Source organism: Wolbachia endosymbiont of Nasonia giraulti (assembly GCF_048054155.1).
Taxonomy (GTDB): Bacteria; Pseudomonadota; Alphaproteobacteria; order Rickettsiales; family Anaplasmataceae; genus Wolbachia; species Wolbachia pipientis_C.
Genome location: NZ_JAFEVH010000006.1, coordinates 1 through 46,874, shown reverse-complemented (window position 1 = coordinate 46,874; position 46,874 = coordinate 1). Strand labels below are relative to the sequence as shown.

43 protein-coding genes, 1 tRNA gene and 1 rRNA gene are annotated in these 46,874 nt (G+C 34.6%); 38 read left to right on the top strand and 7 right to left on the bottom strand.

The features are described 5' to 3' along the window. Positions 1–689: 689 nt before the first annotated feature. Genes JR312_RS01745 through JR312_RS01735 form a run of 3 tightly spaced genes read left to right on the top strand, consistent with a single transcriptional unit; the run spans position 690 to position 1,170 of the window. Positions 690–836, top strand: coding sequence for a GDSL family lipase (locus JR312_RS01745; protein ID WP_236607939.1), 147 nt, complete (start codon positions 690–692; stop codon positions 834–836). 13 nt (positions 837–849) lie between these two features. After that, entirely contained in the window at positions 850–993 is a 144-nt protein-coding gene (locus tag JR312_RS01740; protein WP_029237693.1) for a hypothetical protein, read from the top strand. Positions 994–1,005: 12 nt separating this feature from the next. Then, entirely contained in the window at positions 1,006–1,170 is a 165-nt protein-coding gene (locus JR312_RS01735) for a GDSL family lipase (RefSeq protein WP_341813194.1), read from the top strand. Positions 1,171–1,704: 534 nt separating this feature from the next. Here JR312_RS01735 and JR312_RS01730 read toward each other — a convergent pair. After that, on the bottom strand, positions 1,705–2,322 hold the full coding sequence (locus JR312_RS01730) for a hypothetical protein (protein ID WP_416647557.1): 618 nt from the start codon (positions 2,320–2,322) through the stop codon (positions 1,705–1,707). 153 nt (positions 2,323–2,475) lie between these two features. Here JR312_RS01730 and JR312_RS01725 point away from each other — a divergent pair. From JR312_RS01725 to rnc, 19 genes are all read left to right on the top strand, one after another. Beyond that, positions 2,476–3,979: ribosomal RNA gene (locus JR312_RS01725) — 16S ribosomal RNA — on the top strand. Between the two features lie 102 nt (positions 3,980–4,081). After that, on the top strand, positions 4,082–4,459 hold the full coding sequence (gene sdhC / locus JR312_RS01720) for a succinate dehydrogenase, cytochrome b556 subunit (protein ID WP_264330787.1): 378 nt from the start codon (positions 4,082–4,084) through the stop codon (positions 4,457–4,459). Then, positions 4,456–4,821 carry a succinate dehydrogenase, hydrophobic membrane anchor protein gene (sdhD, locus tag JR312_RS01715; protein ID WP_416647556.1) on the top strand — a complete coding sequence of 122 codons (366 nt, stop codon included), beginning with the start codon at positions 4,456–4,458 and terminating at the stop codon, positions 4,819–4,821. Before sdhC ends, sdhD begins: the two co-directional genes overlap by 4 nt. 76 nt (positions 4,822–4,897) lie before the next feature. Further along, positions 4,898–6,136, top strand: coding sequence for a hypothetical protein (locus JR312_RS01710; RefSeq protein ID WP_416647555.1), 1,239 nt, complete (start codon positions 4,898–4,900; stop codon positions 6,134–6,136). A gap of 118 nt (positions 6,137–6,254) precedes the next feature. Then, the gene (locus JR312_RS01705; RefSeq protein ID WP_416647554.1) at positions 6,255–7,556 is read left to right on the top strand and encodes a sugar phosphate nucleotidyltransferase; all 1,302 of its coding nucleotides are present in this window, start codon (positions 6,255–6,257) and stop codon (positions 7,554–7,556) included. Positions 7,557–7,672: 116 nt separating this feature from the next. Continuing rightward, a complete protein-coding gene (locus JR312_RS01700; protein ID WP_006015719.1) occupies positions 7,673–8,902 on the top strand; it encodes a lipoprotein-releasing ABC transporter permease subunit in 1,230 nt (409 codons plus the stop codon). Further along, positions 8,895–9,638 carry a hypothetical protein gene (locus tag JR312_RS01695; protein WP_416647553.1) on the top strand — a complete coding sequence of 248 codons (744 nt, stop codon included), beginning with the start codon at positions 8,895–8,897 and terminating at the stop codon, positions 9,636–9,638. Before JR312_RS01700 ends, JR312_RS01695 begins: the two co-directional genes overlap by 8 nt. Continuing rightward, the gene (locus tag JR312_RS01690; protein WP_416647552.1) at positions 9,623–10,843 is read left to right on the top strand and encodes a tetratricopeptide repeat protein; all 1,221 of its coding nucleotides are present in this window, start codon (positions 9,623–9,625) and stop codon (positions 10,841–10,843) included. The genes JR312_RS01695 and JR312_RS01690 overlap by 16 nt, the downstream gene beginning before the upstream one ends. A gap of 166 nt (positions 10,844–11,009) precedes the next feature. Then, a complete protein-coding gene (atpG, locus tag JR312_RS01685) occupies positions 11,010–11,882 on the top strand; it encodes an ATP synthase F1 subunit gamma (protein ID WP_416647551.1) in 873 nt (290 codons plus the stop codon). 18 nt (positions 11,883–11,900) lie between these two features. Beyond that, positions 11,901–13,235, top strand: coding sequence for a TldD/PmbA family protein (locus JR312_RS01680; protein WP_264330781.1), 1,335 nt, complete (start codon positions 11,901–11,903; stop codon positions 13,233–13,235). Between the two features lie 174 nt (positions 13,236–13,409). Then, on the top strand, positions 13,410–13,661 hold the full coding sequence (locus JR312_RS01675; RefSeq protein WP_006015726.1) for a cold-shock protein: 252 nt from the start codon (positions 13,410–13,412) through the stop codon (positions 13,659–13,661). 34 nt (positions 13,662–13,695) lie between these two features. Next, positions 13,696–14,922, top strand: a complete 1,227-nt coding sequence (locus JR312_RS01670; protein ID WP_416647550.1) for a DEAD/DEAH box helicase — start codon at positions 13,696–13,698, stop codon at positions 14,920–14,922. Between the two features lie 297 nt (positions 14,923–15,219). Next, positions 15,220–17,499 (top strand): AAA family ATPase, encoded by a 2,280-nt coding sequence (locus JR312_RS01665; protein WP_416647549.1) that lies wholly within the window; start codon positions 15,220–15,222, stop codon positions 17,497–17,499. Between the two features lie 56 nt (positions 17,500–17,555). Beyond that, positions 17,556–18,554 carry a molecular chaperone DnaJ gene (locus tag JR312_RS01660; RefSeq protein WP_264330778.1) on the top strand — a complete coding sequence of 333 codons (999 nt, stop codon included), beginning with the start codon at positions 17,556–17,558 and terminating at the stop codon, positions 18,552–18,554. 58 nt (positions 18,555–18,612) lie between these two features. Continuing rightward, positions 18,613–19,503, top strand: a complete 891-nt coding sequence (locus tag JR312_RS01655; RefSeq protein ID WP_006015733.1) for a class I fructose-bisphosphate aldolase — start codon at positions 18,613–18,615, stop codon at positions 19,501–19,503. Positions 19,504–19,509: 6 nt separating this feature from the next. Next, positions 19,510–19,581: transfer RNA gene (locus tag JR312_RS01650), tRNA-Cys, on the top strand. Between the two features lie 106 nt (positions 19,582–19,687). Continuing rightward, on the top strand, positions 19,688–20,485 hold the full coding sequence (locus JR312_RS01645) for a hypothetical protein (protein ID WP_416647548.1): 798 nt from the start codon (positions 19,688–19,690) through the stop codon (positions 20,483–20,485). Positions 20,486–20,556: 71 nt separating this feature from the next. Next, positions 20,557–21,624, top strand: a complete 1,068-nt coding sequence (locus tag JR312_RS01640; RefSeq protein ID WP_010404352.1) for a quinone-dependent dihydroorotate dehydrogenase — start codon at positions 20,557–20,559, stop codon at positions 21,622–21,624. A gap of 92 nt (positions 21,625–21,716) precedes the next feature. Further along, positions 21,717–22,409, top strand: a complete 693-nt coding sequence (rnc, locus tag JR312_RS01635) for a ribonuclease III (RefSeq protein ID WP_039950902.1) — start codon at positions 21,717–21,719, stop codon at positions 22,407–22,409. 52 nt (positions 22,410–22,461) lie between these two features. On the opposite strand, the gene JR312_RS01630 is transcribed toward rnc, so the two are convergent. The 3 genes from JR312_RS01630 to JR312_RS01620 are packed head-to-tail and all read right to left on the bottom strand — an operon-like array spanning position 22,462 to position 24,475. After that, complete coding sequence (locus tag JR312_RS01630) at positions 22,462–23,061, bottom strand: SCO family protein (RefSeq protein ID WP_264330776.1); 600 nt, start codon at positions 23,059–23,061, stop codon at positions 22,462–22,464. A 35-nt stretch (positions 23,062–23,096) separates the two neighbouring features. Continuing rightward, positions 23,097–23,801 carry a DNA polymerase III subunit epsilon gene (gene dnaQ, locus JR312_RS01625; protein ID WP_416647547.1) on the bottom strand — a complete coding sequence of 235 codons (705 nt, stop codon included), beginning with the start codon at positions 23,799–23,801 and terminating at the stop codon, positions 23,097–23,099. A 14-nt stretch (positions 23,802–23,815) separates the two neighbouring features. After that, complete coding sequence (locus tag JR312_RS01620) at positions 23,816–24,475, bottom strand: Tim44/TimA family putative adaptor protein (protein ID WP_416647546.1); 660 nt, start codon at positions 24,473–24,475, stop codon at positions 23,816–23,818. Positions 24,476–24,638: 163 nt separating this feature from the next. On the opposite strand from JR312_RS01620, the gene secB reads away from it, so the two are divergent. From secB to hemB, 11 genes are all read left to right on the top strand, one after another. Then, positions 24,639–25,142, top strand: a complete 504-nt coding sequence (gene secB / locus JR312_RS01615; protein ID WP_416647545.1) for a protein-export chaperone SecB — start codon at positions 24,639–24,641, stop codon at positions 25,140–25,142. A 6-nt stretch (positions 25,143–25,148) separates the two neighbouring features. Next, positions 25,149–27,752: an aconitate hydratase AcnA gene (gene acnA / locus JR312_RS01610; protein WP_416647544.1), complete on the top strand. Its 2,604-nt coding sequence runs from the start codon at positions 25,149–25,151 to the stop codon at positions 27,750–27,752. Positions 27,753–27,879: 127 nt separating this feature from the next. Beyond that, positions 27,880–31,020 carry a bifunctional proline dehydrogenase/L-glutamate gamma-semialdehyde dehydrogenase PutA gene (gene putA / locus JR312_RS01605; RefSeq protein ID WP_416647543.1) on the top strand — a complete coding sequence of 1,047 codons (3,141 nt, stop codon included), beginning with the start codon at positions 27,880–27,882 and terminating at the stop codon, positions 31,018–31,020. Between the two features lie 166 nt (positions 31,021–31,186). Further along, positions 31,187–31,828, top strand: coding sequence for a protocatechuate 3,4-dioxygenase (locus JR312_RS01600; RefSeq protein WP_064085711.1), 642 nt, complete (start codon positions 31,187–31,189; stop codon positions 31,826–31,828). Between the two features lie 96 nt (positions 31,829–31,924). Then, positions 31,925–33,421: a leucyl aminopeptidase gene (locus JR312_RS01595; protein ID WP_416647542.1), complete on the top strand. Its 1,497-nt coding sequence runs from the start codon at positions 31,925–31,927 to the stop codon at positions 33,419–33,421. Positions 33,422–33,472: 51 nt separating this feature from the next. After that, complete coding sequence (locus JR312_RS01590) at positions 33,473–33,622, top strand: hypothetical protein (RefSeq protein ID WP_264330769.1); 150 nt, start codon at positions 33,473–33,475, stop codon at positions 33,620–33,622. A 19-nt stretch (positions 33,623–33,641) separates the two neighbouring features. Beyond that, positions 33,642–33,854: a hypothetical protein gene (locus tag JR312_RS01585; protein WP_416647541.1), complete on the top strand. Its 213-nt coding sequence runs from the start codon at positions 33,642–33,644 to the stop codon at positions 33,852–33,854. A 5-nt stretch (positions 33,855–33,859) separates the two neighbouring features. Further along, positions 33,860–35,908 carry an NADH-quinone oxidoreductase subunit NuoG gene (gene nuoG, locus JR312_RS01580; protein ID WP_416647559.1) on the top strand — a complete coding sequence of 683 codons (2,049 nt, stop codon included), beginning with the start codon at positions 33,860–33,862 and terminating at the stop codon, positions 35,906–35,908. Further along, positions 35,892–36,341 (top strand): hypothetical protein, encoded by a 450-nt coding sequence (locus tag JR312_RS01575; protein WP_416647540.1) that lies wholly within the window; start codon positions 35,892–35,894, stop codon positions 36,339–36,341. Before nuoG ends, JR312_RS01575 begins: the two co-directional genes overlap by 17 nt. Then, the gene (gene nuoH / locus JR312_RS01570) at positions 36,325–37,350 is read left to right on the top strand and encodes an NADH-quinone oxidoreductase subunit NuoH (protein WP_264330765.1); all 1,026 of its coding nucleotides are present in this window, start codon (positions 36,325–36,327) and stop codon (positions 37,348–37,350) included. Before JR312_RS01575 ends, nuoH begins: the two co-directional genes overlap by 17 nt. Beyond that, positions 37,343–38,341: a porphobilinogen synthase gene (gene hemB, locus JR312_RS01565; protein WP_416647539.1), complete on the top strand. Its 999-nt coding sequence runs from the start codon at positions 37,343–37,345 to the stop codon at positions 38,339–38,341. Before nuoH ends, hemB begins: the two co-directional genes overlap by 8 nt. A gap of 526 nt (positions 38,342–38,867) precedes the next feature. Here hemB and JR312_RS01560 read toward each other — a convergent pair. Next, on the bottom strand, positions 38,868–39,350 hold the full coding sequence (locus JR312_RS01560) for an IS630 family transposase (RefSeq protein ID WP_264330460.1): 483 nt from the start codon (positions 39,348–39,350) through the stop codon (positions 38,868–38,870). Positions 39,351–39,378: 28 nt separating this feature from the next. Continuing rightward, the gene (locus JR312_RS01555; protein WP_213864026.1) at positions 39,379–39,726 is read right to left on the bottom strand and encodes an IS630 transposase-related protein; all 348 of its coding nucleotides are present in this window, start codon (positions 39,724–39,726) and stop codon (positions 39,379–39,381) included. A gap of 176 nt (positions 39,727–39,902) precedes the next feature. On the opposite strand from JR312_RS01555, the gene JR312_RS01550 reads away from it, so the two are divergent. Genes JR312_RS01550 through uvrC form a run of 4 tightly spaced genes read left to right on the top strand, consistent with a single transcriptional unit; the run spans position 39,903 to position 45,458 of the window. Then, positions 39,903–40,661, top strand: coding sequence for a phosphatidylglycerophosphatase (locus tag JR312_RS01550; protein ID WP_264330763.1), 759 nt, complete (start codon positions 39,903–39,905; stop codon positions 40,659–40,661). Between the two features lie 44 nt (positions 40,662–40,705). Beyond that, positions 40,706–41,545, top strand: a complete 840-nt coding sequence (locus JR312_RS01545; protein ID WP_341813171.1) for a glycine--tRNA ligase subunit alpha — start codon at positions 40,706–40,708, stop codon at positions 41,543–41,545. 3 nt (positions 41,546–41,548) lie between these two features. After that, positions 41,549–43,657: a glycine--tRNA ligase subunit beta gene (glyS, locus tag JR312_RS01540; protein ID WP_416647538.1), complete on the top strand. Its 2,109-nt coding sequence runs from the start codon at positions 41,549–41,551 to the stop codon at positions 43,655–43,657. Continuing rightward, complete coding sequence (uvrC, locus tag JR312_RS01535; RefSeq protein WP_264330760.1) at positions 43,641–45,458, top strand: excinuclease ABC subunit UvrC; 1,818 nt, start codon at positions 43,641–43,643, stop codon at positions 45,456–45,458. The genes glyS and uvrC overlap by 17 nt, the downstream gene beginning before the upstream one ends. Positions 45,459–45,469: 11 nt before the next feature. On the opposite strand, the gene JR312_RS01530 is transcribed toward uvrC, so the two are convergent. Beyond that, positions 45,470–45,961: a Smr/MutS family protein gene (locus JR312_RS01530; protein ID WP_416647558.1), complete on the bottom strand. Its 492-nt coding sequence runs from the start codon at positions 45,959–45,961 to the stop codon at positions 45,470–45,472. Between the two features lie 91 nt (positions 45,962–46,052). On the opposite strand from JR312_RS01530, the gene rlmB reads away from it, so the two are divergent. Continuing rightward, on the top strand, positions 46,053–46,820 hold the full coding sequence (gene rlmB / locus JR312_RS01525) for a 23S rRNA (guanosine(2251)-2'-O)-methyltransferase RlmB (protein WP_416647537.1): 768 nt from the start codon (positions 46,053–46,055) through the stop codon (positions 46,818–46,820). The last annotated feature ends 54 nt before the right edge of the window (positions 46,821–46,874 follow it).

The window sequence follows — 46,874 nt, the reverse complement described above, 5'->3', positions numbered from 1 at the left end:
TAGAGCAAAAGTGGATTACTGCTTTGCCTAATTGGGCTTTAACTATGTCTCAACTTGATATCTTTTTTCCTGGTAGGTTAAAAATTGAGTTGAATTGAAAATGCGGTTTGACACACTTTTTTGAACGTTCCCTATTTTTCTTTTTTTATAGGCTTTATAGAGCAGTATGATTAGATGTTGAATGTTATGGCAAATAAAAATAATAACTCTAATTCAAAGTGTAAAAATTTTTGTGTTCTGGGTGATAGTTTATCTGATAATGGTGTAATTATTGAAATTTTAATAACTTATCCTTTGTAAGAAATGTGAAACTTAATGCCCCTTTTTATTAAGGAGGATTTTTAGCAATGGCCTTACTGTTGTTGAATATGTAGCAAAGTATTTAGGTTTAGAAGAATTTAAGTCATCATGGAGATGCTCATTTTTTGATCGATACTATGAACAGCAAGATCATAACTATGCGATTTTATATGCAACAGCATCTGAAATTCTTAACCCTATTTTTTCTTATTTCCTCAATAAATTTCGTTTAGTTAATCAGCTAAACGCAGTAATTAAACATCATCCAGACGTAGGTAAAGGAGATTTTATTTTTCATTATAATCGAGGAAATAATATTATGGGTGCCACTGCTTATAACAATGTTAAAGCAGAAAAAGTATTGAAATAAAGCGGTTAGTGAAATATGTATGCATTTGGTTCTAAATGAATATGGTGTAAAGCATGTGATTGTTGCAAATGTGACTGAGGTTGGTTTGATACTAGCTTTAATAAAGACGAAAAGCAAGAGAGCTGGCTGCAAAGCTTACACAGAGTTTCAATACAAAATTAGCTAATGATTTAGATTATATGAAGAAAGGTGCAGATCTTGAAATAAAAGCATTCGATCTTAACTCTAAAATGAAAAGTATGCTTGGTAAATATAAGAGCAAAGGGTTAAATGATCGAGATGCATACCTATCAAACATCGTAGACCAGTTTGGGGGAGGGTGATTTGGAAAAAGTATGAAGATACTCTTGTTGATATTTAAAGGAAGGCTTGATACTTACTATAATTCTGGATGCAGCACAGAAATACTAAAGGATTATTTCTTCTTTGATTATTTTTATACAACTGCAGAACCTTATTGTGAAGTTGGTAATGAAATGTATGAGTTGATAAAAAATTAGATTTCTTTTAAACATCTTTACGGTTTGTAGTAACTATCTGCGTATCTGAATGGTAAAGGTAGGGGGGTAAACAAAGTAATCTAAAATATAGAGAAAATACACAACGGTGCTTGATACATAGCTATTACGATTTTATTCTCTTTTTGTCATTTTAGTGCTAGAATGACATTCTGCTAGTGAAGTTTATTCTTTGATATATTAACTATAAATATAGAGAAGTCTTACTAAATAAAAAGGTAAAAGGAACCTCTGAGTAGTGAAATTTTGACTCTATATTACTGTAAGTGGTGCTGTAATAATGTTCTAACAAGCGCGACTTGGCTGAGTATAGAAAAAATTTAAAAAACCGCTATAATTTTACGTAATCTACCAATAAACACCTAAGTTTTTACTGGATTTTGTGATTGATCCTACAGTCAAAAACGAATTTTGAGTCATAAATACTTTTAGTGCCATAATAAAATAGGGAGGTTTGTCAAGTAAAGTTCTTTATTTCATCAGATGCGCTGCCAAATTGTTATGCAAGCAAGTTTTTTAGTTTTCGTATATCCGAAGTAATTCTTGTGCATTGGCCTTGATTAGAGTCGGACATTCTCTATCATTTAATAATGAATGCAATATTTCAATTGCACCTTTAATGTCGTTACTGTGTATCTTTACTATAGCGATAGCTTCTTGGCTTGAATAAGGGTACACTGCATTTGATTCTAAATTACTAATTTTATCTTTATTTGTTTTTTCAACGCTGGAGTGAAGTAAGCTCATTACTTCTAAGTATTGTGCTAACTCACGCAAAACATCAGGAGCATCTTTATCGTCTGCCAAATCATTATAAATAATAGATGCTGTGTCTGTTGGCATTGAATCTGAGATATGATTGAATGCGCGTTCAAAATTTGCTAAATACTCCCAATTTGAATCTATTTCTTCTAGCAGCGACTTATTATCTTTTTTTAAGAATAATACTTCGTAAAACTTGTCACCTGCAGTTATAGATTGTTTTGTGTTACCAATGTTGCGCAATAAGTATAATGTGATGCCAACTAACATTGGCGCGAGAGCAAGCAGAAAGATGTATTTTTTCATGGTAATATTCCAAATAGTTATATATTTATACATTAATGCTTTTGATTTGCAAAAACATATTGACATAGTGATTATATCACATAATAATATTCTTAAGGTTGTTTGAATAGTTGGAGATTAAAATATTTCTAAAGTAGAAATAAAGACAGCAGTATTAAGCTAAATTATTTTTTGTCGGATTTATCCGACGTACCCTCAACCTTTCATAGGTTGAAGTCTAAATTTGAGAGTTTGATCCTGGCTCAGAATGAACGCTGGCGGCAGGCCTAACACATGCAAGTCGAACGGAGTTGTACTGTAGCTTGCTATGGTATAACTTGGTGGCAGACGGGTGAGTAATGTATAGGAATCTACCTAGTAGTACGGAATAATTGTTGGAAACGGCAACTAATACCGTATACGCCCTACGGGGGAAAAATTTATTGCTATTAGATGAGCCTATATTAGATTAGCTAGTTGGTGGAGTAATAGCCTACCAAGGCAATGATCTATAGCTGATCTGAGAGGATGATCAGCCACACTGGAACTGAGATACGGTCCAGACTCCTACGGGAGGCAGCAGTGGGGAATATTGGACAATGGGCGAAAGCCTGATCCAGCCATGCCGCATGAGTGAAGAAGGCCTTTGGGTTGTAAAGCTCTTTTAGTGAGGAAGATAGTGACGGTACTCACAGAAGAAGTCCTGGCTAACTCCGTGCCAGCAGCCGCGGTAATACGGAGAGGGCTAGCGTTATTCGGAATTATTGGGCGTAAAGGGCGCGTAGGCTGGTTAATAAGTTAAAAGTGAAATCCCGAGGCTTAACCTTGGAATTGCTTTTAAAACTATTAGTCTAGAGATTGAAAGAGGATAGAGGAATTCCTGATGTAGAGGTAAAATTCGTAAATATTAGGAGGAACACCAGTGGCGAAGGCGTCTATCTGGTTCAAATCTGACGCTGAAGCGCGAAGGCGTGGGGAGCAAACAGGATTAGATACCCTGGTAGTCCACGCTGTAAACGATGAATGTTAAATATGGGAAGTTTACTTTCTGTATTACAGCTAACGCGTTAAACATTCCGCCTGGGGACTACGGTCGCAAGATTAAAACTCAAAGGAATTGACGGGGACCCGCACAAGCGGTGGAGCATGTGGTTTAATTCGATGCAACGCGAAAAACCTTACCACTTCTTGACATGGAAATCATACCTATTCGAAGGGATAGGGTCGGTTCGGCCGGATTTCACACAAGTGTTGCATGGCTGTCGTCAGCTCGTGTCGTGAGATGTTGGGTTAAGTCCCGCAACGAGCGCAACCCTCATCCTTAGTTGCTATCAGGTAATGCTGAGTACTTTAAGGAAACTGCCAGTGATAAGCTGGAGGAAGGTGGGGATGATGTCAAGTCATCATGGCCTTTATGGAGTGGGCTACACACGTGCTACAATGGTGTCTACAATGGGTTGCAAGGTGCGCAAGCCTAAGCCAATCCCTAAAAGACATCTCAGTTCGGATTGTACTCTGCAACTCTAGTACATGAAGTTGGAATCGCTAGTAATCGTGGATCAGCATGCCACGGTGAATACGTTCTCGGGTCTTGTACACACTGCCCGTCACGCCATGGGAATTGGTTTCACTCGAAGCTAATGGCCTAACCGCAAGGAAGGAGTTATTTAAAGTGGGATCAGTGACTGGGGTGAAGTCGTAACAAGGTAGCAGTAGGGGAATCTGCAGCTGGATTACCTCCTTAGGCTTTGTACGTAATTCACCATTTCAAATAATAGTGTCATTATGTACTATACTGCTGTCTTTACTTCTACTTTATTTTTTAATTTCTCGATAACGAAATTTTATGAGTAATAGGCCTCTTTCCCCATATTTACAAATATATAAAGTACAAGTTACTAGTTTTTTTTCTATTATGCATAGATTGACTGGTATCTTGCTATTTCTTTTATTAATCATACTTTCTTGGTATTTTATATTATATGTTTACTCCCCTAAGTTAATTATAGTAAGGTGCTTAAATGCATTATTGTTCACTCCTGTTGCTAAATTAGCTTATATCTTATGCTTTGTAAGCTTTGTGTATCATTTTCTTAATGGTATTCGTCATTTATTGTGGGATGCTGGGCTTAATTTAGAAATTGCTAGTGTTTTAAAAAGTGCTATGTTACTAACAATAATGCTATTTCTTTCTACTATGGCTTTTTTATTTATATTTATATGAGTCAATCTGTAAATTCAGTACATCATTGGTGGATCCAGCGTGTTTCTGCGGTGATTTTGTTATTTTTATTTCCTTGGTTTATTTACTCATTTTCTTGCACATTTTATGTTGATGGCCCTTTATCTTTTAATGAAAGATTATTTCAGGCTATTAATCATCCACTAGAGCTTTTGTTTTTTGTTATACTGGTGTTTTGCATTTTTTGGCATGCAGTTCTTGGAATGCAAGTAGTGTGCGAAGATTACATACACAGTGTACCTCTAAGAGTTTTTACGATTACTTGTATAAAGTACTTGTCGAGCATTACTTATATAATCCTCGCTTTTACAATCTTTGTCTTCTACAGGCATATTTTCTTGTAAAATTGCCAATTCTGTGTTAATATATTATTAGTGTACTAGTTTTATCATTGAACTATAGTGATTTTGGTTTAGCAATATGTTAGAGACATTGAAAAAGTGGGGAACAGACCTTACGCTAAAAGTGAAGGATCTATTTAGTTCATCTGAGTCTCAAGTTTATGTCAAAGATCTTAGAAAGGTAATGGTATATAAGGATGGGAGGAAATGCCAGTATCCAAAAAATTATGATCAAATTGTACAGTCTGCTAAAATCATAGAAAACAGGGATATGCATGGAAATGCTATACTAGATAAAGATAAAAATCCAACCTATAAACTTTTGTATGGTCAAAAAGATGAGAATGGAAAACAACCAAGTTTCAGATTATCTTTAGTTACCGAAGATAAAGATAATGATAGATCTTATTTTACTATCAATTATATAGACAATCAGGATAAGCAAATTCCTATAGATTGGTTAAGTAAGTCATACTTTGAGCCATTAGGCTTTTCGAGAATGGATTTGAAAAAACACGTGCCAATTTTCGAAGCTCAAAAAACTAATGATCCTAAATATCCGTTTGGATTAACTCACTCTTCTGTGCTAATGAAAAAGGTAAAAAATGGAGAATTACTATACACTAGTAATTATAAAAAATTAAGCACTAATTTTTCAGAAATTAGAGATCAAAATGGTAGTCTAGAGCTAGATAAAAGTCTGATATCTGTTCCTATTGTTTTTGCTGCGGGTTTAGCTAAGATTTGTGCTAGACTGCTGACTTTCATTCCTATAAAATTAGGAGAGAATTTGATAGCTAGAAAAAATCGAGTTGCAAAATCTTTTGGTTATCTTTTTTTCACTCCTGCAGTGGTAGTAAAAAATTTAGTAAATATGGGAGCTACAATACTTAAGGTTCCAATTTTATTATTTGTAGCAAATGAGAAAAAGTATGGTGATGCTTATCTTACTATGTCGAAACACCAATTGAAAGAATGTTGGAAAGAAATAAAAAGCGACTTTAATGTTGTTGCAAATGGGGAAAGGCCAAAGCCGAAGCAGAAGGATCATAAGCCACTCAGTATAGTGGGCACGTGGGATGAGCTTGACGCTAGAAGTCCAGGTATTGAAAGAGACTTGGAAAAGGCGCTGAATAAAAGTAGTGAAAGTATAGATAAATCCAGAGAATCAGGTGTTGGAGAAAGCTTAAAGGAGAAGCCGCAAAACAAAACTGATAAAAAAATAGCTGCAGCCGTTAATCAAAAAAGCAGCACTCCTCATATTGATAGAGAGATAGAAAGAAGACAAGACTCATCACGAAATGTAGGGATTCCATAATGCTCGTAGTCAATCATCACTTTAAATTACTTTTTACTTTAATCATCTCACAATAAAAACTTGCATGCATTTTGCCGTTAGTATAAGATATTAATCAAATAATTAATATCTTAATTAAATGCGCCCTGTAATACTGTGTGGTGGTAGTGGCAGCAGACTTTGGCCTCTATCTAAGCCAAAGCAATTTCAGAAAATATTTAGTCAGAATACTATGTTTCACAACACTTTGTTGAGGCTAAAAGGCGATTATATGCCACCCATCATTACCACAAATATACAATATGAGTCATTATTGATGCAGGAATTACATTCATTACAGGAATGTAAAGTAGTTTTTGAACCAGTTAAAATTGGGACAGCGGCAGCAACACTAATTGCTGTGCTTCTCTGCGATAGGAACGAGACAATCTTAGTTCTGCCTTCAGACCATTTTATAGGTGATTTGAATAGTTTTTATGTTTCTATTGAGAAAGCGTCTAAGCTAGCCTCTGAAACTGACTCTATAGTCACTTTTGGGGTAAAGCCTCATGAATTCAATTCTGAATACGGCTATATAAATGCAGTATATGGTCAGAAAGAAAAATGTCATATAGTAAAAGATTTTACAGAAAAACCCGAGCGTAAGGTAAGTAACGATCATTATTGGAACTCTGGAATATTTGTGTTTAGAGCAAAACGCTATATAGATGAGATAAAAAAAATTGCTCCGACTCTCTATAATTTATGTTGTGAAAGTATGAAGCATTTTGTATCACGAGAGAGATTTCTGTATTTAGAACAGCAAAATTGTGCAGGAATGGGTGATACATCTATTGATCACCTAGTGATAGAAAAAGCAGAAAATATTGTAATGATAGAAGCCAATTTCGATTGGATGGATGTTGGCACTTGGGGTTCAGTTTTAGAGTTAAGTAAGAGATTTAATAAGAATTTTGAGTCGTTTCAAGCTGTAACCAAAGGAAGAGAGCCAGTTTTGATGACAGAAAATGATGCAAAAAATTTACTAGGTAGAGTTTATAAACGGCCAAGTAAGAGCCTAATGTTGTTCATTAATAAAGTTAAGGAAGTAAAGCCAATAAGGAAAGAGATTAAGCCATGGGGATTTTATAGTGTAGTTTTAATGGGCAAGGATTTTCTTATAAAATACCTTTTTATAAATCCACTGAGCTGCACTTCTAAGCAATTTCACCACTATAGAGATGAGTACCATATAATACTATCAGGGGTTGGATGCGTGAGTTTAGATGACAAAACATATGCTATAACAAAAAATCATGTAGTAGAGATTCCAAGGAAGGTGTTTCATAAAATTGAGAATAAAAGTACAAGATTTCCTCTTGAGATAGTTGAGTTTCAGGTAGGAAAGTTTTTATCTGATAATGATATAGCAAGATTGGACGATATATATGGAAGGTCTTAATATAGAATATTGAATATATTCTATAAGCTTGCTAAATTTAGACAACCTAATTTGAGGTAAAGGAAAAATTACAGTTATATGAAGCATAAAAAGTATGATATTTAAATCTTAGTATAATGTCTATTGCCTTTGAATTTACTATGGCTATTCGCTATTTGCGAGCAAAGAATTCTAGATTTTGCTCTATAATGGCCTTGTTTTCTATTATTGGTATTGCTCTTGGAGTTGCAACGCTAATAGTAGTAATGTCTGTAATGAATGGGTTCAGAGCAAAGCTGCTCGACTCTGTACTTGGCATTAATGGTCATATTAATGTTTACTTTGATAGAAGCATAAATTCAGATTACCACGCAGTGTTAAAATCTATTGAGAAAATCCCAGGTGTATTAAAAGCTACTTCTATGACCAATGATCAAGTGATCGTTGCAGCAAATAGTGGAATTGTGGGTAGCGTAGTCCGTGGTGTGTCAACTAAAGACTTACTTAATAATACTACCGTTAAGAATAATGTAATTATGGGTAACGTGGAAAAATTCGATGAAGGTATCATAATAGGGGCAAGATTAGCAGAAGCTTTGAATATTGATTATGGTGATAACATTATGCTTATATCACCTGAAGGATTTGATGCACTGTCTGGTGAAATACCAAAAATGAAAGAATATAAAGTTGTAGCAATATTTGATATGGGTATGTTTGAGTACGACAATACCTTGATGTATATGCCCATGAAATCAGCTCAGGCTTTTTTTAATTATAAAGATAGTGTGAGAAATATAGAAGTGTTTATAGACGATATTGCTGCGGCTAATAAGCTAGCAAATGCTATAGTAGAAGAAACAGGAATGAAAGCTGAAAGTTGGCAATCTCAGCAAAGCCATTATGTTAATGCTTTAAAAACTGAAAGAAATGTGATGTTTTTAATTCTTACTTTGATTATAGTTGTGGCAGCATTCAATATTGTTTCAAGTTTGATGATGATAGTGCAAGAAAAGAAATCTGCAATTGCAATTATGCGTACGTTTGGTGCAACAAGCGGAAGCATTATGCGCATATTTTGTGCTTGTGGATTGCTGATTGGTTTTACAGGAACTTGTCTTGGCTCTATTATAGGGGTTGTTTTTTCTCTCAATATTGAAAGTATTAGAGTGTTTTTAGAAAACATTACCAACATCAAACTGTTTGATCCTATGATATACTTTTTTTCAAGTTTGCCAGTGATATTAGTCTCTCAAGATGTGATTAATATTTCTGCACTTGCATTGTTCTTATCATTTTTAGCGACAATTCCTCCTGCATTACAAGCAGCTGCTCAAGATCCTGTGGAGATATTACGTTATGAATGATACTTGGAGAAAATGCATAGGTTGGTTCTTAATTATATTGTTGTTTGTTAGCTATATTACAATAAATAACATAATATTTTTTAAAATAAATCAGCAAGAGAGTGAAAATAGTATAAGTATTGTAACGGAAAAGATAGATGAACTTAAAATGTTGCTTGAAGTTAATCAAATTAAGGTAGAGAAAAAGATATTTGATTTAAAGAGAAATCTGCACACTCAATGTGAGCAAGGTGACGGTAGTTCAAGGCATAAGAACCTCGCAAAGTTGCTGCTACTTGTGATTAAGATGAAGAATTCGTTATTGCAAGAAGCCAAGTTTGATAATCATATAAATTCGATAAAGCCTTTGATATCAGAGCTTGACGATCCAGAAATAGAAAATGCAGTAAATGAATTGGAAAATTTGAAAGAGGTAGATACTTTATGCGGGTTGAAATTGTCTTTTGAGAGGAACATGACTGTTATTAACTACAATAAAAGTAACTTGTTTAAAAAAATCATTTCAAATTGGATAAAGATAGATGATCGTAGTGATCCACTCAGGTTAAAGCTTGCGGAAATTGAAGAATTAATAAGCGATAATGATTGGCAGAGCATAGCCACCGCAATAAGTGACTTAACATACCCAGAATTCAAACCATGGCTTAATAAATTGAATGATTTTATTGTAGCTTTCAAGAATACTTCAATAATATATCGTCACTTATTACAATACATCTCATGGTTTATTTTATAATTTTTGCTTTTTCGTTTTTATTTGGCATATGGATCAAGGTAAGTGGTGAAGTAATAAAGTTGGAATTAGGCAATTACACTATAAGTATTGATCTATATTTCGTTATTCTTGCTTGCGTAGTCTTATTATTTTTATTGATTGCAGTTGCACGTTTTTGTTCTTCTATTTCATCAACATTTGCTAACATAAAAAATAGAAGAAGAAGTAGGGAAGAATTGCTTCTCTTTGAAGCTTTCTTTAGCTTAGACTTAGGTAATATAGAGAACACCAATAAGCTAATTAAAAATCTAAATGAAGAAAGTGATAAATTATCTTTAGTAAAGCTCTTTAATTCAGGTAAAACGGGAAATTACAGCTTTTTCAGCCATAATTTAACGAGTATTGCAAGTAAAAATCGCAACTTAGCTCTACTTCTGATCAATAAACTGATTATTCACCTAAAGCAAGAAAGGTTAGTCTTTCAAAAATTTATAGAATATTGCTCTAGTTCAATTAATGATAAAATTTTGTCTATTCCCTTTCAAATAGAGCATTGTATATTGCAAGAAGATTGGATAAATGCAATTTCAAAGTTAAAGGAAGCTATCAAATTCAATATTTTTCTTCCCTTTGATCGTAAAAAGATGTTAGCGGTTTTTTATTGCGCTTTAGCAAAGCAATACGAAAGCAAAGGAAGTTTTTACAAAGCTATAGATTATTTAGCTAAAGCACAAAGTTATTATGCAACTTTTCAGCCCATCAATTATTTAAAGGCAGAATTATATATCAAGCTTGAAAAAATCAGAAAAGCTTCCACAGTATTAGAGGAAGAGTATAGAGTAAATCCTACTCCTCAATCAGCTAGAATGTATATCAAATTAAATAATAAAGGCGCTGAAAGACTATATAACTTACGCCCTGATTATTATTTTAGTTATTGCTTGCTTGCTTTGTCTTCAATTAGCTTAGGGAAATATGATCTTGCAAGTCAGCATTTAGATATTGCTATGAAAAAAGCTAATTACATATCAATCTACCTTGTTATGGTACAGCTCAAGATTATGCTACAAGAGTATGATCAAGCAATTTACTGGCTAAATAAGATGGACTCAGAAGCTGTGCCTGATCCAGGTTGGAAATGTGTTGATTGTAATAAAGAGCTAAAGCAATGGGATTATAAGTGCTCAAGTTGCAATAGTCTTAATTGTATTTACCTTATATTATAAGACTCCATAAGGTGTGATACTTTTACATCGAGATTGCTTTAATATAATCTTTATCTCAAAACAGTAAATCTGTGAGTTTCTTAGTTAGGTTTGACTCCAATGTCAAAAAAACTTGTTTTTAGACATTACCAGTTATATATTTTAATAAATTAGAATTATATACAAAATGAAGAGCTTAAAGGAATTATCCTTAAGAATTAAAAATATTAAGTCTGTGCAGAAAATCACGAAAATAATGCAAATGGTTTCTGCAGCAAAATTATTACAAAGCCAAAAGAGATTATCAAATTCAAAATTGCATATATCTAAGCTGCATAGCATTATTTCTTCACTAGCGCTATCAGCGGATCAAGAGTTACTAGCAAGAATTCTAAATATCAATAATGAAGATTCTTTCCTAGTATTTATTATTGCATCTGATCGTGGTTTATGTGGCAGCTTTAACTCCTCTGTTGTTAAATTCAGTCAGGAGCATATAAACAAATTAATTGCAAATGATAAGAAAGTAGACATTGTTTTTTTTGGTAAGAAAGCTTTTGAGACAGGCAAAAATAGATTTAATTCTAAAAATATCTTGAAGGTTGAAAATAGTAAGGGAATCACACTAAAGCGTGTGGAAGCCTTGGTTAGTGATATAGATCTAAGTAAATACAATAAAGTTAAGGTTTTTTACAGTAGATTCTATAATACCTTCATGCAAAAGCCAATATTAGAAACAATAAAACCATGGAGTAAAGACTCATTATTAATTGATAATTCTGTAGTTAGTCCTCTAACAGATTACAGCTATGAGTATGAACCACAAAATATTGAGTTTATTTTAAAATCTTTGACTCAAGATTATGTTACAGCTGCTCTTTATTCTGCTTTACTTGAAAGTGCAGCAAGTGAAAATAGTGCTAGGATGGTTGCTATGGAATCAGCAAACAGAAATACAAAAGAAATGCTAAATAAACTAGCATTACTTTATAATCGTTCTCGTCAAGCAGCAATTACAACTGATTTGATTGAAGTTATAGGTGGTGCAGAATCTTTATAGAAACTCAAGGAATGAAAAATGAATATATTAAATATTGCAGCAGATATCACTAAACTAATAAAAAAGCAGAATCAAGACGCAGAAGTTACAATATATGAAACTAATAAGACCTCGGTTTCTCAGCGTCTGTCAAAAATTGAACAAATATCACAATCTAGAAACTGTACTGTCGGAATTAGAGCTATAGCAGGTAAGAACAAAGCTGCGTATATTTCCACAAACGATTTGAATAATCTTAGTAGTGCAGTGAGCCAAGTGGTGGAAATGGCAAAGAATGCCCAGGAAGATCCTTATATTAGTTTTGCTGTAGATGGCAGTAATTATATCTCTTCTGCAGATTTAAATATCTCAGATAATAATGTTGTAACAATTGATAAATTAAAAGAAATTACTGAAGCTGCAGAAAATTCAGCTCTTGCACATAAAAATATTATTAATTCCGAAGGAGCTTCATCTTCACATACTTCAGTAAATACAGTATTATCAACCGTTTCTGGTTTTGTTGGTTCATTTAGTAAGTCAACTTTTGTTAATCAGGTTTCTGTTGTTGCTGGAGAAAAGAGTGAAATGAAAATAGGCTACGATTACGATGTAGCATGCAACTTCAGTGATTTAAAAACACCGGAGTCAATAGGGAAAGAAGCAGCAAAAAGAGCAATAGATCAATTGGATTCATGTACAATCAGGACAGGCAAATTTCCGGTTGTTTTTGAAAAAAGAGCAGCAAAAGAGCTAGTAAAGAGCTTTGCTTCTGCCATAAATGGTAGCAATATTGTAAATAATAGCTCTTTTTTGAGAAATAGTTTAAATACTCAAATTTTTAATACTGAGATTAGCATTATCGATGATCCATTGTTACCAAGAGGTATAGCATCAAGACCATTTGATGGGGAAGGAATGATGAGTAGGAGAAATGAATTTGTAAAAAATGGAGTACTACAAAACTGGATTTTAGATCTATATTCGGCTAAGAAATTAAACTTGGAAACGACCGCAAATGCAACTCGTACAAGTAATGCTGCAATTATTCCTTCAGCTAGTAACTTCTATTTCAAAAATGGTAATAGGTCATTTAAGGAATTAATTGAGGAAGTAAAAGAAGGAATATATGTAACTGATTTATTTGGTTTTGGTGTTAATTTAATCAATGGCGACTATAGTCAAGGTGCATGCGGATTTTTTATAGAAAATGGTAAAATAACTGACCCAATACACGAAATTACTGTTGCTGGCAATTTGAAAGATATGTTTAGCAATTTGGTTGTTGCAAATGATCTAACTTTCTGTGGGCAATTTAATTCACCAACGATTAAAGTTAGTGAAATGACAGTTGCAGGTTCACTTGGTGGTTAAAAATTTTAGTTGCATTAAGTACAATAATTGTGTACTATTACTATGTAATGTTAAGAATAGACTATGGAGTATAGAAGTTTAGTTGCAGTAACTAAGCTTAAAGCATTCTAAATCGTAATTTCAAAGTTTTTCATCACATTAATAATATTAGTTAGTAGTTTAGGAGTTATCCATATGGAATTTGGTAATATAAAATGGTTTAATGTTGAAAAAGGCTATGGTTTCATCAAGCCAGAAGGTAAAGGTGAGGACGTTTTTGTACATGTTAGTACATTAGAACGTTCAGGAATAAGACCTGATGCACTTCGAGGAGAGGATAAAAAGAAAGGAATGAAAGGGGAAAGAGTAAGTTATGAGCTTAAAGAGGAGCGTGGTAGGAACGGGGAAGATAAAAAGTCTGCAATAAATTTAAGATTAGAAGATTAGTCTATCGTGAAGCTTTTTAATAGGGTAATGTATTGTGAGTAATTTTCATGAAATGGGGCTTCCAACTTTGCTTAGGCAAGCTCTAAGTAAAAATAATCTTTGTGTTCCAACCCCGATTCAAATGCAAGCGATTCCTCTAGCTCTCCAGGGCAAAGATATTCTTGGATCTGCTCAAACGGGAACTGGAAAGACTTTGGCATTTGCTATTCCACTGGTTGCTAAATTGCTGAATGAGCCAAGCATTGGTTCAGCTTTAGTCATCGTGCCAACCAGAGAGCTTGCTCATCAGGTAACAAATGAGATGAGAAAACTCTTATCTCAAAATTCTGTACTAAGAGTCGCTTTGTTGATTGGAGGTGAGCCTATTTTTAGGCAGCTAAATCAGCTTCAGAAAAAACCACAAATCATAATAGGTACTCCTGGTCGTATTATAGATCATATTGAGCGTAAAGCTTTGATTACTCGCAATGTCAGCACTCTTGTACTTGATGAAACGGATCGTATGTTTGATATGGGCTTTGGAATTCAAATTGAAGGGATCATGAAATATCTGCCAAAAATACGTCAGACTCTTATGTTTTCTGCAACTCTTCCTAGTGATATAGTTAAACTTACTGAGAAGTACCTTAATCAGCCAGAGCGTGTTTCTGTTGATTGTCAGGCTACAACTTCTGCAAAAATTAAGCAAGAAATTGTTTATGCATCAGAATCAGAAAAATATGGAAAACTTATTACACAATTATGTCAGCGCAAAGGATCGATCATTATTTTTGTCAAAACAAAGCGAGGAGCGGATCAGCTAGCTGACAAATTGCACAAAGATGACTATAGCGCTTTGGCAATTCATGGTGATTTAAGGCAGCACAAGCGTGAAAGAGTCATTAATTCTTTTCGTCGTGGCCGCAATCAAATCATGGTTGCAACAGATGTTGCTTCTCGCGGCCTTGATATTCCGCACATTCAACATGTTATCAATTATGATGTACCACAATCGCAAGCTGATTATGTTCATCGTATAGGTAGAACTGCACGTGCGGGAGCTGAAGGATTTGCATTATCTTTTGTTACACCTCAAGATAAGAGAAGACTGCCTGCACTAGCAGATAAAGAAGGAGAGCCAAATTTTGATTGTAGTATGCAATCTCAAAAACGTAACAGCAAAAAGATCTTTAAAAGGCCAAGTACGTTAAAGGCTAAATACGGTAGAAAAAAGATCAATGTATTTAAGAAGAAAAGCAGAGTACTAGAAAAAGCGTATTAATGTACTTAACTATTCTTCTATTCTTTAAAAGCTCCAGTAAGCTTGCTGCAAAGTGAAGTGATTGGAGGATGGTAGAAAGAATATATAGCTAGCCCAAATTAGATTTACCTACAATTTGATAATCTTAATTCTGCTGCTTATAACGTTTTGAGATTATCACAACGGTATAATGTTAGGCTGTGTGGACTATAATCTGTAGCTTCATTCAATTTGGCTACAACGAGCTGCTAGATTTCAGTTTTTTTAATAATTGTGTGCTACTAATTATATATAAATTTACACTTTTAAAGATAATAGATGATTTCTAAAAATTTGGAGGCAAGTTTAAATAGAGCGTTACAGATTGCTTCTGATTGTAAGCTTAAATATGCAAAAGTGGAACATTTGTTGCTAGCATTAACCAAAGATGTGGATGTAAATTATGTTTTATCAAGATGTAAAATCAGAGCTGGTGAAATCATAAATATAGATAATATTATATTAAGGAATGATCATGGTAATAATACAAAAGGTTTTTTACAAGACAACTCCGAATTAACTGTCAACAAAGTTGAGCCTGATGTGCTATTTCAACGCATAGTACATAAAGCCATGATACGAGCTCATCGTCTGGGAAGAAAAGAAATAAATGGAGCAAGTATTCTATTAGAGATTCTGTCTGAGCAAGATTTATACATTGAAGAGCTATTACGCAAACAGAATGCAAAGGATTCTAATTTGATTTATAACATATCCAATATAAAATATTCAGGTGATATAGAAGAATATGTAACTAATCGCAAGATAAAACTTGATAAGAATAACGATATCTCTACTGTAGCAAATAAAGGTGAATTATTAAAAGATGAAGAAGTTCTGCAAAATTATTGTAGAAATTTAAATGATTATGCAAGAAGCAAAAAAATAGATTATGTCATTGGTCGTGATTATGAATTAAATCGCACTATAGAAATCTTGCTAAGACGCAGAAAAAATAACCCTTTATATGTCGGAGAACCAGGTGTTGGTAAAACAACAATAGTTGAAGGCTTGGTATTGAAAATTATTGAAGGTAGTGTTCCGAGTGCACTGAGATCGAGCATAATTTATGCTTTGGATTTAGGCTCACTTCTTGCAGGAACACGCTATAGAGGTGACTTCGAAGAGAGAATAAAATCTATAATAAAAGTAATTGAGGCAAAACCTGGCGCTATTCTTTTCATTGATGAAATACACACTATTATTGGAGCAGGTTCAACAAGTGGCAGCTTTCTTGATGCTGGCAATCTGCTCAAACCTGCACTTGCAAGAGGTGCGTTGCGTTGTATAGGTGCAACTACATATAGAGAATATAGCAATAGCTTTGAAAAGGATAAAGCATTAGCAAGGAGGTTTCAAAAAATTAATGTAAAAGAGTCTTCTATTAATGATACGGTAAAGATACTAGATGGTATAAAGCATTACTATGAAAGGTATCATGGAGTGTATTACACGAAACATGCCATTAAATCTGCAGCTGAACTTTCACACAAGTATATCACTGGGCGAATATTACCTGATAAAGCAGTTGATGTTATAGATGAAGCAGGGGCATATTGTAAGTTACAAAAAAACAGGCGAAAAGTTATAAACAGTAGAGACATTAAGAGTACTATCGCTAGGATTACAAACGTACCTTGCGGGTTTGATGATATGCAAAGAGTAAAATCTTTGAAAGAAAATCTCAATAGGGCCATTTTTGGTCAAGAGCAAGCGATAGAGTTTCTCGTTAATTCTATTAAAATTGCTAAATCTGGTCTGAGAAGTTACAATAAACCCTTGGCAAAGTATCTTTTTGCAGGGCCAACTGGTGTAGGTAAGACTGAGCTTGCGAAGCAGCTAGCACAAAATATGGGTATGAACCTTATTCGGTTTGATATGTCTGAGTATATGGAACCTCACACAATATCTAGAATGATTGGTTCCCCTCCTGGATATGTGGGTTACGACCAAGGTGGATTGCTTACAGAATCTGTATCTAATAATCAATATAGCGTAGTACTTCTTGATGAAATTGAGAAAGCTCATAGTGATATTTATAATATATTACTACAAATCATGGATTATGGGTGTGTTACAGACACTTACGGACGTAAGGTTAATTTTTCCAATACGATCTTAATTATGACAACCAATGCAGGGGCATTTGAACGTAACAAAAGTTCTATTGGCTTTGGGTATAAAAACTTCAACATCAGTGACAGCGAAAAAGCAATGGAACGGGTTTTTAGCCCTGAATTTCGTAATCGTCTTGATGCAGTCATTTCCTTTTCTGATTTGGATGCGGATGTCATTTTGCACATTGTGGATAAATTTATTCAGGAATTAAAAAAACAACTTGTGCAAAAGGGTATAAGCTGCTCAGTGGAAGAAGAAGTAAAGTCTTATCTTGCGCAAACAGGTTATAGCAAAGAAATGGGAGCACGCCCAATAGAGAGGCTGATTGAAAAAGAGATAAAAAGTCATTTGGCTGAAGAAATACTGAATCGTCGATTAATTAAAGGAAAGAAATTAAGGATTTATATTGGTAAACACGGAATTGCTTTTGATATAGTTTAAATTCTTGCTTGAGTATTAAATTTGTAGTATAGTCACTATTTTTTAATGAGGCTATAGTGGCAAGTTTAACCAGAAATCAATATTACAGTAATCAAGATTTACGGAATTTATTTTCAAGGCTGGGAATAAAAGCGGAAGAAGTAATAAGTCAGGAGTTTGATGATGTACTTAAGTTAGTTGAGCGGCGCTTTAGAAGAGCTTCATTAAAATGTCACCCTGATAAAGTAGTAGGAGAGAAAGAGAAAAAAATAGCTGAAGAAGAGTTTAAAAAACTTAGTGCAGATAAAGATAGGCTAGAGCAATATCTTAACGACTTAAAAGCAGCTGGCATATCTATACCATTACAGCGAGAAGTGCAGGAAAAACAAGGAAAAATCGATGAGATTCTATCACGTAGAAACAAAGCTATAAATAGAGCGCTTTTATTTTTTATATTAGCAAATGTGGTACTTGGTCCGTCGCCTCAAGTCAAATATTGCTTATCGCAACTTGCTAACAGTGGCAAAGTACAAAACATTGCTTATAAATTTTATGCATTCAGCATCGGAGTTTGGCCATGGTTATTTATTATATCCTTTTGTAGTATTATCTATGCAGCAAGTAAACAAAGAGGCTCACAAGAAAAAAATCTAGATAGGTTAAATAGGGGATACAATTTACTTATTGCTGCTGATAATTATGTGATATGTATAGCAGCAGCGTTTGCTGTGTGCAGTTTAGCGTCGGAAATTGCACAAAATGGCTGGCCTGTTCAATATGGAATGGTGCTTATGGCTAATTTAGCATTGGATTTATTACTTATTGCTTTACTTAGAACTTTTATAAAAGCTTCTGAATTATATAGTGAGCACTGCATCCAGCGTTTATACGAAGAAGATGCAGAATTTAGCTACAAGGAAAAGTTTGCATGGTATGACTATAAATTAGTGCTTATGCCGCTCATTCTTCCTATTGTTAAAATGTATTTTGAAGATTTAATTCAAGAAAAACCACAACAGCACACCACCGATCCTAAAGTTACACCTTTAAATATAGGCGTAGGAACAAGAGCATAAAAAGGTCTTTGCTTCAACTATAGTTTTTGCTACACTTTGAGTAAATTTGAAGATATTAATGAGTGAAGAAGTAAAACAAATCCTAAGTTACTACGAAAGTGAAAACCCTGGAGTAAAAGCGAATCTTACTCGCATTCTTATGCATGGGAAACTTGGTGGAACTGGCAAGTTAGTAATTCTCCCTGTAGACCAGGGATTTGAGCACGGACCAATAAAAAGTTTTGAAGTTAACCCTGATGCTTACGATCCACATTATCATTTTCAGCTTGCAGTTGATTCAGGAGTAAGTGCATACGCTGCTCCGCTTGGTATGATCGAAGCTGGTGCTTCAACTTATGCTGGAATGCTACCACTTATTTTGAAGCTTAATAGCGCTAACTCTTTGCACTCAAAAAGCTTAACTTCAGATCAAGCAATAACTGCCTCTGTAAAAGATGCGCTGCGTTTGGGCTGCATGGCTGTTGGGTTTACTATATATCCTGGTTCTGCTAAGTGTTTTGATATGATGGAAGAAGCTCGCAAAATTATAGCTGAGGCTAAATCTTGTGGCCTTGCTGTAGTGCTATGGTCTTATCCACGTGGTGAAGGGATTTCCAAAGAAGGTGAAACAGCAGTTGATGTGATTGCTTATGCTGCGCATATAGCGGCTTTGCTCGGTGCCAACATAATAAAAGTAAAACTTCCAACCAATCATCTGGAAAGAGAAAAAATAGAAAATATTGAATCATTATCTAAAAGAATTGAATATATTAAAAAGTCTTGCTTTGCAGGAAAAAGAATAGTAGTTTTCTCTGGTGGTGAGTCAAAGTCAGTGGATGATATATACAATGAGGCAAAAGAAATTAAGCAAGGTGGTGGTAATGGTTCAATTATCGGGCGCAACACTTTTCAAAGAAAAAAAGAGGATGCTTTATCTATGCTAAAAGATATAATTAATATCTACGCATAAAAAGACGGCTGGGTGGCAGAATGGCTTATGCGGAGGACTGCAAATCCTTTTATACCGGTTCAATTCCGGTCCCGGCCTCTTACTCCAATTAGATCGTTTTTTTTCTGAAATTTTAACAAGAAGTGTGGCTTTTAATGAAATATTTAAAAAAATAAGATACTATATTCAAAATATAAGCAGTAAAATGCCAAAGAGATTAACAGAAGTTTTATTATTGATTGGTTTGCCCTTCTTGCTTACCAGTTGCACTTTTCACTATTTATTAAAGAGCTCGTATACTCATCTTGCACCAGAAAAGTACCCTTCATCCAACAAACAGCCGGTTTACGTCGGTACAGCTTACAGTGTACAGACTATATATAATGCGTTATTTAATGACTTTCTGTTAATAGGTAAGTCATCATTCACAGCCAAACATGGGCGTGCTAGTCAATATGTTAACTATGGAAGAGAAGTTGGAGCAGATGTGATAATCGTATCATTTCAAAATATGCAAAAGGATAAAGAGCATTTTAGCATCACAGAAAAACTATTATGGGACACAAGCTTAACAACATTTCATACAAGGACCATTATAAACTTTGATCAGGACGTACTCTTTCTAAAAAAGGTAGGTGATGCAAAAGCTCCATGGGAATATGTCAAAGGAGAGTTCAAGCTTCACGAAAAAGACGATACTGATCCATATCTAGGGAATTGGGTAGGGTATAGAATATGCAAGATTGCAATATCTTCTTCAGAAGATGAATACTTAGGATTTGTAAATGAAGATAATTGTAAAGAAAAATCTGGAATAAATAAGATGCTTGCTTGGAAAAATGGGGATGTAAGGTTGCGAATTAATAAACAATCAAAACAGGGATTTTATTTAAATCGAAATAAGATTCCCATACTAATAAAATCTCAAATTAACAAATTTGGCTACCTCGAATTAGTAGATAAAAATACTGATCAAGTTCTGGTTTCCCTTCAGAAAAATTAGTTTTTACTACCCATAGAAACTATATACTTCTATTTTGATAAACCTCAAGCTTTCTAAATTATTCTTGTTGCATGGTAAAAAATAAACTAAAAATAAGCAAAGTGTTTTACAAAATGATATTACGTAATTTATTGTTTTTACTGCCGCCTGAAATTGCTCACTCCTTGGTAATAACGGCGTTAAAAAAGATGCCCTGTAGGAAACCTATAGAACTACCTAAGTCTTTAAATGTAAACTTTTTTGGTAATAAAATTAGGAGTCCTGTAGGTCTTGCTGCAGGTTTTGATAAAAATGCGGAAGTTGTAAAGCCGATGCTCTCATTTGGTTTTGGATTTATTGAGGCTGGTACTGTAACTAAACATCCCCAATATGGAAACAAAAAACCGAGAATTTTTCGATTAATTAAAGATGAAGGAATAATTAATAGATTGGGATTTAATAATAAAGGAGTAGACTATTTTCTTAAACAGATAAGTGAAACTAAACTTGGTGATTGTATTTTTGGTATAAATATAGGAAGAAACAGTACATCAAAGGACCAAATCAGCGATTATGTTGACTTAATAAAGATAGTATATGGAAAGAGCAATTATATAGTACTGAACATCTCATCCCCAAACACACCTAACTTGCGCGATTTGCACAATAAACAAGAATTATCCAAATTGTTGAAATCTATCACTCTAACCCGGAAATCAATCGATAGCTCTGAATCCATACCGATAATATTAAAAATTTCTCCAGATATAGATCAGCAAACAAAAGAAAATATCGCTGAGCTTACACTAGAATATAAAATTGACGGCTTAATAGTAAGCAACACTACGATAAGTCGAGATTCTTACTATAATGAGAGTGGTGGGTTGAGCGGCAGACCATTGTTTCAACTTTCAACCGAGTTATTGAGTGATATGTACAAGCTTACTAAGAGCAGGATTCTATTGATAGGATGTGGGGGAGTTTCAAGTGGTATTGACGCATATGAAAAAATAAAGGCAGGAGCCTCTTTAGTACAACTGTACACTGCTCTCGTATATCAGGGGCATCAAGTTGTGAACAAAATCAATCTGGAGCTTGCAGAATTGGTAAAAAGAGATGGATTTAGTAACATTACTGAAGCAGTGGGTTGTATACATTGATTTTGGAAGTTATTGATATTGTTTTAGTAAAGTAGAGCTAACTTTTTAGTGTAAAGGTATGATAGGGAGTGCTTTTCTTTTGAATGATGAACATGAAAGTTTTGAACGATATAATATCTAAAGTTATTAATTATAAATTTACAGATCATGCAATATTAGAAGAGGCATTAACCCATCCAAGCGTAAATAAAAGGAATAGCGAAGACCAGATCGTAAGCTACGAAAGGCTAGAGTTTTTGGGCGATAGTATTTTGAACATGGTTGTATCTGCTATGCTGTTTAAAATGTTTCCTGAAGAAAAAGAAGGAGCATTGGCAAAAAGAAAAACGGATCTAGTTTGTGGCAGTACCATTGCTAATGTTGCTAAAGAAATAGAGTTAGGTAACTTTATCATCATGAATAATAGTGAACGTTGCAACGGAGGGAAATGTAACTTAAAAAATTTAGAAAATTCGCTTGAGGCACTAATAGGTGCAATTTATATTGACGGTGGACTTGAGAGTGTTGAAAAATTTATTATCCGACATTGGGAAAAGCTAGCTAAAGACATCCTCGATCCTCCTCAAGATCCTAAAACTTCACTGCAAGAATGGACTCAGAGAAATAAATTACCTTTACCAAAGTATGAGCTTGTAAAACAAACCGGACCAGCACACAATCCTGAATTTACTATATCAGTTTGCATAGAGAGTTATGACAAAGTTTCTGCATGCGCTCCTAGTAAGAAAATTGCTGAACAAAAAGCTGCTGAGTTGATCCTAGAAAAAATTAAAAAAACGACTTAGTTTAATCAAAATAGCCGTTAGCATAAATTTAAAGTAAGCTAAGCTCTTTAGTTCAGCTTACATATTTTTTTATCTCAGCCAGAATCTTATCAGATTGACTTTCATCTGAATTTAAATCAGCTACAAAGTGTGTGACATATTTTCCTTCAGGGCCAATAAGGTATATTATTGAAGAATGGTTAATTTCCTCTTCTCCACCTACTTTGTTTGCATATACTTTATACTTTGCAACTACTTCATCTATTTTTTGTCTTTCACCAGTTAGCATTTGTATTCTATGGTCAAATTGCTGCTGAAATTCTTTAAGCCTTTCTATGTTATCGCGCTCAGGATCAACTGTGATAAAAAATGTTTGTATCTTATTGTCAGTTTTCTTATCTAACTTTGCAAGTGTTTCTGAAATTATTCCGAGGTTCATAGGGCAAATTCTTTTGCATGAGGAAAATCCGAAAAAAATCATCATATACTTATTTTTAAAATCACTACTGCGTACTGTTTGTCCGTCTTGATTAATCAAAGAAAAATCCCCACCTATTTTAATTTCTGTATTTTGTGAAACAAATATGCCTTGCTTGGTAAAATAACAATAACCTAAGAAGATAGCTGCTACTGTTATTAGCAAACTAGACAATAACCTTATAAACTTTATCATTAAAGCGTTTCCAATAAAGTTAAATCATATCTTGATTAGTTGATTGATTCAATATATTCCTTCCAAAGTGGGTTGTTAATTTTATCTAACAATTTCTTATGCTCATCAATTTCTTTACTACTTGGTGAATGTTCTCTGCGAGCTAAATTACGCACTTTATGCTGAATAAACGTAGAGTTATTGTCCTGAGCACATTCATTATTAAATAAAAAGGTTTGCAATCCTCCTGTAAGCTCAACATAGACCTTTGCAAGCAATTGAGCATCAACTAATGCTCCATGCAACTCTCTACCTTCCAACGATATATCAAAACGTTTACATAATGCATTTAAAGAAGCAGGTGATCCTACAAACTTTTTTCTTGCAAGTGGTAATGTATCTAGCACTCTATCTGAGGAAATTAACCCAGCATTTAACTTGCCTAACTCCATATTAAGGAACTTAATATCAAATTCAGCATTATGAATTACCAAGATGTCATTAGATATGAAGTCAAGAAATTCAAGTGCAACATCTGAAAATAGTGGCTTATCTTCCAAAAACTCCTCACTAATACCATGAATCTTAAATGAGTGGTAAGGTATATCTCTCTCTGGATTAAGATATCGATGAAATGTTTTACCTGTTGGAATACGGTTAATTAGTTCTACACATCCTATCTCAATAATTCGATGGCCAGACTCAGTGTCAAGACCTGTAGTTTCAGTATCAAGTACTATTTCTCGTAGCCTACTTTCCATAGGTGTAACTAATCTTACTTGTCATTTGCTGTTAAATTTTTATCGGTACTTGCCTTCTTATAGTTAATGGAAACAAGCAACCAGGTTGGATCTGATGAATTAATATTTTTTTTGAATTGCCATACATCCTCAACTTTGTTAATAGTAGACATACTACCTGATATGATGTCTCCTTCACCATTCTTAACGAAGTGAATTTGCTCTGAAAGGAAGTATAATGCAATAAATACTACGTTTTTTACTAGCTTTATTTCTAAGATTTTTTGTAAAACAATAGAAACAATTATAGACTCGTGTATCTCTTTACGATGTTTAATCTTATCCACAAAGCTATTATACAAATCTTTGTCCAGAAGAGATTTTAATTGAGGTAAATTTCCTTGGTTGAAATATTTAATTATTAATTCAAAAGCTATGCTTGAACCTTCTATAAAATTGGAAATAGAGAACTTTCTGTTTTTTTGTAATATTTGTTTATAAGTAGCTTCTATTGAACTTTTGTTATTGCTATAAGTATAATCTTCGATATTTTCTACCACATCCTCTTTACTTTGACTTACATCTAATACACCTGTTAGCTTTTTTAGATTGAGACTGGATGATCTTCCTAAAGAATTATATAAGCGTGAAAAAATAAACGCCGCTAGTAAAGCATATATTACAAGCTCTATCATGGTAACTTACTCCTTGATATATAAAGTATCTAAATATTATTAATTATTGATAAAAATATGTTTTTCATATTAACCTATAGTTAGGTTTACTATTCATTTGTAAATGGATATATTATATAAGAAAGTATTAAACATCTCAACTTAATTAAAGGAGACGTAAGAAATGTCACAACACAAAATGAAAATTCATGGTCAGTATGTCAAAGATTTTTCGTTTGAGAATCCAAATTCGCCATTCCTTCCTTCTAGTAGAGCTCCTGATATTAATGTAATGGTTAATATTAATTCAGCAAAATTAGAAGGAACAGAAAATAAAAAAGGAATAAGTGAAGAAAAGCCTTTTCATGAAATTGCTTTGCATATAGAGGCCAAAGCAACGGTAAAAGATGAAGATGTAAAGGATGATATAGCTTTCATTTGCGAGGTAAAGTATTGCGGTATTTTTTCAATAGAAAACTTTACAGAGCTAAGTGAAGAAGAGGTGAGACAAGCTTTATTTATTGGTGGACCTACTTTTCTTTTCCCTTTTGCAAGAGAAATAATTGCAAGAACTACAAGTAGTGGTGGGTTTCCTCCACTTATGCTAGATCCTATAGATTTTGAAACTATGTATCAGCAGCAAAGTCAACAACAAAAAAGTAGCGCTAGTAATTCCAATTTTAACTAATACAGGATGAACAATTCTTTAAATGCAAAGACGACTTTAAATATTGATGGAAGGTTATATAACTACTTTAACCTAAGTAACGCTGGTAAATTCTTAGGAGTAAATTTAACCAAATTGCCTTGTTCACTCAAGGTATTGCTTGAAAATTTATTGCGCAATGAAGATGGAGTAAGCGTTAAATTAGATGACATAAAGATATTAGCAAATTGCGTCAAGAAACACATTAATCACGAAATTAGCTACAAGCCAGCAAGGGTTTTGATGCAGGATTTCACAGGAGTTCCTGCTGTCGTTGACTTAGCTTCAATGCGTAATTATGTGAAGAAAAACGGAGGTAACCCAAGCAAAATAAATCCATCTGTACCTGTTGATCTTGTGATCGATCACTCTGTTCAAGTAGATAGTTACGGAAGCACTTCTGCATTTGGTAAAAACGTTGCACTGGAAGTAAAAAGAAATTTGGAGAGATATCAATTCTTAAAATGGGGAGAGTCATCCTTCACAAATTTTAGAGTAGTGCCACCAGGTACTGGAATTTGCCACCAAGTGAATCTTGAATATTTAGCGCAAGTTGTATGTAACGATAGCGGAGTTCTATATCCAGATACCTTAGTCGGTACAGATAGTCACACTACTATGGTAAATGGTTTATCGGTTCTTGGTTGGGGTGTTGGTGGAATAGAAGCTGAGTCTGTGATGCTTGGTCAACCAATTAGTATGGTAATTCCAGAAGTAGTAGGATTTAAATTAATAGGAAGACTTTCAGAGGGAGTAACAGCAACTGATCTAGTGCTAACGATTACTAATATCCTGAGAACAAAAGGCGTTGTTGGCAGATTTGTGGAATTTTATGGTGATGGCTTAGATTGTTTATCTTTGGCAGATAGAGCAACCATAGCTAATATGGCTCCAGAGTATGGTGCAACTTGTGGATTCTTTCCAATTGATCAGAAGACACTAGATTATTTAAACTTAACTGGAAGGCCAAAAGAGTTGGTTAAATTGGTTGAAGTCTATGCAAAAGAACAAGGGCTATGGCGTAGTAATGACGAATTGGCGTTCTTTGACACACTGGAGCTTGATTTATCGAGCGTAGAGCCGGTAATGGCCGGTCCAAAAAGACCGCAAGATAAGGTTTTTCTTTCGCAAGTGGCAGAATCTTTTTCTAAATCATTTCCAGTTAATGAGTCAGAGGAAAGCGATAAACTCCAAGATGGAAGTGTAGTTATTGCAGCAATAACAAGCTGCACTAATACTTCAAACCCAAGTGTAATGATTGCTGCTGGACTTGTAGCGCGTAATGCAGTCAACCTTGGATTAAAATCAAAGCCTTGGGTTAAAACTTCTCTTGCTCCAGGGTCACAAGTTGTAACAGAATATTTAGAAAAGTCAGGGTTACAGGAAGATCTAAATGCTTTGGGTTTTAATTTGGTTGGGTACGGCTGTACAACTTGTATTGGAAACTCCGGTCCGCTTCATGAAGATATAGAAAGTGATATTAAGGATAAAAACTTGACTGTTGCAGCAGTTTTATCCGGTAATCGTAACTTTGAAGGAAGAATCCATCCTTTAGTCAAAGCTAATTACTTGGCATCTCCGCCACTTGTTGTTGTGTATGCACTTGCAGGTACTGTACAAATTGACCTGACAAAAGATCCTATATGCAAAGATAAGAATGGAAGTGATGTTTATCTCAAAGATATATGGCCAACAAATAGTGAAGTTGAGAGCTGTGTTAAAAGTGTTGTGACGCGTGAAATGTTCATACAAAAGTATAAGGATGTTTTTTCTGGTGATGAGCATTGGCAAAAGATAAGGTGTGAGAAAAGTGAAATCTATGATTGGGACGCGAAAAGCACTTATATACAAAACCCTCCCTATTTTGATGATTTATCGACTAAGAACAATAAAAGCAACATAGTTGATATAAAGAATGCGCAAATACTAGCGATGTTTGGCGATAGCGTCACTACCGACCACATTTCCCCTGCTGGAAATATTGCCTCAAATAGTCCTGCAGGCATATATTTAAAAGGTCTTGGAGTTGAACCGCAAGATTTCAATTCATATGGATCTCGCCGCGGTAACCACAACGTAATGATGCGTGGAACCTTTGCTAATATCAGAATAAGAAATAAAATGGTGAGCGCTGAGGGTGGCTATACAAAACATATTCCTTCTCAAGAAACTATGTCAATTTTTGATGCAGCAATGCAATATAAAAGAGAAGCTGTTCCATTAGTTGTCATTGCAGGAAAAGAATATGGTACAGGTTCAAGTAGGGATTGGGCAGCAAAGGGTACTGCATTACTGGGAATTAAAGCTGTGATTGCAGAAAGTTTTGAACGCATACATAGGTCCAATTTGGTCGGTATGGGTGTTCTTCCACTTGCATTTCAGGATGGAGTAACGAGAAAGATATTTGATGGTAGTGAGATAGTGAGCATAAAAGGTGAAGTAGTACCAAATGGAAATCTAGAATGTATCATTAAAAGAAAGGATGATTCAGAGCAATCCATTCAACTCAAGTGCTGTGTACAAACTGCAACTGAGGTTAAGTACTTGATGAGTGGTGGAGTGTTGAGCTATATACTTGCGCAGTCCTTTTGAGCTATCACAGTCATTAACTAGGTTTTTTGAATCGATTCTCGCTCTTTATTTAAATAATAATTTATTCGATGCAAAGTTATGATATAATCTTACCTTATATATGGTAAAGGGTGTTTTGTAGATAATTATGATCAGTTCTATACAAGAACCTAACGCATTACGAAAACGATTGCAGGCATTTTATCGTGCTGATGAAAAAAGTCACGTACGTTATCTTGTAGAAAAATCAGAACTTTCGGCTGATTCAAAAAACATAATTTACAATATTGCAAAACAAATTGTCGAAAAGATTAGAGGTAGTAAATTAGGCATTATAGATTCTTTTATACAACAGTACTCACTTTCTAACGACGAAGGAGTAGCGCTAATGTGTCTTGCTGAATCATTACTTAGAATACCAGACGATTACACAATAGATGAATTGATCAAAGATAAAATTGCCAACCAAGAATGGAATAAACACTTGGGGCGTTCCTCTTCGTTGTTTGTTAATGCTTCTACATGGAGTTTAATTATAGGAAGCAGTATATTAAGAAACAATGAAGAGGATTCAAAATTCTATCACATAATTTCCAGGTTATTGAAAAATTTAGGAGAGCCAATAATCCGCAAAGCGGTGAAACAAGCAATATCCATTCTTGGCAAGCATTTTATTGTTGGAGAAACTATAGAAAAAGCATTGGAAAGCGTGAAATCAGATGACTACAGTAAGTATTTATGCTCTTTTGATATGCTTGGTGAATCTGCTTGCACAGTTGAGGATGCGGAAGAGTATTTTAATTTATACATGCATGCAATAAAAGCCATAGGTGAAGCTGCTGACATAAATGATTGCTTTAAATCTCAAGGGGTTTCAATCAAATTGTCTTCACTGCACTCACGTTATGAATTTAGCCAATTTGGTAATATAGCTGAAGAGCTGAGAGCTAAGTTGCTGGAACTGTGTCATGAAGCGAAGAAATATAACATTTCACTTTGTATAGATGCAGAAGAATCAGAAAGACTTGAGATGTCATTAGTTTTATTTGAGCAATTGCGTCTTGATGATTCACTTTCTAAGTGGGAGGGGCTTGGCTTGGCTGTGCAAGCGTATCAAAAACGTGCTTTATCTGTTCTTGATTTTGTTGAAGATGTTGCCATTCGATCAAAGCATAAAATTATGGTGAGGCTTGTAAAAGGAGCATATTGGGACTCAGAAATCAAGCGCACACAAGAATTAGGGTTAATTGGTTATCCGGTGTTTACTAGAAAAAGCCACACAGATGTATGCTACCTTGCCTGTGCGCAGAAACTTTTAAGCAAAGAGAATCACTTTTATCCATGTTTTGGAACTCATAATGCTTATACTTTTGCTACTATAATAGAGCTTGCCGATAAAAATCATCCTGGGTTTGAGTTTCAGCGCTTACATGGAATGGGTAAAAGTTTGTATGATTATGCAATTTCAGAACTTGCAACAAGCATCAATTGTCGTATATATGCACCAGTTGGTAAACATAGTGATTTATTGCCATACCTTATTAGGCGCCTTCTTGAAAATGGAGCTAATAGCTCGTTTGTCAATCAAGTAAATGATTCTGACGTTAAAATTGAAGAATTAGTCTCAGATCCATTAGAAAAAGTAAAAAGCTTAGAATATGAGCCTCATCCAAGCATTCCGTTGCCACGAGATATTTTTGGAGAGGAAAGAAAAAACTCCTTGGGAATGGATATTAGCAATTCAATTGCAGTTTCACAATTTGCAAATGATGTAAGGGAATTTAGTGAAAAGAAATGGCAAGTTGGCCCAATAATTGATGGAGAGTCGTTTCTTGACAATGCGGAATTTACCGAAGTAGTGAATCCTGCACATTTGGAAAATGTAATTGGAGAAGTGTCAAGTGCAACAAGTGCTCAGGCCTTAAATGCTCTTGAAATAGCACATAGTGCTTTTACTAAGTGGCAGAATGTTTCAGTAGAAGAGCGCGCTAAATGCCTTGAAAAAGCTGCAGATTTGCTTGAGGAAAGGATGAAAGAGTTAATTTATATTCTGATTGTAGAAGCAGGAAAAATTTTATCCGATGCAATAGCAGAAGTAAGAGAGGCAATCGACTTTTTGCGCTATTATGCAATGATAGCAAAAAATGAACTGAATGACTGGAAAAAATTGCCAGGTCCAACAGGTGAAGATAACTTCATCTTTTTTGAAGGCAGAGGAGTTTTCTTATGCATATCACCGTGGAATTTTCCACTCGCTATCTTCATTGGACAGGTTTCAGCTGCACTTGCAGCAGGTAATGCAGTGCTGGCAAAACCGGCAGAGCAAACGCCGATTATTGCCTATGAAGCCGTTAAGATACTACACGAAGCTGGAATACCAAAAAATGTGCTACACCTTATTCCAGGGGATGGTTGGTATTTAGGTAAAACATTAGCACCAGATAATAGAATTTCCGGTGTAGCTTTTACTGGTTCAACACAAACTGCTCAAATAATTAATCGAATGCTTGCTAGTAGAGATGGTCCTATTGTGCCACTTATCGCTGAGACTGGTGGATTAAATGCTATGATTGTTGATAGTTCTGCTCTTTTAGAGCAGGTAACTAAGGATGTTTTAATTTCTGCATTTCGCAGTGGCGGTCAACGTTGTTCTGCTCTCAGAGTGCTATTTATTCAAGAAGATATAGCAGAAAAACAGATAAAAGTGATATGCAATGCAGCTCAAGAACTAAAGATAGGTGACCCAATACAACTGAGCACAGATATTGGTCCAATAATTGACAAAGCATCTATTGATATGCTCACTAAACATACGGAAAAAATATCAAGGGATGAAGATTCAAACCTTTTGTCCAAGGTACCCATGGATACAAATTCTTATAATGGTTATTTCTTTCCTCCGTACATTTATGAGATACAAAAAATTTCGCAATTAAAGCAAGAAGTGTTTGGGCCTATTTTACATATCATACGTTTTAATAAGTCGCAGTTAAATGAAGTTATAAGTGATATAAATAATACAGGATATGGACTTACGTTTTCTTTGCAAAGCCGTGTACAAAGTCAGATCGATTTAATAAGCAAGAAAATATCAGTTGGAAATGTATACATCAATCGCAATCAAATAGGTGCAGCAGTTGGAACACAACCATTTGGCGGTAGAGGACTGTCAGGTACCGGACCAAAAGCTGGTGGTCCTAATTATCTGCAACGTTTTTCTATAGAAAAGGTTGTAAGTGTCAACACTACAGCATGTGGCGGTAACATTACACTTGCGTGTTTGGATTGATTTGCAATTTCTAAATTGGAAGTCCGTGCAGTTGTGTATGCAGTACTAAAACCTAAAACTCATACACTGAAAGGATAGTTGTGATTCTAAGGAGGCTTCAAAGAAAGTCTTGTCTTTAATAAAAGAAAAAGGTTGCTATAATTCTGATAAAAGCACTATAAACAAAATGAATGTAAAAAATATCTTATTAGCGTTTTTAGTACAATTTATATTCGATTTGTCATTATTTGCAGCTGATCCTATTTTGCTTAATTGTATTGAAACTCCAGGGATTTATGATCTTGAAACAAGGCCAAAAAGCTTTAACTCTTCAAATAATTTAAGAAGAAAACCTGGCTCTCCAAATAATGCAGCAGGAGAATTAATAAATGTAGTGGGTAGAGTTACTGATGTAAATTGCTTACCGATACAAAATGCTGTGGTTTCTATATGGCACGCAGACTCACTTGGCATGAGCTATTATGATGAAAATGTGGAGCTTGATCCAAATTTTGCTGGATCAGGAAGATTTGTAGTAAATAACCTTGGCTATTATAATTTTATTACAATAGTACCAGGTAAAATTGGTGATAGGGCTCCACACATCAACTTTTTGGTCCAACATCCAGATTTTCCAGAATTCACAACACAAATGTTTTTTGCTGATCATAATTGCGATAACTGTGATGATCTTCTTCTTGGTAATCTTATTGAGAGTGGACTTGCAAGCCTTCTGATAGCACCATTTACTTATAACAATCAGGCTATGAAGACCTACACATTTAATATAACCCTAGGTGGGCATAACAAATTTTCTGATAAAAGATAAAGCCCTTGCATATCAGGGGAGTTCATAGTAGTCTTAAGCGCTATTGTACTTAAAATGTATATGAAAAATATCTTACTAATGTTTTTACTATGTTTTATGTGCAGCTTACAATTATTTGCAACGGAGATGTCAACGATGAAGATAACAATTTCTAAAGCTTTACCCGGTTTTGAGACGCTAGTGGTAGGTTTGTTTGAGGGTGATAAGCTCATAACTAATGTTCTACAAGATAAGCAAGCTATAGATAACATCAAGAAATTTAGTGATTTTAATGGAGGTTTTGGTGAATTTTTCTCCGTTACTTCATCAGAGGGAAAAAATATTATAGTTGCTGGTCTTGGAATGAGAGATGAATGGGATGAAAGCGAAGGATTAAATATTGGTGGTAAAATATATTGTGAGCTAAGCAGATTAAGAATCAAGCGAGCGGCAATCTCAATCGAAGGCAATGCAGCAAATGTTGCATACGGTGCATTTTTGCGCAGTTTTAAATTTGATAAGTATAAAACCAAAAAGGATGAAAAAGTTACAGAAGTAGAGGAGATCACAGTGCTAACGAAAGATGAGCAATTCAGTAGTGCTGAAAAATCATTTGAGCGTTTAAGACAAGAAGGTGAAGGCATATTTCTTGCACGTACTCTTACCATTGAACCACCTAATGTTTTATATCCAGAATCCTATGCTGATTATATAAAAACCGAGCTTACTAAGCTTGGCCTTGAAATCGAAGTGCTTGGTAAGAAGCAGATGGAAGAGAAAAAAATGGGAGCATTGCTTGGGGTAGCACAGGGAAGTAGTAAAGAGCCAAAATTAGTAGTGATCAAATGGAATGGAGCTTCCAAGGAACAAAAGCCTGTAGCTTTTGTGGGTAAAGGCATAACGTTTGATACTGGTGGAGTGTCACTCAAGCCTTCGCGTGGCATGGAGTCAATGAAATATGACATGGCGGGTTCTGCTACTGTGGTTGGGGTGATGCGTACTCTAGCTGGACGAAAAGCAAAGGTAAATGCAGTTGGTGTAGTTGCACTTGCAGAAAATGCAGTGGACGGTAATGCTCAAAGACCAAGTGATGTAGTAACTTCGATGTCTGGACAGACGATAGAAGTGTTGAACACTGATGCAGAAGGAAGGCTCATACTTGCAGATGCTTTATGGTATACACAAGATAGATTTGCACCGAAATTTATGATTGACCTTGCAACTTTAACTGGTGCTATAGTGGTTGCACTGGGAAATAATGAATATGCTGGTCTTTTTTCAAATAACGATGAATTAGCAAATCATCTGATTGATGCAGGAAATGAAGTAAATGAAAAATTATGGCGCTTTCCTATGAATGAAACTTATAACAAAATTATTGATTCGCCGATTGCTGATGTGCAAAATATAGCTCCTGCAGGTTCTGGTGGAGATAGCATAATGGCTGCACAGTTTTTACAGCGTTTTGTGAATGAAACTTGCTGGGCACATTTAGATATTGCAGGCACTGCTTGGCACGAAAAAGGTACTGACATTTGTCCAAGAGGAGCAGTAGGTTTTGGTGTAAGGTTACTTAATAAGTTAGTTGAGAAGTACTACGAAGCGAATGATTAAAGGTCTTTATATCGGCTTATTCATGGCTACATAAACGTTTATTTTCGAGAAATGAAAGTAGCTGATATATATTTCTTTTTTTCTGGTCAGGCACTGGAAGAAGTGACTTTTTATTCAAATAATGATTATAATAAGAGATCTATTGAAACTTTAAAGCCATTTAGCATTGACGGTGTATACTTAAGTGTTAAAATAAAATAAGAAGTTTTTAGGAGTTTATATGGCAGTAGGTGGAAAAGCAAAGACAGCTAGTAAAAATAACCCTACTCAGCGTAAGAAAGCCGAGCAAAAAATGTATAAAGATAAACCGGTAAAACCTGTTAGATATATAGATCGTGACTCGCGCATGAATTACATGTCTGCTCAATATGACAACGGCAATCTGGTTGAAGATGAGGTAAGCGGCAATCCTGTAAAGTGGGAAGCTGTATAATAGTTGTGGTTAAAGTTACTATTAATTCTAAAGAATGTGAAGTAGAGCATGGGCTCACTATAATTCAAGCTTGTGAAATTGTGGGCGTTGAAATTCCACGTTTTTGTTATCATGATCGTTTAGCAATCGCTGGTAACTGCAGAATGTGTTTGGTTGAAGTGGAGGGTGGGCCTCCAAAACCAGTAGCTTCTTGTGCAATGCCAGTTGCAGAGGGTATGGTTATTCACACGGATACTCCCAAGGTAAAAAAGGCGCGTAAAGGAGTGCTCGAATTTTTACTAATTAATCATCCACTTGATTGTCCAATTTGTGATCAAGGTGGTGAGTGCGATTTGCAAGATATAACAATGGTTTATGGGAAAGGAATAAGCAGACTTGATGAGCATAAAAGAGCTGTGCCAAAAAAACATTTTGGTCCGCTGATTGAAACTGCAATGAATAGATGCATTCATTGTACTCGATGTGTTAGATTTTTGTCCGATGTTGCAGGTACAAATGAACTTGGAGGAATTGGAAGGGGAGAAAATATAGAGATTAGCACTTACATAAAAAGGCATATTAGCTCTGAATTATCTGGAAATATCATAGATCTCTGTCCGGTAGGGGCTTTAACTTCAAAGCCTTACTCCTTTACAGCGCGTCCATGGGAGCTATCACATTGTGAGACTATAGACGTGCTGGATGCTGTAGGAAGCAGTATTAGAGTTGATTATCGCGGTCCTGAAGTGATGAGAATATTGCCAAGGCTTAATGAAGAAGTGAACGAGGAATGGATATCAGACAAAACTCGCTTTGCTTACGATGGACTCAAAGTACAACGCCTCGATCGACCTTATATAAAAAAAGAGGGCAAATTAGTGCTAGCTGATTGGAGTGAGGCATTGACTTTTGCTGCAAAAAAACTAAAGGGCACGAAGCCAAACAAAATAGCTGCAATTGCAGGTGATTTAGCAGATTGTGAGTCTATGCTTCTGCTGAAGGAAGTGATGCATAAGCTTGGTTCAGTAAATCTAGACTGCAGACAGGATGGAGCAAAACTTATACCAAGTAATCGTGGATCTTATGTGTTCAATACCACTATCGAGGGTATAGAAAATGCAGATTTATGTCTGCTTATAAATACAAATCCAAGAATAGAAGCACCAATAATTAACGTAAGATTGAGAAAGAGATATTTACAAGGTAATTTCACTATTGCAAATATTGGCCCTAATCTTGAATATCTATATAATGTTGAAAGATTAGGTGATGGTCCAAACGTTCTAAAAGAAATAGAAGAGGGAAATCACAAATTCTGCGAGTTACTGAGTGCGGCTCAGAACCCTATGCTAATTATCGGTCAAGATGCATTAATAAGAGATGATTCTGAATCAGTTTTAGCTCTAGCTGGCAAAATTGCAGAAAAATTTAACATGACCAGAGATGACTGGAATGGCTTTAACGTACTACATAAGGCTGCAGCAAGGGTTGGTGGACTAGATATTGGATTTGTTCCTAGCAAAGGTGGAAAAGACATTAATCAGATACTAAAGCAGGCAGAAAGTGGTGAGGTGGAAGTTGTTTATCTTCTTGGCGCAGATGAAATTGATACATCAAAATTAGAAAATACATTTGTAATTTATCAAGGACATCATGGTGATAGGGGAGCGCATATAGCAGATGTCATTCTACCTGGAGCTGCATACACAGAAAAATATGCAACTTATGTAAATACTGAAGGGCGAGTACAGAGAACAAATTTAGCTGTTTTTCCTCCTGGTGAAGCAAAGGAAGATTGGTTGATTATAAAAAATTTATCCCAATATTTGGGTCTTTCCTTGCTATATGATAGTTTATTTGATGTTAGGAAAAAATTAGACACTATTGGTCCACAGTTTAGAAATGCTGATCAAGTGGTAAAAAACACATGGGTGCCAATTAGCAATGATGGGATAAGCTTAAGTAATACACCTTTCACTTTAAAGGAGTGTAATTTTTATATGACGGATTCAATCAATCGCGCTTCAAAAATAATGTCATATTGTACTAAGGATTTTTATGAACAATCTACTTAATATTTTATTTATTCTAACACCATTATTACTGATAATTCTGGTATATTTTCAACGAAAATTAAACTCTATATTTTTGTGTAAAGAACAAAATGCATTAGAAAAACAGTTCGTTTATAAGCTACTTTATTTTATCAATGATATTATTGTACTATTTACTGAAGGATATGTATGGATGGCAATAACATTTATTATAGTTACCGAGGGAAGAGGGAATTATTTGCCTCTCACAATGATCTTAATTATGATGTCACTAGTGTCATTCATATGCATATCATTTTACTATTCTATTAAGCTAAATGCTGTACAGAAAAATGTTGTCCTATTGATTTCAATAGGGACATTGTCTGCTGTGTCTAGAGGACTTGCTATATTTTTTATTGCCACAATTATGAACTATTTTTTTGATTTAGGGTTGCATGTACTTGATATTTGATATTCTTTTTCTTCTTATTCCACTTTTGCTTTCAGTAGCATATTTAGTGTACTTTGAGCGTAAAGTTATTGGTGCAATTCAACTAAGGCATGGTCCAAGTGTAGTAGGGCCATTTGGTTTATTGCAGCCGTTTGCAGATGCTATCAAATTGATAATTAAAGAGCCGATAATACCATTTAGAGCAAACACAATACTGTTTATTATGGCTCCAATGATCACCTTTATTTTAGCATTAATTTCCTGGGCAGTTATACCATTTGGAACTGAAATAACTACAGAAAATGGACAGCAGGTAATAATCCCTAAGGTAATAGCAAATATTAATGTTGGAGTGCTTTATGTTCTAGCTATATCCTCTTTGGGAATATACGGCATTATTATTGCAGGCTGGTCTAGTAATTCTAATTACGCATTTCTTGGCGCTATAAGGTCAGCTGCTCAAATGATTTCATATGAAGTTTCAATAGGTCTAATAGTTGCTACAGTTGTTATTACAACTGGCACATTAAATCTTGGAGAGATGGTGGTAGCGAAACATAATATGCCATTTTGGATTGATTTATTACTAATGCCTATAGGAATAATATTTTTTATTTCTTTGCTTGCCGAAACTAATCGTCACCCATTTGACTTACCAGAAGCTGAAGCAGAGCTCGTCTCTGGGTATAACGTCGAGTATTCATCAATGCCTTTTGCTCTCTTTTTCTTGGGAGAATATGCAAATATGATTTTAGCAAGCGCTATGATGACAATATTCTTTCTAGGAGGGTGGTATCCTCCATTAGAGCTTAGTTTGCTGTATAAAATTCCTAGTTTAATCTGGTTTGTTTTGAAGATAGTTGTACTTTTGTTTATGTTTGTTTGGATTAGAGCTACAATACCTCGTTATCGTTATGATCAATTAATGCGTCTTGGTTGGAAAGTATTTTTGCCAATATCGGTACTTTGGGTAATACTCATTTCAGGAGTGTTGCTTTTTACTGGGAATTTGCCTGGATCCAATGTTTAATTTCCCAAATACAAGGTTAAGGCGTAGGCGCTCAGGCAAGTGGATTCGCAATTTAACAAGTGAAAGCACTTTATCAGTAAATGATTTGATTTTTCCCTTATTTGTTCATGACGGAGAAGAAACAATTGAGCCAATTTTTGGCTTACCTGATATCAAATGTTATTCAATAGATGGATTAATTTCTATAATTCAGAAAGCTAAGGACTCGGGGATTAATGCTGTTGCAATTTTTCCTGTAGTTGATAGTAAACTAAAATCTGAAAACGCCGAGGAAGCGTACAATCCTGACAATTTAATCTGTAAAGCAATTTGTGCTGTAAAATCAAATGTACCGGATATTGGCATTATTGCAGACATTGCACTAGACCCATACACTACTCACGGTCATGATGGCATTTTAAAAAGCAGTAGGATAGATGTAGAAAATGACGAGACTGTGTCAGCATTATGTAAGCAAGCACTTGTTTTAGCAAAAGCAGGATGCGATATAGTTGCTCCTTCTGATATGATGGATGGCAGGATAGGAAAAATAAGAAAAGCATTGGATGATAATGACTTTCAGAATGTGTCAATATTGTCCTATGCAGTAAAGTACTGTTCTAGCTTTTATGCGCCATTCAGGCAAGTTGTCGGTTCGTGCGCATCATCAAATTTTATCGACAAAAGTGGTTATCAAATGGATTATAGAAATGCACGTGAAGCAATCTGCGAAATCGAAATGGATATAGATGAAGGTGCAGATTTTATTATGATAAAGCCGGGTATGCCATACTTAGATGTAATAAAAACAGCAAGTGAAAAGTTTAATTTTCCGATTTTTGCTTACCAAGTAAGCGGTGAATACGCAATGATAAAAGCTGCAGCAAATAATGGCTGGCTGGATTATAACAGAGTGATTTATGAGTCCTTAATTGGTTTTAAACGTGCAGGTGCAAGTGCAATATTTACCTATGCTGCACTTGATGTTGCAAAAAATTTGGTATCTACTTAGCAGTGTGGAACATCTAAGTAGGTAGCTTGCCGAAGTGACTTGACAAACCTTCCCACTTTCCTTATCATATCAATAAGAGTATTTATCCTTGTTTTTAATCTCTGCAGATTTAACAACAAAATTCAGTAAAAAACTCAGGTATATATTGGCAGATTACATAAAATTATAGCGGCTGCATGTCTTTTTTATTTTTTCTACATTCAGCCAAAATGCGCTTAAAATAAGCGTTAGCACATTATTACAATGCCAATTTACATTATTATAGGGTCAAAACTCACTACTAGGGGATTCTTTTGCCTTTTTCTCGCTTGGTAAATTTTTAATATTTATAGTTAAAGCTTCAGGCCAGCGCGTGACGCATAGCTATACGGAGATTAAAGATGTCATTCAAGTAGCTGACACTGGAATCCAGGAATTTTTTGAGCACAAAGGAGATCTTATTCTAAGTTTTTATTGGTAAGAGCACTGGGATGACAAGAAGGGGATAGCACTGGGATGACAAAAAAGGAGGCTACTATAGTATTTTCTAAAATGGATGATAAAGTTCCATTATGGTATTACCAACCAAAAGCTGTAAGTCTGTATATTTATACATGAGAGGTCTGAGGCGGCTTTTGATGGTATGCCAACAGTATTCTATAGGATTCAAATCTGGTGAATATGTTGGAAGATACAGCAAATGACAGCCAAAAGACTCTATTAATGATTTTGTTTTAGTGGTCTTATGAAATGTAGCATTATCCATAACTATAGTTGTGCCAAGTGGCAATTTAGGTAATAACATCTTCTCCAACCATGTATTGAATACCTCTTTGTCACACCCACCTTTGAAAGTCATTGGTGCAATAAATCTCTTTCCAATCCACCCGGCTACTATACTGATTCTCTCTCGAGTTCTCCCTGGAATATCTGCATAAATTTTCTTTCCTCTTGGAGCGCGTCCATATTCTCGGTATAACTTATTATCAACTCCTGCTTCATCTATATATAAGATGCTGGAATGGTCTATTTTTGAGATTTTATCAATAAATTGCTCCCTATCTTCTTGATTGCGCTCTTGATATAGTGTGACTTTTTTTTAAAGTAATTTTTAGCTGTTTTAGTCTATACCAAATTGAGTTTATTCCAAATCCAAGATTTTGTTTCATCTCTGCCAGAGTATGATCTGGATTCTTTGTAACATATTCTTCGAGTATTTTGGGGTCTATTTTTCGAATAAAGCTACCGTTTTTAGATGGCTTGAGGCTTTCACCAGCAGCTTTCTTTTTTAACCAACGGTACAGAGTTGCTATTCCTATCTCCATAAGCTCTGCTACCTCAACCTTTGTCTTACCTTTTTCTATCATCAATACTGCCTTTTCCCTTAAATCCACACTATATGCCATTATAACTCAAATACTTTATTATACCTTTATCATTTACTTTAGGAAATACTATAGTATAAAGGGGCAACGGTTTAGATCGTTTTTAACTATTTGCCTTTTTTCTATGCAAGAAGTGTATTGATAAGTCCATTACAATTCAGTATTGTGAAAAATATAAGTCAAGTGTTAGTTAGGACATGGGGATTTTTTTTCAATTTTTGGGTAAGATGCTAGGCAAGGTTTTTCCTGCCAAAATAGTAAGCTCTTTTTTAGGAGTAGGATATTTACCGGGTTGGCAGCATTATTGGTCTTCTTTTCTAATATTATTTATTACCGACATTATATTAATGCTTACATACGGAGGTGATTTTATACTATATAAAATGCCGAATTCAGGCATAGTTGTAGCTGCTATTTTTACCAAGCTAGCAATAGTTATGTTAGTGCTGCAATTAGTTGCAATATCCATTTTTCACATTCAAGATCCTTCAGCCAGCAGTGATGAGAATATAGTAGTACAAATAGCATCAGGACAGGTGATGACTGTTGCGTTTTCGATGCCGGCAATAATGTCAATTTATTATATTGTAAGTAAATTCTATTTAAGTATATGCAAGGCAATACTTCAATGTCCATTTTGGTTTAATGATCTTATGCATTTGTTCTTTTTCTTTATAATACCTTATTTATTTTTTAATATTGTAGAAGTAATAAAACCATGGCCGATAAGTACGATACAGCTTAGTTATAACAATGCAATATCAATCACATTTGAAGGGATTTTTCATGTGTTTTATGCAGTGATTTTATTGTACTTGACTGCATTTATATTCTGCGATCTGACTATGCATGATGCGATTGTTTTAAACAAAAGCATATTTGAGTATGTAAAAGAAAGTTCAATAGCCTTGAGTGACTATTTTCATGGCACTATTAAAAAAATAAGTATAGAATAGTACTTATTTGCTTATGTATTCAGTTTAAAAGATATACAGTTTGCGTGAATCTACAGGATATAATAAAGGGATTACAAGATTTTTGGGCAGATGAAGGGTGTACTATACTTCATCCATATACGTCTGAAGTTGGAGCTGGAACACTACATCCCGCAACAATCATGTCAGCAATTGACGAAAAATCAACAAAAATTGCGTATCTACAACCAGTAATAAGACCTACAGATGGGCGTTATGGCGACAACCCTAATCGCTTATATCAGCATCATCAATACCAAGTTATAATAAAACCATCTGGCAGCAATTTGCAAGATGTTTACTTAAATAGCTTAAAAGCTCTTGGTGTATCGACAAAAGAATATGATATTAAGTTTATTGAAGATGATTGGGAAAACCCAAGTGTTGGCGCATCGGGACTTGGCTGGGAAGTTACATGCAATGGAATGGAAGTAACACAACTTACTTATATACAGCAAGTGGGAGGCATTGACTGCAGAATAATTCCTGGTGAGGTGGCATATGGGTTGGAACGTTTAGCAATGTGCATACAAGGTGTAGATAATGTTTACGATATAATGTGGAACGATAATGGTGTAACTTATGGAGATATTTTTAAACAAAGAGAGCGAGAGTTTTCTTACCTGGCACTTGATTATTATGATACTAAAGTAGTACAACAGCAGTTTGAGGATACAGAAAAACTGTGTAAATTCCTTGTTGAAAAAGAATTGCCGATAGCAGCTTATGACCAATGTATTAAAACGAGCCATCTACTTAATCTACTTGATGCAAGAGGTGTGCTTGGTGTGAATGAACGTACAGCCTATATTGGTAGAGTGAGAGAGTTAACAAAAAAATGCTGTGAATTATATAGAGCAAAGTAGAATATGTTGTCACAATTATTGTTTGAATGTCTTTCAGAAGAAATTCCATCAAGAATGCAGAATTCATCTGCAGCTCAGGTTAAGAGCTATATCACTAATGCTTTTAGTAAAAATAATGTGAAATTTGCATCTATAGAAATTTATGTGACTGCGCGTCGCATTGCTCTTTTTATTGATGGCATAAGTGCTTTGGAGCTAAAAGATTCTAACAATGAGATTAAAGGACCAAGAGTTAATGCACCGAAAAGTGCTATCGAAGGTTTTTTGAGAAAAAATCGGAAAGGTGAAGAAGATTTACTCATTCGCAAAGTAAACGATGAAGATTTTTACTTCATGAAGAGAGAAAGCTGCTTATTTAACATCAACGGGTTTCTCAAAAATCAACTGGAGGAAATGCTAAAAAACTTTTCTTGGCCAAAGAGTATGAGATGGAGTGAAAGAAAAGAGAGATGGGTTAGGCCAATTAAAAATATTCTATGTATTTTAAATGACGAAATAATACCTATATCTTTTGCAGGGGTTACAGCATGCAACGTGACGTGTGGTCATAGGTTTCTTTCAGGTGATGCAGTACTTACTGTTAAAACACCCAAAGACTATTTTGAATTGTTAGAAAAAAATAATGTCATTCTCCAGTTGGACAAAAGAAAGCAATTTATACTAGATCAGATTAATAAGTTTACAAAAGAGGAGAACTTACAACTTGAAAAAAATGATTATTTGCTTAATGAATTGGCAGGGCTTATAGAGTGGCCAATAGTATTATTTGGTAAAGTAAAATCATCAGAATTACCGAAGGAAGTAATACTTAGTATAATTAATACGCAGCAAAAGTATCTTGCTTTAAGTGATGGACAGAAAATATCACATTTTGTTACTGTTGTAAATGTTAACAATAATGAAGTTGCCAAAGGTCATGAAAGAATATTAGAAGCACGTCTTGCTGATGCCCAATTTTTGATGTCTCAAGACAAAAAGGAAAACCTAGATTACTATGTCAAAAAATTGAGCTCTATTTCATTTCATGCTTCGCTCGGTAGCGTAGAAGAAAAAGTGAAGCGTATTATCGCTCTTTCAAAGTATATAGCGATATTTATTCCACATGCTCCACTAATTAAAGTTGAACGTGCTGCATATTTAGCAAAGGCAGATCTTGCAACGTTGATAGTGAAAGAATTTCCGGGATTGCAAGGATTAATGAGTGGATATTACGCTTCTTACTTTCAAGAAGATAAAGAAGTAGTAGAAGCTATAACTGAGCACTATAAGCCAATTGGATCGGAGCAAGAATGTCCTAAATCTCCTACTGCGATTGCTGTAGCTATTGCAGACAAGATGGATAGTTTGGTTGGTTTAATTGCAGCAGGTGAGAAAATCTCTGGTTCGTATGATCAGTTTGGTTTGCGGAGAATGACAATTGGTATAATTAGAACAATACTTGAAAATAATTTGCATATTCCAATTAGATTGCTGATAGATAAGTCAGTATCTTTATGTTCAAGACTTCTATTGAATAAAAATATAACTCCAGTTAATAAGCCAAGTGAAAAACAAATTTCAGAACTAGTATTTAAATTCTGCTTAGAAAGGTTCAAGATTATTTTAAAAAACAGAAATATAAGGCAAGATGTTGTAGATTCAATACTATATAAAGTCGATATTAATGATCTGCTGAAAGCGGAAAAGCAAACTGTGATATTGGATCGTTATCTTAGTACAAAAGAAGGTGAACAGGTTCTAAGCACTTATAAAAGAGCCAGTAATATGATGAGCAAAGTGAGAAAAAGTGATGGCACTACTTATAATGCATCTTACAGTAAGAAGTTTTTGATTGAAGATGAGGAGATTGCGCTATCAAATTGTGCTATAGCTGCTTGTAAAAACATCAAACAAGCGATAGAAAATAACGACTTTAATACAGCGCTTGATGAACTTGCTCGTTTTGCTCCATTTATCAATCAATTTATGGACAGTGTAAAGATTAACTGTGATTCTAATGAGCTTAGAATAAACAGGTTATCTTTGCTTGCAAATATTGTTTCTACCTTTCATTTAGTAGCAGAGTTTAACCTTATACAGGTTAAACAATTGATAAATGCTCAGGCAATATAAGGAACAAATCAAATCATCTCCACAATCCTGTGGCGTTTATAAGATGGTTGGAGATAAGAATAAGGTTTTATACATTGGTAAAGCAAAAAACTTGAAGTCGAGATTATCCGACTACCTTCAATTCGAAAACCTTTCTGAACGAATCAGAGTAATGATCTCACAGGTTATTAAGGTTGAAATATTCATCACTGAGAATGAAATCGAAGCATTGCTTCTTGAAGCACAGTTAATAAAATCGTTAAAACCATCTTATAATATTTTGCTTAGGGATGGAAAATCTTATCCTTATATAACAATTTCTAAGCATGATTATCCAAGAATAGCGAAATATAGAGGTAAGTTTAAGAAGAATGAGTTTCATTACTACGGCCCTTTTCCATCTGCTGCTGCTGTTAAGAACACTATATTATCATTGCAAAGAGCTTTTCTCTTGAGAGTATGTTCAGATCAATATTTCTCTTCAACAAAAAGACCATGTCTTGAGTATCAAGTTAAGCGCTGTTCAGCACCATGCGTAGATAAAATTACAAAAGATGATTACTGCAAATCAGTAAAACAAGCACAAGATACTCTGCTAGGAAGGAATAAAGAAGTGCAAAGACAGCTATTTTCTACAATGGAAAAGTGCAGTAGGGAGATGAACTACGAGCTTGCTGCCGTCTATAGAGATCGATTGAAATTTCTTCAGCAAATTCAAATGCAGCCAATGGATTTTTCTTTTGAAGAAGATGCAGATTTCTTTAGCGTTGTACGTGAGGCAGACTTAGCATGCATTGGTGTACTATCTTTCAGAGATAAAGGTAACTATGGAAGCATTCCTTACTTCATTGAGAATTGTAGTGATCATCCAAATGATGAAATTTTATCCACCTTTTTGGTCAATTTGTATAATCCAGTTAGCACACCACCAGCACAAATTTACGTTCCCGATTTTATTAAGGATAAGGAAATTATAGAACAAGTACTTTATGCTCTTACTCAAAAATCAATAAGAGTTTTGCATACGAAAAATAGTAAAGAGCGTGATTTGTTGAATTTTATTTACAATAATTCTAAGCATAGCCTAGAGCAGAAGCTTACTGATTATAGAAATAACCTAGAAAAGCTCGAAGAGCTTAGGAAGATTTTCTCGTTACCAAATATTCCAAAGCGTATCGAGGTTTATGATAATAGCCATATATCTGGAAATCAACAAGTTGGTGTGATGATTGTTGCAGGGCAGGAAGGTTTTTTAAAAAGTGAATACAAAAAATTTACTATAAAAGAAGAAATTTCAGGTGATGACTATAAAATGATGAGAGAAGTGCTGACTAGACGTTTCTCTGGCAATATAAAAGATATAATCCCTGATTTTTTACTGATTGATGGCGGTCCAGGACATGTTTCCATAGTGCATAATGTGTTGGAAATATTGAATATAAAAGTTCCTTTTGCTTGTATGGCGAAAGGTCATGATCGTAATGCAGGAAATGAAAGATTTTATGTGCCGAGCAGAGAAGAATTTACTCTAGCAAGTGACAGCAAGGTCATGCTTTATTTACAATTGCTGCGTAATGAAGCTCACCGTTTTGCAATAACTTCGCATAGAAAAAAACGCGATAAACAATTTTTTGCTTCACAATTAAGTAAAATATCCGGTGTTGGCAGTAAAAGAAAGAAGGCACTCATGTCTCATTTTGGTTCGGTAGAAAATATAAGCAAAGCTTCTCTAGCTGAAATTCAAAACGTACCTGGAATTAGTAAAGGTTTAGCAGAAATCATTCTTCAACACGTGAATTCTAAGAAAGGTACTCCTAAATAGGTACTCTAAAATTAACCTTTATTTCTTCTTAATAAGACATAAAAAGCTCCTTTGCCACCATGTTTTTTTATGGCTTTCTGATAGTATAAGATCATATTCCGAACTTTTGTGTCATTCAACCACTTATTTAAGCTATTCTTTATAGTGTCTATTTTATCTGTACTATTACCATGCCCCGTAATTACCAATAAGCACCTATTCCCTGCTTGATAATTTTTGATAATAAAATCTATCAATTTACAATAAGCATTATCTATACTATAGCCGTGCAAATCGAGTTTATCGCTTATAAAATATTTGCCCCTATCGATCTTTAATTTTGTATTGTAGTCAAGACAAAATGATGAATCACCATTATCAGTATTAAGAAAATTTTCTTGTAAACTAGAGGCACCTTTATCAATCATAGATTTTATATTTACTTTGTGATCAACTTTCAAAGTAACTTTTCCACATTCTGTTGGCTTAACATTTTTTTGCCAATCTAACTCATCATCTGACATAAATTCATTAATTGAACTCATAATTTTACAACAATATATAAACACAGTAAAATATTGCTTACTCTATAAAAATCTGATTTTTAATAATGAGATGAAATCATCAAAAGCTAATGAAAACTGTTGGATATATGGAAAGCACACTTGTATTTCAGCATTAAGAAACAAAAATAGGCGGTGTATAGAACTGTTAGTAACAGAAAATTTCTACAGAGAATTTGAGAAAGAAATTAAACAATGTGCAGATAGTAAGGGCATTAAAGCTCGACTGGTAGAGAACAAAATGTTCAATGATGTTTTACCCAAAGGTGTAAATCACCAAGGAATTGCTTTAAAAGTTACTCCTATTTTTCACAGCTTAAATATTGAAGAAATAGCTGAAAGATCAGGTGAAAACTCTACTATAGTCATTTTAGATCAAATTACTGATACACACAATATAGGTTCGATTTTAAGAACCTCAGCTTGTTTCAACATTGATGCATTGGTTTTACCGTATCACCATTCACCAAGCGAAAATGCATCTATCGCAAAAACAGCAAGTGGCGCATTAGACATTGTTCCTCTAATATACGTTACAAACATAGTAAAGACGATGGAGTCTTTAAACAAGATAGGCTACTGGTGTTATGGGTTTGATTGCAATGCAAAGGAAAATATAGATGAAATAAAGAATTTTGGGGAAAAAAGAGTAATTGTTTTTGGTTCTGAAGAGAAAGGAATGCGGAGGCTAGTTAAAGAAAGTTGTGATTATCTTTTAAAAATCCCAATGTCAAACGTAATTGATAGCCTAAATGTTTCAAATGCAGCAGCAATAGGACTATATTCCATTTACATTAAAACAAAAATCACTGCAAATTAGTTGCAATAAAACGGGAACGTTCAAAAAAGTGTGTCAAACCGAAAAAAAAGTAAT

Coding starts and splice junctions, on each gene's coding strand:
- JR312_RS01680 (WP_264330781.1), top strand. CDS start 11,901: ATGAATATATTAAATATTGCAGCAGATATCACTAAACTAATAAAAAAG.
- sdhC (WP_264330787.1), top strand. CDS start 4,082: ATGAGTAATAGGCCTCTTTCCCCATATTTACAAATATATAAAGTACAA.
- nuoH (WP_264330765.1), top strand. CDS start 36,325: ATGTACTTGATATTTGATATTCTTTTTCTTCTTATTCCACTTTTGCTT.
- JR312_RS01590 (WP_264330769.1), top strand. CDS start 33,473: ATGAAAGTAGCTGATATATATTTCTTTTTTTCTGGTCAGGCACTGGAA.
- JR312_RS01695 (WP_416647553.1), top strand. CDS start 8,895: ATGAATGATACTTGGAGAAAATGCATAGGTTGGTTCTTAATTATATTG.
- JR312_RS01555 (WP_213864026.1), bottom strand. CDS start 39,726: ATGGCATATAGTGTGGATTTAAGGGAAAAGGCAGTATTGATGATAGAA.
- JR312_RS01595 (WP_416647542.1), top strand. CDS start 31,925: ATGTGCAGCTTACAATTATTTGCAACGGAGATGTCAACGATGAAGATA.
- rlmB (WP_416647537.1), top strand. CDS start 46,053: ATGAAATCATCAAAAGCTAATGAAAACTGTTGGATATATGGAAAGCAC.
- JR312_RS01530 (WP_416647558.1), bottom strand. CDS start 45,961: ATGTCAGATGATGAGTTAGATTGGCAAAAAAATGTTAAGCCAACAGAA.
- JR312_RS01655 (WP_006015733.1), top strand. CDS start 18,613: ATGAGTGAAGAAGTAAAACAAATCCTAAGTTACTACGAAAGTGAAAAC.
- JR312_RS01710 (WP_416647555.1), top strand. CDS start 4,898: ATGTTAGAGACATTGAAAAAGTGGGGAACAGACCTTACGCTAAAAGTG.
- JR312_RS01630 (WP_264330776.1), bottom strand. CDS start 23,061: ATGATAAAGTTTATAAGGTTATTGTCTAGTTTGCTAATAACAGTAGCA.
- JR312_RS01740 (WP_029237693.1), top strand. CDS start 850: ATGAAGAAAGGTGCAGATCTTGAAATAAAAGCATTCGATCTTAACTCT.
- JR312_RS01745 (WP_236607939.1), top strand. CDS start 690: ATGCATTTGGTTCTAAATGAATATGGTGTAAAGCATGTGATTGTTGCA.
- sdhD (WP_416647556.1), top strand. CDS start 4,456: ATGAGTCAATCTGTAAATTCAGTACATCATTGGTGGATCCAGCGTGTT.
- JR312_RS01585 (WP_416647541.1), top strand. CDS start 33,642: ATGGCAGTAGGTGGAAAAGCAAAGACAGCTAGTAAAAATAACCCTACT.
- JR312_RS01665 (WP_416647549.1), top strand. CDS start 15,220: ATGATTTCTAAAAATTTGGAGGCAAGTTTAAATAGAGCGTTACAGATT.
- JR312_RS01600 (WP_064085711.1), top strand. CDS start 31,187: ATGAATGTAAAAAATATCTTATTAGCGTTTTTAGTACAATTTATATTC.
- JR312_RS01690 (WP_416647552.1), top strand. CDS start 9,623: ATGGTTTATTTTATAATTTTTGCTTTTTCGTTTTTATTTGGCATATGG.
- rnc (WP_039950902.1), top strand. CDS start 21,717: ATGAAAGTTTTGAACGATATAATATCTAAAGTTATTAATTATAAATTT.
- JR312_RS01620 (WP_416647546.1), bottom strand. CDS start 24,475: ATGATAGAGCTTGTAATATATGCTTTACTAGCGGCGTTTATTTTTTCA.
- atpG (WP_416647551.1), top strand. CDS start 11,010: ATGAAGAGCTTAAAGGAATTATCCTTAAGAATTAAAAATATTAAGTCT.
- acnA (WP_416647544.1), top strand. CDS start 25,149: ATGAACAATTCTTTAAATGCAAAGACGACTTTAAATATTGATGGAAGG.
- JR312_RS01550 (WP_264330763.1), top strand. CDS start 39,903: ATGGGGATTTTTTTTCAATTTTTGGGTAAGATGCTAGGCAAGGTTTTT.
- hemB (WP_416647539.1), top strand. CDS start 37,343: ATGTTTAATTTCCCAAATACAAGGTTAAGGCGTAGGCGCTCAGGCAAG.
- JR312_RS01705 (WP_416647554.1), top strand. CDS start 6,255: ATGCGCCCTGTAATACTGTGTGGTGGTAGTGGCAGCAGACTTTGGCCT.
- JR312_RS01735 (WP_341813194.1), top strand. CDS start 1,006: ATGAAGATACTCTTGTTGATATTTAAAGGAAGGCTTGATACTTACTAT.
- dnaQ (WP_416647547.1), bottom strand. CDS start 23,801: ATGGAAAGTAGGCTACGAGAAATAGTACTTGATACTGAAACTACAGGT.
- putA (WP_416647543.1), top strand. CDS start 27,880: ATGATCAGTTCTATACAAGAACCTAACGCATTACGAAAACGATTGCAG.
- JR312_RS01640 (WP_010404352.1), top strand. CDS start 20,557: ATGGTAAAAAATAAACTAAAAATAAGCAAAGTGTTTTACAAAATGATA.
- JR312_RS01700 (WP_006015719.1), top strand. CDS start 7,673: ATGTCTATTGCCTTTGAATTTACTATGGCTATTCGCTATTTGCGAGCA.
- secB (WP_416647545.1), top strand. CDS start 24,639: ATGTCACAACACAAAATGAAAATTCATGGTCAGTATGTCAAAGATTTT.
- uvrC (WP_264330760.1), top strand. CDS start 43,641: ATGCTCAGGCAATATAAGGAACAAATCAAATCATCTCCACAATCCTGT.
- JR312_RS01675 (WP_006015726.1), top strand. CDS start 13,410: ATGGAATTTGGTAATATAAAATGGTTTAATGTTGAAAAAGGCTATGGT.
- glyS (WP_416647538.1), top strand. CDS start 41,549: ATGTTGTCACAATTATTGTTTGAATGTCTTTCAGAAGAAATTCCATCA.
- JR312_RS01730 (WP_416647557.1), bottom strand. CDS start 2,322: ATGTCAATATGTTTTTGCAAATCAAAAGCATTAATGTATAAATATATA.
- JR312_RS01575 (WP_416647540.1), top strand. CDS start 35,892: ATGAACAATCTACTTAATATTTTATTTATTCTAACACCATTATTACTG.
- JR312_RS01645 (WP_416647548.1), top strand. CDS start 19,688: ATGCCAAAGAGATTAACAGAAGTTTTATTATTGATTGGTTTGCCCTTC.